A 56,251-nucleotide genomic window follows, 5' to 3' on the forward strand; every position below is an offset into this window, starting at 1 on the left:
CTCGGCGACCTCGTCGACGATGTCGCGCGGGATCACCATGACGCCGTCGCCGTCTCCGACCAGGATGTCGCCCGGCCAGACGGCCACGTCGCCGCAGCCGATCGGCACGTTGATGTCCAGCGCCTGGTGCAGGGTCAGGTTCGTCGGGGCCGAGGGCCGCTCGTGATAGGCGTGGATGTCGAGCGCGGCGATCTCGGGGCTGTCGCGGAAGCCGCCATCCGTCACCACCCCTTCCAGCCCGCGCACCACCAGGCGGGTCACCAGGATCGCACCCGCCGAGGCGGCGCGGGAGTCCTTGCGGCTGTCGAACACCATGACGGCGCCCGACGGCGCCTCTTCGACGGCCTTGCGCTGGGGGTGCTCGGGGTCGCGGAAGACCGCGATCTCGTTCAGGTCCTCGCGGGCCGGGATGTAGCGCAGCGTGTAGGCCGGGCCGACCATGTTCTCGTCGCGCTGCCGCAGCGGGTGGACGTTCTGGATGAACTGGTTCCGGAGCCCGCGCTTGAACAGCAGCGTCGCCAGGGTCGCCGTGCTGACGCCTTTCAGCTTCTGCCTGGTGGATTCACTGAAGTCCTGGGTCGTCATGCTTGCCTCCCTGTCGCTGCGACACGGGTTGAAGCACTAATGCATTAGCGTTATCGGTGTAAAGACCGAATGACCCCTTCAGCCGCTGGGGCGGCCCCCCGTAGGCGTCGAGGCGCCCCCGCAGGGTTGACGCGGCCGGCTGCAGGGGCTTTTCGGAAATCGCACCCGCGCTCTGCGGGCGCCCGTGGTGACCGGGCCCCTCTGGCGAGAGTTTTCGGCGCTCTCGTGATGTCGGCACCACCACGCAGTGAAGCCGATGGATCTCGACCTATGAGACTTCGATACATGCAAGGACCGGTTACGCCCGGACTCTCCGTTCCGTTCTGTGCCGGGAGGGCGGCGCCATGACGGACACGACACATTCCACCAAGACGGCGCTGAGCTACTTCACCGCCGCGTTCATCGTCACCGCGGTCGGGCTGGCCCTGGGTGGCTGGCTGGGCTGGCAGACATCCGATACGCTCGCCGGCGCGGCCTCGATCTTCTTCATCTGTTGCGTGCTGGCGATCCTCGAGATCTCGCTCTCGTTCGACAACGCGATCGTCAACGCGAACAAGCTCAAGGACATGGAGCCGCTCTGGCAGAGGCGCTTCCTGACCTGGGGCATCCTGATCGCCGTGTTCGGCATGCGCATCGTCTTTCCGGTGCTGATCGTCGTCGTCGCGGCGCAAGTCGGGCCGGTGCAGGCGGTCGTGCTCGCCGCCTCGAAGCCGGACGAATACGCCGCGATCATGCACGACGCGCATCTGCCCATCGCCGCCTTCGGCGGGACGTTCCTGATGATGGTCGCCTTCAACTTCTTCTTCGACCACGAGAAGGACATCCACTGGGTCCACGCGCTCGAGGTCTGGGCGGCGCGCTATGCGTCGGTGCAGGGCATCTCGATCGCCGTCGTCCTGGCGGTCGTGCTGTCCTTCGCCGCGTTCCTGCCCGAGGGCGAGGCCGCCGTGTTCGTCACCGCCGCCGTCTGGGGTTTGTTCACCTTCCTGCTGGTCGAGTTGCTGGGCGGCATCCTCGACAGCAAGGCTCAGGCGACGGCCGGGGCCGCGCGGGGCGGTCTCGGCGCGTTCTTGTATCTCGAGGTGCTCGACGCGTCGTTCTCGTTCGACGGGGTGATCGGGGCATTCGCGCTGACCAACAACCTGTTCATCATCGCAATCGGCCTGGGCATCGGCGCGATGTACGTGCGGTCGATGACGATCATGCTGGTCCACAAGGGCACGCTATCCGAGTATCGCTATCTCGAACACGGCGCGTTCTACGCCATCCTCGTGCTCGCGCTGATCATGTACGCGCAATCGCTGGTGCATATCTCGGAGATCATCACCGGCCTGATCGGCACGGCGATCATCGGCGTCGCCCTTCTCTCGTCGCTGCGCTGGAACAGGCGGGTCGAAGAGCGGCCCGCGACGTGACCTGAGCCCGGCAGCGGGGCTGGCGCACGGCCCCGCTTGCCCCTGACGCCCTTCTGTGTGTCAAGCCGTTGCCGCGCGAGATTGATCGATCTCCTTCTGCCGCGCTCGCATGATCCGTGTGCGGGGCAGGGTACGCGATCCCGTGTTTTCGCCGGCGCCCCGGCAGTTTCGGAAATTATGCAGTCATCCCACGGCGCACCGGCCGGTCGGTCGGCGATGCGCTGCGCCCGTTTGTGGATGATTTTCCTGCCAATTCCCAAAAGGCTTGTGTCCGGCACGTTTGCCTTCCTAGTATGCAGAATTATCTGCACAGTGCGGGCAGGGGAAATTATGCAGCATTTCGACAATAAGATGCTAGGCGATCAGGCGGCCGCCACGCCGGTGGCGGAGCGCGACGTCCCCGTGCGCCCGACATCCCCGACCACGGCGGGGCGGGATCTGCTGCCGCTCGAAGTGCGTGGCCTGACCCTGCGGCTTGGCGGCACGGTGCTGATCGACGGGCTCGACCTCGATCTCGGACCGCATGGCTGCACGATGATCATGGGGCCGAACGGTGCCGGGAAGAGCTTGCTGGTCAAGCTGCTGCACGGCCTGATTACACCGACCGCGGGGCGGATCAGTTGGAACGGCCGGGCGCCGATGGCGGCCGTCACCAGGCGGCAGGCGCTGGTTTTTCAAAAGCCGGTTCTGCTGCGCCGCTCGGTGGCCGCGAACCTGGATTTCGTGCTCAAGGTCCGGGGCGGCGACCGGGGACGACGCGAGGCGCTGCTGCGGCATGTGGGCCTCGGGGACAAGGCGCGCCAGCCGGCGCGACTGCTCTCTGGGGGCGAACAGCAGCGGCTTGCGCTCGCCCGTGCGCTGGCCACCGATCCCGAGATCCTGTTCCTCGACGAACCCACCGCGAGCCTCGATCCGGCCTCGGTGGTGAAGATCGAGGAGATCGTGCGCGACGCCCGCGCCGCTGGCACCCGCATCGTTTTTGTCACGCACGATGTCGGCCAGGCGCGCCGGCTCGCCGACGACGTGGTGTTCCTGCACCGCGGCCGCGTGGCCGAGCATGCGCCGGCCGGCCGTTTCTTCCGGACGCCGACCTGCCGGGCGGCGCGGGATTACATGGACGGCAGGATTGTCGTCTGACGATTTCACCGAAGGGAGAGCTTTTTCATGTTCACTAGACGGACGCTCGGGACGACGGCCATCGCTCTTGTCCTGCTGCCGGGCGCGGCACTTGCGCAGGACGACCAGTCGATCATCGTGCAGTCGACCACCTCGACGGCCAATTCCGGGCTCTACGATTACCTGCTGCCGATGTTCGAGGAGGAAAGCGGCATCAAGGTGAATGTCGTGGCCGTGGGCACGGGCCAGGCGATCCAGAACGCCCGCAATTGCGACGGTGACCTGCTGTTGGTGCATGCCAAGCCCGCCGAAGAGCAGTTCGTCTCGGACGGCATGGGCACCGAGCGCACCGACCTGATGTACAACGACTTCGTCATCGTCGGCCCCGCGGACGATCCGGCCGGGGTCTCGGGGATGTCCGACGCCCAGGAGGCGCTGTCGCAGATCGCCTCGGAAGAGGCGACCTTCGCCTCGCGCGGGGACGATTCCGGGACCCACAAGAAAGAGATGTCGCTGTGGGAGGGCACCGACGTGACCCCGACCGACGCCTCTGGCGAATGGTACCGCGAGGCCGGATCGGGGATGGGCGCGACCCTGAACACCGGCATCGGCATGGGCGCCTACGTGATGACCGACCGCGCCACGTGGATCAGCTTCGAGAACAAGCAGGATTACGAGATCCTCGTGGAGGGCGACGAGGATCTCTACAACCAGTACGGCGTCATACCGGTGAACCCCGAGGAATGCCCCTCGGTCAATATCGACGGGGCCCAGGCGTTTGCCGACTGGCTGCTGTCGGACGCGGGCCAGCAGGCGATCGCAGAGTATGAGGTCGACGGGCAGCAGTTGTTCTTCCCGAACGCCCCCGGCTTCGAGGGGTGAGAGACGGGGGCGGCGCGTGCCGCCCCACGTCTAGCCGGCGGCTTCCAGAGACAGCGGCACCGCGTAGCCATGCTGCTTCAGCAACGCATGGCGGCGGGCGGTGTGCAGGTCTTCGGCGACCATCTCGGCGCACATCTCCTGCGCCGTGATCTCGGGCTCCCAGCCGAGCCGGGCCTTGGCCTTGGCGGGGTCGCCCAGCAGGGTCTCGACCTCGGCGGGGCGGAAGTATTTCGGGTCGACCCGCATCACCACGTCGCCGGGGTTCAGGGCAGGGGCGCTGTCGCCCTCGACCTTCGACACGCGGGCGATCTCCGAGACGCCGTTCCCCTCGAAGGTCAGTGTCACGCCCAGCTCGGCCGCCGACCACGTGATGAACTCGCGGACGGAATACTGCTTGCCGGTGGCGATGACGAAATCCTCGGGCGCCTCCTGCTGCAGCATCATCCACTGCATCCGGACATAATCCTTGGCGTGGCCCCAGTCCCGCAGCGCATCGATGTTGCCCATGTAAAGGCAGTCCTCGAGTCCCTGGGCGATGTTCGCAAGCCCGCGGGTGATCTTGCGGGTCACGAAGGTCTCTCCGCGGCGCGGGCTCTCGTGATTGAAGAGGATGCCATTGCAGGCATACATCCCGTAGGCCTCGCGATAGTTCACCGCGATCCAGTAGGCGTACATCTTGGCCACGGCATATGGGCTGCGCGGGTGGAACGGCGTGGTCTCGGTCTGCGGCACCTCCTGGACGAGGCCGTAGAGCTCGGACGTCGAGGCCTGGTAGAAGCGCGTGGTCTTCTCCAGCCCGAGAAACCGGATCGCCTCCAGCATCCGCAGCGTGCCCATGGCATCGACATCGGCGGTATATTCCGGGCTCTCGAAGCTGACGGCGACATGGGACTGCGCGCCGAGATTGTAGACCTCGTCGGGCCGCACCTCCGACAGAATTCGCGTGAGGTTCGAGCTGTCCGTCAGGTCGCCGTAATGCAGGTGCAGCTGCGGGTTCCGCTCATGCGGATCCTCGTAGATGTGGTCGATCCGCTGGGTGTTGAACGACGACGCCCGGCGCTTGATGCCGTGCACCTCGTAGCCCTTCTCCAGCAGGAACTCGGCAAGATACGAGCCGTCCTGACCCGTGATGCCGGTGATGAGCGCGCGTTTGGTTCCAATATGTGCGGCCACGTCGAAATGCCTTCCCAGAATGATCCCGGCCCGGAACGGGGCGGTCCCGCCGGCAGGGGGCAGCCCTGCCGGTGGGGTCAAAGCGAAACGTCAAAATCTGACAGTGATTGCATCGTCGTGCCAAGCGCGCTGTCCAACGCGCTGAGCATCTGCACGTCGTCTTCCAGCGGTTCGACCATGACATCGACCCAGTAGTTCGTGGCGTTGTAGCTCCCCGTCGGGAAAAGACCGGGGCCACTGGCGTTGAACACCCCGTTCCCGGCCCCGCCGGTGCTGGCCGGTGCACTGAGCATGCCGTCGTCGCTTGTCCAGGCAGAGGTGAAGAACGAACTGCTGTACGTGTAGTTCTGCTCGGTCCCGTACGATGCGATGTAGCTCGACCCTGCGTCGATCTCGACCGCCGTGGCCAAGGTGCCTGTCTGCCAGCCGACCTGGCCGGGTGTCGAGACGACCTCGACATTGCCCAGGTTGGTCCCGGCTGCGTCCCACAGGTTCAGCGTCCGCGTGTCGGTGTCGCCGGCATCCGCGGTGCCACGGTAGTAGCGCAGACTGGTGAGCAGGCCGTCCTCGGCCGCGACGAACCTGACGCCCAGCTCGTAATCCGTCGGGTCGCTGGTCGCGGTCTGCTCCGGGGTGTCGGCACTCGAGAACAGGCTCCAGGCCGCGCCCGAGGGCTCGTTGACGATGTCGGTGACCGAGATCGTCAGGTTCGCCGTGACGGCCGGGTTGGTGCCGTCCGAGACCGAGATGCCGACCTCGTAGATGTTGTCGGCGTCGGCATCGGCGGGCGCCTCGAAATCCGGCGCGTCGATAAAGGTGAGCAGGCCGGTCTCGGGGTCGAGGATGAACTGTCCCGCGTCCGCTCCGCCGGTGACGGCGAAGATCAAGTCGTCGCCGTCGGGGTCGATCGCCGCAATGTTGGCCGCGACCGTCTGGTTCTCGGCCGCGTTGAAGCTGTTTGAACCTATGACCGGCGGGTCGTTCACCTCGGGCTGGGCGGCGAAGGTCACGTCGACCCAGTAGTTCGACGCCTGATACGAGGCCGTCGGATACCCGCCGGTCGAGTTCGCGGAGAAGACGCCGTTGCCCGCGCCGCCCGCGCTGGCCGGGGCCTCGATCCCGCCGCCGGCTGAGGTCTGGGCGGTGGTGAAGTAGTTCTGCGTCACGGCATAGTTCTGGGTCGTGCCGTAGGAGACGGTGAAGGTCTCTCCAGCCGAGACGTTGATCGGCGTCGACAGGGCTGCACTCTGCCAGCCGGTCTCTCCCTGGCCCGAGCTGACCACCGCCGAGGCGATGACGGCGCCCGAGACGTCCCACAGGTGCAGCGTCCGCGTGTCCACGTCACCGGCATCCGCCGCGCCGCGATAGTAGCGCAGGCTGGTGATCGCGCCCGAACTGGTCGTGGTGAAGCGGGTGCCGAGCTCGTAGTCGGTCGCATCGTTCGTGACGATCTGGCCGGGCGTGTCGGCGGGCGCGAACAGCGTCGAGAGCAGCTGGCCGCTCTCGTCGGCGGTGTCCGTGACCGTCACCGTGATCGCCTGCTGGACCGGCGGGTCGACGATGTCGGTCGCGCTGACGATCAACTCGTAGACGTTGTCGCCGTCGCTGTCGGCGGGCGCCTCGAAATCCGGCGGAAACTCGAAATTGAGCGCGCCCGTGCTGGCATCGATCGAGAACAGCGCGGCATCGGCCCCGCCGGCGATCGTGTAGTAGATCGTGTTCGACTCGGGGTCCGTCGCGGTGACCGTGCCCGCAAGGACCGCATTCTCTGACACCGTGAACGTGGACGGCGACGTGATCGTCGGGGCGGTGTTGTCGGTCGCGGCCGGCGCGAAGGTCACGTCGACCCAGTAGTTCGAGGCCTGGAAGCTGCCGGTGGGCATCACGTCGCCCGTGCCGGTGACAAAGACGCCGTTGTTCTGTCCGGGCGCGTTGAGGATACCGTAGGGGTCGGTATAGGGATCGGCGAAGAACGCTTGCGTGGCGACGTAATTGTCGAGCGTCTCGTAGGCGACGATGTATTGCTGTCCCGGCATCAGGGTGACGGGCGTTGCCAGCGCGGCGGTCTGCCAGCCGGTTTCGTTGGGGGCGGAGGTGAAGGTCACGGTCGCCAGCAGCGTGCCGTCGGCGTTCCACAACCGCCCCGTCCGGACGTCGGTGTCGGTGGCGTCGTCCGCGCCGCGGTAGTAGCGCAGTTCGGTCACGTCGCCCAGTTGCGTCGGGGTGAACGTCGTGCCCAGCTGGATCGCGTCGCTGCCGCTGTAGGCGGAGCCGTCGAACTCGGTCCAGGGCGAGAAGAGGCTGACGAACTCCGGCTCGTCCGGCTCGGTCACATCGACGGTACCGCCATCCAGGGCCCCGGTCGCCGGCATGTTCAGGCTGTCGTCGATCGCCCGTACACGGATGTCGAGGGGGCCCTCGTCGAAAGGCAGGAACGAATACGACCAGGTCGTGGTACCCGTCGCGAGCTTCCACGTCGCGCCGCCGTCGAGCGAGACCTCGACCGCCGCGACGAGGCCGTCGTCGGTGGCCGCGTTGCCGTCGTCGTCGGTGGCTGTGCCGGTCAGCGTCACCGCCTGCAGCGCCGGCAGCGTGCCGGGCAGGGCGTCGAACGTGGCCGTCGCGGCGAAGGTGTCGGTCGAGGCGGTCGCACGGACAAGGTTCTGCGAGGCGAGCACTGCATCCGCCACGCCGGGCTGGATGCCCATGTCGGCGAACATGTTGACGACGAACTGCTGCAGGTCGGTGTTCTCGATCTGGGCGTCGTAGGGTTCGCCGTCGTGCTCATCGCTAAGTGCCCATGTCCAGAAGACGGTGCCGGCGCCGAACACCAGCGCCCCGCTTTCGGCGCGATAGAGCGACAGGTTGTGCGTCGCGACGCCGGGTTCGGTGACATTGCCGACATCGGTCAGGATCCGGCTCCACGGGATCGTGGTCTCGGACAGGTGGATGAGGCCGGCCGGACGCAGATCGTCATCGGGCGAGGTGTTCCATTCGTAGCCCAGGATGCCGGGCGAGAGGTCCAGTGCGCCGCCGTTGGCGATGCTGGTGTCGCGCCAGACGCGCAGCGGCGCGAACTCGGCGGGGATGTCCAGCGCGCCGCCGAACTCGCCGGTCGCGTCGGGTCCGAAGAGTTGTCCGGTCAGGGCGTTCTCGGCGCAGTTGCAGGTATGTGGCTGACCGGAGAGCAAGTGATCGTCATATCCCACCCCGGCAAGCGGGTTGCCCTCGAAGCGGGTATCGCGCCAGGTGCCCGTCCAGATGTCGGCAGGGTCGAGGTTGGGATAGTCGTCTGGACCTGCGGCCGGGTCGAGCGTTGCCCAGGTTTCCTTGTAGCAGACGAGGGTGCGGTATTCGACGCCGTCGACGATGCTCGTCTCCCAGCGTGTTTTCCAGTAGATGTCGTTGCCGCCCCAGAATAGCAGGTTGGTTCCCGCGTCGCGCGCGGTTTCGACGTTCAGGCGTTGGTCGCCGGACCAGTATTCGTCGTGGCCCACCGAGATGAAGGCGTCGTACTTGCTGATGTAGTCCCCGCCCAGACGGTCGGTGTCGAGGCCGGACATGTAGGACACGTCGTAGCCGTTCTGCTCGAGCCAGTGGATCGCCGCGTAGTCGGCTCCGAAAAGATAATCCTGGGCGCCGGCGGCGGGGCCGCCCTGCTGTCCCTCGATGCCGCGGGTGATCAGCGGCCGGTTGTAGCTGACCGCATAGGCCCGGTCCTGCGCGAAAAAGCCGGCGCCGGGAATGTCGGGGTGGTCGATTGTTCCGCTGGCGTCGCCGTAGAAGTTCGCACCGATCTCGCCATTGTTGCCGAACCAGCCGTTATAGGCGTGCCACGTGGTGTCCGATGTCTGCAGGACGATGTCGGAGTCCCGATCGTCCTCGCGGATGATGAAGGGCAGCTGGTTGACCGCCCCGTCGATCGGGTTGCCGTCCGCGTCGAGCCGCTGTAGCCGGGCGAGGTAGACGCCCGAGACCGCGTCGGCCGGGGTCTGCCAGCTGTCGGTGATGCTCCAGTTGCCGGCGTCGACCAGACCGCGCGAGGCGTCGTAGGCTGCGTCGGGCTGCACCACGGCGTCGGTGTTGGTCCACTCGGCGACCTTCCGGGCACCGGCGCCGCCGTAATACCCCATCCGGAAGACCTCGACGAGATAGTCGCTTCCGGCGTCGCCGTTGACGTTGACCTTGAAGTCGATCTGCTCGCCCGCGTTCACACTGATGTCGGTCGCGAAGCCCTCGATCTGGGTGGTGTGCTCAACATCCCAATAGGAACTCGACATGACCCCGTCGGTGCGGGCATTTTCGATGACGATCGCGTTGTCGGGCATGGCTGAAATTCCGCTCTAGAAATACTGTTTCAATGTCATCCTGCCGCGGCGCCGGAGGGCGCCGGGATCGGGCTTCGATTGGGCGGCAGGCTCGGCATGCGCGGGCCGGTCGCTGTCGTGTCATCGACGAGGCAGGCGTCGAGCGCCGCGGTGATCGCCTCGGGGTTCATGTGCTCGTTGCCGATGAAGACGAGCTCCTGCCGCCGGTCGCCGTAGGGCGACTGCCAGTGTTTGGCGATGCGCTCGACGGCCGCGGTATCGTCCGGCCATTGCGATCGCGGCATGGCGGCCCACCATCGCCCGGCGGGCTTGATCTCGGTCAGGCGTCCGGCCAGCCCGAATTCGAGAACCGCGTCGGGCTTGCCGCGGACCCAGAAATGCCCCTTGGACCGCAGGACTCCGGCCATCAGGCATGGTGCGCCGCCGGTCAGGACGTGGCGGATGCGGCCCCAGTCGAAGGGACGGCGGGCGCGGTAGCAGAACGAGCGGATGCCGTATTCCTCGGTCTCGGGAACGTGGTCGGCGAAGTCGTGCAACTCCTTGAACCACATCGGGTGGCTGCGGGCGCGGGCGGGGCTGAACAGGCCGGTATCGAAGATCTCGGCCGGCGCCACCTCGCCGAAATCGCACTCGATGAGCCGTGCTTCGGGATTGAGCGCGCGCAGGATACGGCGTGCCTCCGCGGTGCGCGCAGCGCCGGCCGTCCCGACCTTGTTCAGCACGAGGATGTCGGCGAACTCGACCTGGTCGACCAGCAACTCGACGATCGTGCGCGTGTCGCCCTCGTCGCGCACCTCGCCGCGGTCCTTCAGCAGGGCGCGACTGTCGAAATCGGCCAGCAGGTTCGCCGCGTCCACGACGGTGACCATGGCGTCGAGCCGCGCCACCTCGGCCAGGCTCTCGCCCTCGGTGCCGCAGAACTCGAACGTCGCCGCGACGGGCAGGGGTTCGGAGATGCCTGTTGATTCGATGAGCAGGTAGTCGAAGCGCCCGGCCTCGGCCAGACGCCGCACCTCGACCAGCAGGTCGTCGCGGAGCGTGCAGCAGATGCAGCCGTTCGACAGCTCGACGAGGGTTTCCTCGGTCTTGCTCAGGTTCGCTCCGCCGGAGCGGACGAGATCGGCGTCCACGTTCACCTCGGACATGTCGTTGACGATGACCGCCACGCGCATGCCCTCGCGGTTGTTCAGAAGCCGGTTCAGCAGGGTCGTCTTGCCCGCGCCCAGAAAGCCCGAGAGCACGGTGGTCGGCAGGCGGTGATCGTTGGTGTCCTTCATGGCTCCCTCCGTCAGGCTGTCTGATGCGTGTTGTGGGACGAGGTTTCTGCGGTGAGTGTCAGGCGGTCGGAAAAGCCGTACTGGCGGTGACGCCGGGTGTTCACGTCGACGATCAGCGAGGCGACCGGGCCGACGCCGGCCTTGCCGACGAGGCCGGCGATCAGCTCGACCAGGTGCCGGGTCGTGTGGCCCCACCGCAGGGTGAGGATCGTCCGTTCGGCCACCTTGGCGATCTGCATCGTTGCGGCGCGATGCAGCGGCGGGCCCCGGTAGACCGTCACGCAGCCGATGCTGTCGGCGTGGGCCTGCAATTCGCGCAGGGCCCGTCCGAACGCCGCGCCGCGCGGCGTGTCCGACCGCAGGGTCAGTCGGGCCAGACCGGTTTCGGGATCGCGCTGGATGTCGTGGCAGAAGGGCCGCTGACGCGCGGGACCGACCAGGGCTTGCTGCCGCTGCTCCTCCAGCCGCGCATCGACCAGCAGCACGCGGTGCCCCTCGGCCAGAAGCTCCATCCCCAACCACTCGGCCACGTCGCCCTGGTGGCCGCCGGTTTCGGCCGGAGAGACGAGGATCGAGGATGGCAGCCGCTCCTGGTTGTCACATTCCAGCATGAACAGCGCCTCTCGCAGACGCTCGGTCAGCGGAGTCTCGATACGCTCGCGGATGGTTTGCGGCAGCAACTGGCGCTCGCGGCGCGAGGGCGCGGGCAGCAGGCCGATGGGACGCAGCAGGTCGAGATGGCCCAGTTGCTCGTGGCTGCGGATGCTCTTGTCTCGCAACTCGATCAGGGCCCCGACGGTCAGCGCCAGTGCAAGGCCGGCCAGGGCCGCCGCCATGAGATAGCTCCTGCGGCTGGTGCCCGACGGCCGCACCGGGACCGTCGCCGGGGCCAGAACATCGAGCGAGACCGGCGAGACGAGACGCTCTGCCATGAGGTTCTGATAGCGGTATTCCAGCAGCGAGAGCGCATCCTCCTGCGCGCGCACCGTGTCGCGCATCCGGTCGAGTTCGGGACCGGCGCGGCGCTGCTCGGACAGCTCGTCGCGCAGGGTCGCCATCTGGGAGAGGATCGCCGTCTCCTCGGCTTCCAGCGCCGTGTCGCGCAGTTCGAGCGACCGTCCGTAGACGGCAAGCTCGTCCGAGAGCTCGGCACGGATGGTCTCGATCCGGTTCTTGCGGAACACCACGCCGCTGTAGTTCTCTCCGTAGGTGCCCGAGATGGTCTCGAGCTCGCGCTCTTCCTGCTGAAGTTCTCGCCGCAGCCCCTGCAGCGCCGGCGGCTCGTTCAGGGCCGGCGTCGCGAGGTCGGCCTTGGCGGCATCGACAGAGGCGAGCGCGGCGGAGAGGTCGAAACGTTCCTGCGCCAGCTCCGAGCGGCGGACGGTCAGGACGCCCAGCCGATCGGCGTTCTCCGTGTCGGCTCCAGACGTGTCGACGCCGACCTCGCTGCGGAAGGCTTCGATCGCGGCGCGACCGTCCGCCACGCGCTGCCGCTCGGCCCTGATCCGCTGATCCAGCCAGGCCGCCGCGGTGTCGATCTCGCTCTGCCAAACCGCGTCGCTGCGCTCGAGATAGAGTTCGGCGACCGCGTTCGGGACGGCGGCGGCCAGTTTCGGGTCGAGCGACACGAAGCCGATGGTCAGGACGTTGAAGTTGCCGGGCCGGTCGACGACAAGCGCGTTGCGGTACTCGCGCAGGACGCGTTGCGCGGTGCTGTCGGTGGCGTCGTCCGCCTCGGTCGCCGGTGCGGCGGCCGGTGGCAGGATCGCTGCACGGGCCCGCGCGATCATCAGTGCGAGGGGGCGCTTCTCGCGCAGGTCGGGATTGAACTCGGGCCGCTCGTCGAGATCGAACCGCTCGATCACCGAGGTGGAAATCTCGCGCGACAGGAGACGCTCGATCTCGATCGCCACGTCCAGTTCCTCGACGCGCTCGTAGCCGTCGCCGGCCATCTCGGTCACGCGGGTCGGCGACATCAGCACGCGGGTCTCGGCGTAATAGGTCTTCTTCAAGGACAGGATGGGCGGCAGCGCTGCGACGCAGACGGCGAGCGTGATCAGCACGATGATCAAGAATTGACGCCGGATCGCGCGGAACGCCGTGGTCCATGCGAAGTCGGACTCGTTCATGTGCTGGGCCTCCGGGGCCGACAGCCCGAGATTGGCGACCTTCGGGGATGTTCTGATGTTCAACGGAGCAGTCACGCCGACCTCAACACGTTTACTGGCACGTCATCGGTGCCCGATTGCAGCGCCTCGAGCCGGCGCACATAGCCGTCGATCCCGAACTGCTCGACGAACAGCTTGCGCGCCTCGGCCCCCAGGGCGGCACGGCGGGCCGGGTCGGCGACGAGGTCGGCCAGCGCGCGGGCGAGGGCCGGGGGATCGCCGGGCGGAATCAGGAGACAGTGGCGGTCGTGCTCGAGGATTTCGGGATGGGCGCCGACGGGGGTCGTGACCACGGCAAGGCCGTGGGCGAGCCCTTCGAGGACGGCCATCGCGAAGCCTTCGGCATGGGACGGCAGGACGAGGATGTCGGCCGAGGTGCACAGGGCGCGGGTCTCCGGCTCGCCCAGCCAGCCGGGCAGGGCCACGCGGTCGGTCAGGCCGTGCGCGGCGATGCGGTCGCGGTAGCTTTCGACGTCGCCGCCGCCCGCGAGCGTCGCGCGCCAGCTCAGCGCAGCCATTTCGGGCGAGGCCAGAGCCTCGATCAGTTCGGGCACGCCCTTTCTGGGGCCAAGCTGCCCGAGGAACACGATATGTGGTGTCTCGTGCGCGGGCCGGAGGCGCGCGCCGGGGTCGGGCACGCAGTTCCGCAGGACCTCGATCCGGTCGGCGGGAACCCCGAAGGCGGCGATCGTGTCGCGGTCGCGGTGCCCGAGGACGAGCACCGTCTCGGCGCCGCGAAAGAGCGTGCGGATCGCCCGTTTCTGCCAGTCGGGACGGCGGGAATAGTCCGCAGCATAGTCGTAGTCGTGCAGGTGCAACATGTAGCGCGCGCCGCTCAGTCGGGCTGCACCGCCGAGAAGCAGCTTGCGCGCCGTGCTGCCGCGACCCGCGACATGCAGCTGATGCAGAGTATGCACAGAGCGTATTCTATCCGTGCACAGACCTGCCATACACTTGGCCAGACACAGGGGGGAGCCCAGCAGGCTCAGCCGGGGGCCGCGGGTGTCGCGAACCGTGTGGCGGAGGCTCTTGCCGGGGGCGTCCAGCACGTATCCCACGAGACGCCCGATCCCGCCGCCATGCTCGCGTCCGCCAGCCACGTAGTGCCGTACCGAAGTTACTCTGGAAATGGATGCGGACATCCGAAGCGCCCTCAAAAAACAAAAATATGCACGGTCCATAACGGCGGCTGCGGGGGCCACGAACAAGCTGCCCCCCCGCGCAAGCGCGGTATCAATTTGGGGGCGTGACATGGCTTGGCACCGCTAATTGGCGGTAAAGCGCGGTCGCGGATTGTCCGATGGTGGTAGGTGCGTTGGCGCCGTCCGACCACGCGCGGGCATTGGCGGCGAGCCGGGCGCGGGTGTCGGGATCCGCGGCGAGCTCGGCCATGGCTTCGGCCAACAGGTCCGGCCGACCCGGCGGCACGATGCGGCCCAGCCCGTTCGGCTCGATCGTGGCGCGCAGCTCGCCCACGTCGGTCGCCAGGATCGGCTTGCCGAAGGTCGTGGCGAGGTGCAGCACGCCGCTCTGCGATGCCTCGTCATAGGGAAGCACCACCAGATCGGCGTCGGTGAAGAGCTGGGCGGCGACCGCGTCCTCGATGAAGCCGTGGCGGATGTCGTAGCGCGCGCGGTCGCCCATCAGGTGCCTGTAATCGTCGGGGTTGTCGCCGCGCCCGGCGATGACGATGCGCAGGTTCGGGATCCGGTCGCCGAGACAGGCCTCGGCCCGCAGCAGGGTCGAGAGGCCCTTGTAGGCGAAGATCCGGCCGAACAGCAGGACGACGAACGCGTCCGGTGCCGAGATGCGGGACAGACCCAGCCGGGTCGCGAGCTGCGCGTAGCGGGCGATGCCGGGGTGCTGAAAGACGTGAACGTGTCCTTCGGACTTGCGGAACACCTGCTCGGCCGCCGATTTCAGGCCGGCGCCGTGCACGACAAGATGCGACGATTGCCGGGCCATCAGGCGCGAGCTCCAAGCCGGCAGGCGGGCCGTCTCGCGGTCGCCGGGATGAAGCGCCACGTCGTGCACGGTCGTCACTACCGGAATGTCGCCCCAGAACGGCACGGCGGCGTTGAGCCAGACGGTCGTGTTGCTGAGCAGGTGGATCACGTCGGGCTGGACGTCGCGGACGCGCCGGGTCAGCTGCCAGAGAAAGGCGATGTTCAGCAGGCTGCGGGTGCGCGGCCAGTCGATCAGCATGAGCGTGACCCGCGGGTCGATCCATTCGCGCAGGTGGTCGTAGCGCTGGCGCGGAAGGATCGCGATGACCTCGGCGTGGGGCGCGAGGCCGTTCGCCCAGGCGATCGTGTAATCGACCGGTTCGGAAGAGATCAGAAGGATTTTCATGTCGCGTCACGCGTCTGGGGGCTGTCCGGCACCGGATGCCGGAGACCGGATACAAGGCGCTGGGTCTCGCGCAGCCGGCGCAGCGGGTTCGGTTCGCCCGGCGTGGTCAGCGCCAGCCAGAGCAGTCGCGGCAGGCCGGGATGCCCCTCGTGCCCGAGCCTCAGGGCGGCCGCCTGGTAGTCGAGGTGATCGGTGACGCGAAGGCGGCCGCTTCGCCCGCGCTCGGCAAGGAAGGCGTTCGTGACATCGGCGGTGGCCGCCCAGTGCGCCATGCGGCGCGCGAGCATCTGGCGGTCGTCCTGCTGGCGGAACCAGGTGTTGTTGTGGATGCGGTAGAAGCCGAGCGCCTCGGGCAGGGCGACCACTTCGGTCACGAACGGCACCACACCCGTCAGCCAGGCATCGGCGGAGATTCGGAACCGGTCGGGGATCGCCCCGGCGTCGTCCCACGCGCTGCGGCGGACCGACAGCGACGAGGTCATCGGATAGGGCCAGCGCCCACCGCTGCGCACAAGGCGCCGCGACAGATCCCCGGAGCAGAGCGATCGAGGGATGGCGCGGAACGCCGGCGTGCCGTCCGACAGCGACGGCTGCAGGCGGTGATACACCAGCCCGGCGCGCGGGGCCTGCCGAAAGGCCGAGACGACGGCGGACAGCTTGTCGGGCGCCCACCAGTCGTCGGCGTCGAGAAAGGCGACGAGCGGCGCGGTGGAGGCCGCGACGCCCGCGTTGATAGCGCTGGCCTGGCCGCCGTTCGGCTTGAGCACCGGGCGGATCCGGTCGCCGTAGCCGGCGATCACCGCGTGGGAGTCGTCGGTCGAGCCGTCGTCGACCACGACGATCTCGGCCCGCACGTCGCGCTGGGCCAGCGCGGTGTCGATCGCGCGCGGCAGGAAGGAGCCGTAATTGTAGTTGTTGATCACGACGCTGATGTCGGGGGCTCGAGGCATGAATACGGTCCGGAAAAATGGCTTGTAAGAAAAAGTCCTTTGGGGGGCCGAGCGGACTCAGCCGCGCAGATCGGTGTCGAGTACCACCTCCAGCACGTCCCCGGGCTGAAGCGGCGCATCCATCACGAGCTCGGTGGTCCCGGTCCGCTCGGCCGCGCCGCGGTGGAGCGTGATCCGCGGCTCGGGCGGCGCAAGGCGCGTGTCCTCGGTCAGCGCCAGGCCGGTGTTCAGCATCTGCGCCCGGAGCCCCTGCATCGAGGCTTCGAGTTCGACCTTGGCACGCCGGGCCTCGAGAAGCTCTTCGCGCAGGTCGATGCGCGTGCGCGTCTTGGTGTCCTCGATCTCGTAGCGGGCGGTCTCCTTCGCCTGCCGGGCGCGGGCGGCGAAGGCGCGGTTCTCGAGCAGGTCGCGGTTGAGCTGCGAGCTCTCGCGCAGCATCTCCTGCAGGCGCGGCCGCGGCATCAGCCCGCGTTCGACGAGGGTGCGCGCGTTGTCGATCTCTTCGGACTGGTTCTGCGCCTCGGATTGCTGGAGGTCCGCCTGCTGTTCCAGGATGTCGAGCTCCAGGTCGAGCAGGTCGAGCACCGCGCTCAGGTGGCCCGATACCGCGTCGTCCCGTCCCAGGCGTTCCCGCAGGATCGCACCCTCGGTCTCGAGGATGGTGGCGACCGTCGCCTCGGAGACACCCGTCGCCGCCGGGGCGGTCTCGATCGTCTCGTCGCCCGAGAGTTCGGTCTCGAGCCGGGCAACGCGGGCCTCGACCTGGGCGAGGTGATAGGCGGTCGCGCGGCTTCGCGCGATGACCTGGACGATGTCCTCGGGCGCGGCGGCCCGTTCTTCGGCCTTCAGGCTGAGCCCGCCGGCCGAGATGATCGCCTGCCGCGGGGTCAGGCCGGGAACGAAGGCGATGGCGCCGGGCTGCGCCACCGCTCCGCCGACATAGACGGGGCGGTAGGCGGCGATCTCGACCAGCACCTTGGGGGCCTTCAGGAGGTCGCGCTCCACCAGGGCCGTCTCGATCTGGGCGCGGATGGCGTCGACCTCCTTGCCGGCGACCTGCAGGCTGCCGAGCCCGGGCATCATGATCCGACCGTCGAGATCCACGTTCGCCTCGCGCGAGAAGTCCTCGGCGTCGGTCACCTCGATGCGGAGCACGTCGCCGCGTTCGACCGGGGCGGCCCCTGCGAAGAGGGGCCACGCGACGGCCATGAGTACGGCGACAAGGCGGAGCGTCATCTTGGCGAGAGGCGTCATGGGGCAATCCGGCACAGGGCAGAAAACGGCACGGCCGGATGCCGCGCCTTCCGTTCGCCGGGCAGGTTAGGGCAGGGCCGGCGGGGCTGGGAACGGCTCCAAGCGGGCGGATCGGGGCGATGCGGATCGGCTATTCGGCGGGGGCGGCGGGGCAGGTTTATCCGAAAGGAGGAGCGCGCGCGCTCATCCGACAGGTTCCGGTTCCGCGCCCGCGCGGGTCCAATCCCTGCAGGCTTCCGATGGTGCCGGAGGCGGTACCAGAGCGAAGGCCCCCAGCGTGACCCAGTCCCCCCCCGAGTCCCGAGAAGCCGCGTTGCGCCTTGCGGAATGGATCGGCGTCGGCCTGGCGCTGTTCCTGCTGTCCGGCGCGATCTTTCCGCTGCGGGCGATGGGCGCCGACAACGTGCTGGACGAGGCCGAGCGCGCGGGCCTGCGCATCCTGCAACTGCCGGTCTATCTTCTGACGCTCGCGCTGGCGGCGCGCCATTCTTCGCAGGTCTTCGTGGCGGTGGTCCGCAACCTGCCGATGGCGGCCCTGCTGGCGCTGTGCGTCGCGTCGGTGTTCTGGTCGGTCAGTGGGTCGATCACGGGCCGGCGTGTGATCGCGCTGCTGATGACGATGCTCTTGGCCTACGTCATCGCCATCCGCTTCACGCCGAGGCAGCAATTGCTGCTGTTCGGCGGCGTACTGGGCCTCTGCACCGGGCTGAGCCTGGCCGCCGGTGCGGTGATGCCGGGCACGGCCTATGCGCCGGGCGACGGTGCGCTGCGCGGCGTGTTCTTGCACAAGAACGTCGTCGGCTGGACCGGCATCTTTACCTTCGTGCTGGGGATCGCCGGCATCCACGACCACGCGCGAAAGGTGCGTCGGGCCAGTTGGGTGCTGGCGGTGATGGGGTTGGTCGGCGTCCTGGCCTCGACCTCGGTGACGAGCCTGTTCGGCGCGACGGTCGGGGCGGGGCTGCTGGTCGTCGTCAAGAGCATCATGCGCCACCGGGGCTTTCGGCGCATGGTGCTGACGCTGATCCTTCTGGAATTGGCAGCGGTTCTGCTGATCGCGCTGTCGCTGTATCTCGTCCCGCTTCTGGACGCGCTCGGCAAGGATTCGACGCTCACGGGGCGTGTGCCCCTGTGGGAAACAGTCGATACAAAGATCGCCGCGCGGCCTGTGCTGGGCTATGGCTATGGCGCGTTCTGGACTGACGGAAATCTCGCGGCCTGGGAGATCTGGTCGCAGCTCCAGTGGAAGGCGCCCCACGCCCACAACGGCTATCGCGACCTGCTGCTGAACTTCGGCGTCATCGGGGTGGGGGTGTTCTATGTCGTCATCGCGAAGGCGGTGCGGCAGGGCATCGCGCTGTGCACCCGCGATCCGTCCGGGGGATGGCTGTGGCCGATGCTGGCCATCGGCGTGACGCTGGTGCTGAACCTGTCCGAGACGACCTTCCTGGTGCAGAACGATCTGCTGTGGCTGCTCTGTGCCACGGGCATCCTCAGCATCTCGTTCCGCCACGGCGCGGAGACGGTCGAGCGGCCGCGCCACGTGCGGGTCGCGGCCGCCGCCGCCTGATCCGGCCCTTGTCCGGCGGAGTGAATTGCCGCCCGAAAGGAGAGGCCGATCACCCTTAGGATGATCCACTCGGCGGCGCGGTACGGCGAAGGATACGGCCAATTGCCGCCGCAGCGCCCCTTTGGTCAGGTTCCGCGATACCGGCTGCCTACCTACGATGCCCTCGATGCGCGGTGAACTCGGAAACCGGGGGCGCGGTCGCTCGATGATTTCTTCGGTTCCGATTCAATTACTTAAAACACTGAACTCATTTTATGAATGACGGCAGGCCCACGGGCCGGGACAGGTTCTGATGACCATTACGTCGCTTCAGCTTTCGTCCGAGGAAAGCGATTTCTACGGAATACCGGTGCCTCTCGACGGGACGGTTCCGTCGGGTATCGGGGCGGCCGGCATGGCACGCCGGGCCGTGGCGACCGGGGCGCTGGTGCTAGCCGATGCCGGCGCGTTCGCCGTCGTCGGGCTGCTGCTGGCGCCGGGGCTGCTGGCCTCGTCCGCCGTGATCGTGCCCGTCCTTGCCTTTGCCGGGGCGGTCCAGATCGGAATGAAGGCGGCGAGCGGCCTTTATCCGGGCATCGGCCATCATCCCGAAGCCGTGCTGCGGCGGGCCGTGGCCGCCTGGGCCGGCGCGCTCGTCATCGCCGCGGGCGGTGCCGTGATGTTGACCGGGGCGACCCCGGCGCAGGTGGCGCTTCTGGCGGTGCTGTTCGCGGCGGTCGGCCTGCTGCAGATCGCGGCGGGGTGGCTGGTGCGGTTCGTCCTTCGCAGGACCGGGCTTGGCGGCATGCAGGTGCGCCTGTTCGGCACGCCCGAGCGGGTCGAGGCGCTGAGCGAGTTCCTGAACGCCCAGCCGGGCTACGGGCTGACGCCGACGCGCGATCCCGGTCGGGCCGAGGCTGCCCTTTGGGCCGGCAACGCGCTGCCCGAGCCCGCCACGCTGGAGCTTCTGCGCCGGCAATTCGCCGAGGTGCTGCTGGTGTCCGACCTGCCGAAGGCGCGGCTTTCGGGCGTGACGCCCGTGCAGCATGGCGGCACGCTGGGACTGCGCCTGTCGGGGCACACGCGGCGCGGGACCGTTTCGGCGGCGAAACGGGCGGTCGACCTTGCCGTCACGGTGCCGGCGATGATGGTCGCGGCGCCGGTCCTGCTGGTCTTCGCGGCGGCGATCAAGATCGTCGATCCGGGGCCGGCCTTCTACGTGCAGATGCGCGAGGGCCTGGGCGGCCGCCGGATCGGCGTGCTCAAGCTGCGGACGATGTACCGCGACGCGGACCGGATGCTCGAGGACCTGCTGGCCCGCGATCCCGACGCCCGCAAGGAGTGGGAGACCCATTACAAGCTGCGGAACGATCCGCGCATCCTGCCCGTGGTCGGCCGTGTGCTGAGGGCGTCGAGCCTGGACGAGCTGCCGCAGCTCTTCAACATCCTGCGGGGCGACATGACGCTGGTGGGGCCTCGGCCGTTTCCGGAGTATCACCTTGCCGCGATGCGTCCCGAGTTCCGGGCCCGCCGCGCCTCGGTCGTGCCCGGCCTGACGGGACTGTGGCAGATCTCGGACCGCAGCGCTGCCGACGTGGCGCAGCAGGAGCAGCTCGACGGCTACTATATCGACAACCGGTCGTTCTGGTTCGACCTCTCCATCATTCTCCGGACCTTCGCCGCCGTGATCGGCCGCAAGGGCGCCTATTGATTTTTCCATTCCCCGGCTCCGCGCGGCGGCGCCCTTGAAGAAATAGTTAGAAAGGACAGGGATATGCACGATTCCAAGCGAATCCTGGTCACCGGCGGCTCTGGCTTTCTCGGCTCGTTCCTGTGCGAGAGCCTTCTGGCGGATGGCCACGACGTTCTGTGCGTCGACAACTTTCAGACCGGCGCACGTCGCAACGTGCTGCACTTGGTGGACAACCCGCGCTTCGAGCTGATGCGTCACGACGTGACCATGCCGCTCTATGTCGAGGTCGACGAGATCTGGAACCTCGCATGCCCGGCCTCGCCCATCCATTACCAGACCGACCCGGTCCAGACTGTGAAGACAAGTGTGATGGGTGCGATCAACATGCTGGGCCTCGCCAAGCGGATGAAGGCGAAGATCTTCCAGGCGTCGACGAGCGAGGTCTACGGCGATCCGCTGGTGCATCCGCAGCCCGAAGGCTACTGGGGCAACGTCAACCCGAACGGGCCACGCTCGTGCTATGACGAGGGCAAGCGGTGTGCCGAGACGCTGTTCTTCGATTATCACCGCCAGTGCGGCGTGAATATCCGCGTCGCGCGCATCTTCAACACCTACGGTCCGCGGATGAATCCCAGCGACGGTCGAGTGGTGTCGAACTTCATCGTGCAGGCGCTGAAGGGCGAGCCGGTGACGCTGTACGGCGACGGGTTGCAGACCCGCTCGTTCTGCTTCGTCGAAGACCTGATCCGCGGCTTCCGCCTGCTGATGGACGCGCCCGACGGGGCCGAGATGCCGATCAACCTCGGCAATCCGGGCGAGTTCACGATGCGCGAGCTGGCCGAGATGGTGATCGAGCTGACAGGCTCGGGGTCGCCGCTCGTCTACAGGCCGCTGCCGAAGGATGACCCGCTGCAGCGCAAGCCCGACATCACCCGCGCCACAGAGGTGCTGGGATGGGCGCCGCGCGTGCAGCTGCGCGAGGGGCTGGGCCACACGATCGCGTATTTCGACAGCCTGCTGTCGACGCCCGCGACGGTGCCGCTGGTCGGCGCGCCGAGCCTGAACCGGACGCCGGTGTCCACGCCGCTCGCCGCGCAGGAGGTCTCGCGTCGGGGCAACGGAGCGCACGTGTGAAGCTTCTCGTCTTCGCCCACCGGCTCGAGCTCGGCGGGACCCAGATCAACGCGATCGACCTCGCCGCCTTCCTCCGGGACAGGCGCGGGGTCGACGTGACGGTGCACGCCACAGAGGGGCCGGCGCTGGAGTTGCTTCGGGCCCGGGGCCTGCCGTTCATCCCGGCGCCCGACGTGCGCCTGCATCCCTCGCCGGCGCGGATCAGGGCGTTGCGCGACACGGTGTGCCGGGTGCGTCCCGACATCATCCAGGCGTGGGATTGGTGGCAGGGGCTCGAAGCCTATTGCGGCGTGCATCTGCCCGAGGGCGTGCCGCTGGTCATCACCGACATGATGATGCACCTGACCCGAGCGATGCCCCGTGGCGTGCCCACGACCTTCGGGTTCGAGGGTCTGCGCCGGCAGGCCGAGGCCGCGGGCTGGAGCCGCACGGCGCTGCTGCCTCCGCCGGTGGACACCGAGGCCAACGCGCCGGGGGCCTCGGACGGCGCTGCACTGCGCCGCCGCCTAAATGTCGGGGGGGATGCGGTGCTGCTGGTGTCGGTGTCGCGGCTGTCGGAATACATGAAGTCCGAGAGCATCAAGCGCACCATCGAGGTCGTGCGCGAGCTCGGGGACACCCTGCCGCTGACGTATCTCATCGTCGGGGACGGGGCGGCGATGCCGCGCATCCGCGAGACAGCCGGTCGGGCGAATGCCGCTCTGGGGCGCGAGGCAATCAGCCTGGCCGGTGCGATGACGGATCCGCGCCCCGCCTACGCGGCGGCGGATATCGTGCTGGGCATGGGCGGTTCGTCCCTGCGCGGTCTCGCCTTCGGCAAGCCGGTCGTGGTGACAGGCGAGGCGGGCTTCGCGCGGCTGTTCTCGCCCGAGACGGCGGAGGGGTTCATCGAGACGGGCATGTTCGGACACGGGGCCGGCGGGGCAGACAATGCGGCACTGTCCGGGCCGATCCGCGCGCTTGCGCGGTCGCCGGACCTGCGGACGGCGCTGGGTGCGTTCGGGCGCGAGTTCGTCGTTGCCAATCACGGGATCGAGGTTGTCGGCGATACGCTGCTGCGCGTGTGCCGCGCGGCCGTCGGGTATCGCCCCGGCCGGGTCGCTCTGACCGCCGATGCCGCGCGGACGGCCTATTTCTATTTGCGCGAGCGTCGCTTCCGGGTGGCGTCGCGCGATGCCGTGGAGCGGGGGTGACGTGATGCGCCGCGCCGCGCTTGTCCTTATCGCGTTCAGGGGTGCCTGACATGGTGCGTCGTTCCTTGGTTGCCGCCTTTGCCGACAAGACCGTGGGGCTGATCCTGTCGCTGGTGATGATGGCGGCGGTGTCCCGTCTGCTGACCCCAGCCGAGGTCGGCCTTTTCATGGTGGCCAGCAGCCTGGTCCTGCTGATCGAGGCGTTTCGCGATTTCGGCGTCGCGGCGTTCCTGATCCGCGAGCCGGAGTTGACGCCGGACTTGGTGCGCGGCGCGGTCACGCTGATCGGGGTGCTTTCGCTGACGCTGGGGCTGTGCGTCTATTTCGGGGCGGACCTTCTTGCGCAGGTCTACGGCGAGCCCGATCTCGGCGCGCTGATGCGGATCGCGGCGTTCGCGTTCCTCTTCGCGCCGATCAGCAATCCGCTCCTCGCGCTGTTGCGACGCGACATGCAGTTCGGCATCGTCGCGCGGATCAGCATTGCGGCGGTGGCGGTGAACACCGCCGTGACGATCGCCCTGGCGGCCCTGGGCTTCGGTCCCTTCAGCCTCGTCTGGGGCGCGGTGGCCGCGGCGGTGGTGACGGCGATCGGGTCTGCGGTGGCGCGACCCGAGTGGTGGATCTTCCGGCCCACGGTGCGACACTGGCGCCAGATTGCGCCGTTCGGGGCGTGGTCCAGTGTCGTGACGCTTCTGGGGATGCTCTACGATGCGATGCCGCGCCTGATCATCGCGCGCATCCTCGGCTTTACCGCGGTCGGTCTGTTCTCTCGCGCGATCTCGCTGACGCAGCTGCCCGACCGGCTGCTTCTCAGCGCGGTGCAGCCTGTCGTCCTGCCGGCGTTCTCGGTCCGGGTTCGTGAGAGGCAGAGCCTGACCGAACCTTACCTTCTGGGCCTGTCCATGATCTCGGCGCTGCAATGGCCGGCGCTTCTGTGCCTTGCGCTGCTGGCCGATCCGATCGTGCGGGTGATGCTGGGGCAGCAATGGCTCGAGGTGGTGCCGCTGGTCCGGATCGTGGCGCTGGCGGCGTTCACGCTGTTCCCGATCTACCTGGCCTATCCGGTCCTGGTCGCCCTGGGGCGGATGCGGGAGATGGCTCTCGTCAGCTTGATCGCTCTGCCCCTGTCGGGCGGCGTGATCCTGGTGGCGGCGCAGTACGGGCTGACGGTGCTGGCGTGGAGCATGTTCCTGGCGAACGCGCTGCAGATCGGCGTGATGCTGGTTATCGTGCATCGCCGCGTGGAGTTCGCCTGGGGAGCTTTCGGCGCGCTCGTGCTGCGCAGCCTGGCGGTGGCGCTGGGGGCGGGGCTGGTGCCGGCGGTGATCGTCCTCGTCTTCGGCTCGGTGCTGAGCGTGCCCGAGACGGTCGGGGCCGTCCTGGGGGCCGCCCTGGGTTGGTACGGGGCGCTGGTTCTTGTCGCCCATCCGCTAGCCGTCGAGGTGACGCGCGCGGCCGAGGCACTGGGAGCCTGGCGGGCGCGGGCAAGGGCGGCCTGAAAACGGCCAAGGCGCGCGATGGTGCCCGCGCGCCCCGGTCGTCGCAGCCCGAAAAGCGGTCAGGAGCCCGACCGCACTTCGATGGAAGTGTTGCCCTGGGCCAACTCGTTGAGCTTGTAGGCCGCCTGGGTGCGGTTCGTCGCCTTCAGCTTGCGCATGATGTTGCGGATGTGAACCTTGACGGTGCTTTCACAGAGGTCGAGTTCGTAGGCGATGGTCTTGTTCGCAGCGCCGCGCTGCAGGGCGCGGGCGACGGCGAGTTGCCGTTCGGTGAAGTAGCGTTCCAGGCCGCATTTCTGCGAGGCCGCCGCCGGCTGAAGCGTCATCGCCTTGCGCAGCACCTCGACGCTCTTCCGCGAGATCACGACGCTCTTGGACGAGGAGAGGCGCATCGCCTCGATCAGGTCCTCGAGACCGACGCTTGGCGGGATGTAGCTGGCTGCGCCGCACTCGAGCGCGTCGAAGAACGCCGAGGGTTCCTCGCTCTTGGCCATGATGATGACCTTGCGGTTCCCCGCCCGGTGGATGAACCCGCGCACCGCCTCTTTCGTCTCGTAATCGGAAATCGACCGATCGCCGAGGTTGTAGAGCACGATCTCGTTGGGGTTCTGTTCCGTCGCATGGGCTTCCCATTCCGAACCCGAATCGAAGCTGCGAATTTCGGCGCGCGGAAAGAGATGGCGCAGGGAGGCGATGACACATTCCCGTTCCAGGGAGGGCGCGGAAATGAGATTCACGATAGATGGAAGGGGTGGCCTTTCCAGATCAATAAGATGATCTTCGTTAAGCCTTTGGGAGTAGATAGAAGGTCGTTCGTATTGTTCGAAAGACCTGGAATTCTCGGAGAATTTGGTCATCTTACCTAACCCAAGCATTATATTTTGTCGTTAAAGTAGTGTCCGCGGCGCGAAAGTTGGCCGGAGGCAATTCAGATGATGTAAGAAATGATCCTCCATGATCTTTGTTCTATCTTGTGTTTCCTGAGATGCATGGCATGCGGCGCGTCCCTCGAATTCGTTCTCTTGGGCCATGCACGGCATGTTTGAACACCCGTATAGCGAGAATAGCATAAGCCACAAAGGCGGTGTTAACTTTTGCGTATGATCGGGGGGGGCGTCATCCAAAAGCCTTTTTTTCCGGGCATGGTCATGCCCGCACTGTCCCGATAGGATGTCGACATTCCCCTTAAAGTCAGGGTAAGAACTTATGGCGAATAAAGAAATCGTCCCGATCGGACTGAGTGGTAACTGCGTGGAGCTTTTCGAAGTTCTTGCCGATAATTTCCACATCCCGGCAATACTGGACGACGGCAAGTGCGGTGAGGACGCTCACTTCGAAGGAGTGCCGGTTCTTCCCCTCTCGGCGTACTCCAAATTCGCCGAATCGCGATTCGTTTTTCTCATCGGGTCGGATCGGAGCTATCGCGCCCGTGCAGGGCTTATCGGTGGATTGGGCCTTGCACGGGACCGCTTCGCCACGATCGTGCATCCGCAGGCGCGTGTGTCGCGTTTCGCCGAGATGGGGCAGGGCGCCGTCCTTTATGCGGGGGTGACGGTGACCTCGAACGCCCATATCGGCGATCACGTGATGATCATGCCGCACGCCGTCGTGCACCACGACGTGACGATTGGGGCACACAGCCTGGTGGGGGCGGGGGTGATCCTCGCCGGCAGCGTCGAGGTCGGGGACAGCTGCTATATCGGCAGCGGCAGCGCGATTCGGAACGGCACCACCATCGGCGCTGGCGCGCTTGTCGGGATGGGGTCGGTGGTGGTCAGGGATGTCGCGCCCGGGGCGGTGGTCGCCGGGAACCCCGCCCGCCCCCTGAAGGGGCGGGGGGGCTGATCGGCGGGCCTCAGGCCTTGATCTTTTGCCGCAGCGGTGTCGTCTGAAGCGTCGACATCGCCTCCTGCAGGACGGTGAGGACCTTGTCCTGCTCTTCGTCCGTCATCTGGGCGTAGAGCGGCAGCAGAATGCAGCGGTCGCGCGCCATCTCCGAGCGCGATAGCGCGTGGGTCAGGTCGAGCCCGGAATACGCACCCTCTAGATGCACGTTCATGATCCCGCGCCGGGTCGCGACACCCCGGTCGAGCATGCGTTGCATCAGCTTCTTCTGGTCGACCCCCCGCGCGAGGGAGACGCAGTAGCTCTGCCAGTTCGAGCGCGCCCAACTCGGCTCGACCGGCGGCGTCAGGCCGGGCATCGACTCGATCGCCCCGTGGTAGCGGTCGGCCAGTTCGCGCCGGCGCGCCACGATCTCGGGCAGGCGCTGAAGCTGCGCGCGCCCGATGGCCGCCTGAATGTCGGTCATGCGGTAATTGTAGCCGCGGACCGGGTAGGTCTCGAACACGACCGAGGCGCTGGCGTGCCGCTTGGTGTCCGACACCGACATGCCGTGCTGGCGCCGCAGGCGGAAGCCGGCATCGAGATCGGCGCGGTTGGTGGTCAGCATGCCGCCCTCGCCGGTGGTGATGACCTTGCGCGGGTGGAACGAGAAGCAGACGACATCGCCGATGGGACGGCCGATCTTCTGCCACGCCCCGTCGATGCGGATCTCTGACCCCGCGCCGCAGGCCGCGTCCTCGATCACCGGCAGTCCGAAGCTGTTGGCGATGGTCATCAGCGCGCCCATGTCGCAGGGCATGCCGATCTGGTGGACGCACAGGATCGCCCGCGTGCGCGGCGTCAGGGCGGCCGCGACCGCCTGGGGATCGATGTTGAAGCCGCTCTGCTCGATGTCGACGAAAACCGGCATCGCGCCGCACTGGCGGATCGCGTTGGCGCCCGCGATGAATGAGTGGCTGACCGTGACGACCTCGTCGCCGGGCCCCACGCCAACGCCCAGAAGCGCGAGGTGCAGGGCGGTGGTGCAGTTGGACACCGCGCAGGCATGGTCGGCACCGACGAAGGCGGCGAACTCGGTCTCGAAACGGCCGACCTCGGGGCCCTGCGAGACCCAGCCGGACAGCACCGCGTTCCGGGCGGCGTCGGCCTCGGTCTCTCCGAGGAGGGGCATGGCGATCGGGATCATTGCGCGGCGTCCTCGACCGGAGCGTCGGACCGTTCGCTCTGCCACCAGTCGATCAGTTCCCGAAGCCCGTCGCGCAGGTCGATGCTGGCGCGAAAGCCGAGCTGCTCGACCGCGGCGTCGCACAGGGCCAGCCGGCGCGGCACCGGGTTGACCGAGCGTGCCGGCGCGTGCTCGGGGACCAGGTGCCCGCGATCCATCCCGTCAGCGAGATACTGCGCCAGTTGCAGAAGCGAGGTCTCGGTCTGGCTGCCGATATTGAACACGGCGTCGGTCGCTGGGCTGGTGGCCGCAAGGATATTCGCGCGGGCGATGTCGCGCACGTGGATCAGGTCCATCGTCTGCGCGCCGTCCCCGAACACGATCGGCGGCTTGCCGTCGGCCAGGTGCTCCATCCACCGGACCATGACCTCGGTATACTTGCCGTGCAGGTCCATGCGGGGCCCGTAGACGTTGAAGTAGCGCAGCGCGACGTAGTCGAGCCCGTACATGTCGTTGAATGACCGCAGCAGCCCCTCGCCAAAGCTCTTCGCCGCTCCGTAGAGGGTGCGGTTGTCGTAGGGCGGGTCGCTCTCGGGCGTCGGGAAATGCGGCGCGAGGCCATAGATCGAGGCGGACGAAGCCATCACGACCTTGCGCACCTTCTGGCGCACGCATTGCTGCAGGATGTCGTAGGTGGCCTGCACCATGACCGACATCGCCTCGTCCGGTTCGGCCGCGCAATGGGTGATGCGCAGCGCCGCCTGGTGAAAGACGGTGTCCGTGCCTTCGATCAGCTGGCGCATCAGCTCGGTATCGCGGATGTCGCCCTCGACCAGGGTGACGCGTCCGCTGTCCATCGCCGCGGCGATGTTCGAGGCCCGGCCGCGCACCATGTTGTCGACCACGAGGATTTCCCTGCAGCCCGCGTCGACGAGAAGGTCGACGATGTGCGAGCCGACGAAGCCGCTGCCGCCGGTGACGAGCACGCGTTTGTCGGAAAGGATGCTCTGCTGGGTCACTATGCGTACTCCTTCCGGCTCGGACGGTCATGCGTCGCGCGGTCGACGAGCCGGTTCGTCGCCGTGATGACGTGCGAGAGTTCACCGGGAGAGAGTTCGGGGAACAGTGGCAGCGAGAGCGTGTGCCGCGCATAGGATTCCGCGACCGGAAAGCGGCCGGGGCCATAGCCCAGGTCAGCATAGGCCGGTTGCAGATGCACGGGATAGGGATAGTGGATGTTGGTCGACACGCCGTCCTCGGTCAGACCGGCGCGCAGCGCCTCGCGGTCGGACGGGAACACGGCGTAGACATGGCAGGCATGATCCTCGCCAAAGGGGCCGAAGGCCTTGAGCAGCATCGGCGACAGGCCGGAATCGTAGGCGTTGGCGATGTTGCGCCGGGCCGCGTTCCACGCATCGATCCGCTTGAGCTTGACGCCCAGGACCGCGCCCTGGATCGCGTCCATGCGGTAGTTGTAGCCGAGCATGGCGTGGACGTAGCGTTCGGTCTGGCCCCAGTCGCGCAGTTGGCGGATCTTCTGCGCGAGGTCCGGGTCGCTGGTCGTGACGGCACCGCCTTCGCCCGCCGCGCCGAGGTTCTTGCCGGGATAGAAGCTGAAGCAGCCGAGATCACCGAACGCGCCCGCCTTGGTGCCGTTGCGCCGTGCGCCGTGGGCCTGGGCCGCATCCTCGATCACGCGCAGGCCGTGCGTCCTGGCGACGGACAGGATCCCGTCCATGTCGGCCAGCCGGCCGTGGAAGTGCACCGGCATGATCGCCTTGGTGCGCGGCGTGATCGCGGCTTCGATCGCGGCCGGATCCATCGTCAGCGTATCGGGGTCGACGTCGACCATGACGGGTCGGGCGCCGGCATAGAGGATCGCCGCGACCGTCGCCACGAAGGTCGTCGGGACGGTGATGACCTCGTCGCCCGGTCCGATGTCGAGCGCGAGCAGCGCGAGATGCAGCGCCGCGGTGCCGGAGCTGAGGGCGATGGCCTCGGCGGTGCCGCAATAGGCGGCGAAATCCCGTTCGAAGCGCTCCACCGGTTCACCCAGGATGTAGCCGCAGCTGCGCAGGGTGGTGAGCACGGCCTCTTCGAGCTCGTCGGCGATGCCGGCATACTGGCGTTGAAGATCGAGGAACGGGATCATGACGCCACCTTCAGGCTGACGAGGTCGACGGGATGGCCGCGCAGCTCGGTCGAGCGGGACGCGGCGGCGAGCATCTCGACGACGCGCAGTCCGCCGACACCGTCGGTGATCGGCGTATCGCCTGTGTCGATGCAGCGGACGAACTCTTCCGTCTCGGAAACGAGCGCTTCCTTGGTCGAAAGGGCCGGGGCATGCATGTCGCCCAGCCGGTAGGACACGAGATGGGCGTAGTCGTCCTGGCCCTTCACGGCGCCGCGGTCGTAGATCTTGACCTTCTCGCTGGCCTGCATGTCGTCGTAGATGACCATCTTCTTGCTGCCGCCGATCAGGGTCTGGCGGATCTTCACCGGCGCGAGCCAGTTCACGTTGAGATGGGCCATCGCGCCGCACTCGTAGTGGACGGTCAGGTGCGCCATGTTCTCGGGGCTGTTGCTGAGGAAGCCCGCCGCGCTGGCCGAGATCGCCGCGGGCTTGCTCTCGAACAGGTGGTCCATGATCGCGAAGTCGTGGACGGCGAGGTCCCAGATCACGTTCACGTCGCGCTGGAACAGCCCGAGATTCACGCGGGTGGAGTCATAGTAGTAGATGTCCCCCAGTTCGCGTGAGTGGATCAGCTTCGAGATCGCCTGTATCGCACCGGTATAGACGAAGGTGTGGTCGACCATCAGCGTCAGGCCGCGCCGCTGGGCCTCGTCCACGAGGCGCGAGGCATTGGCGACGGTTTCGGCCATCGGTTTCTCGACGACGACGTGCTTGCCGGCTTGCAGCGCCGCCAGTGCCAGTGGGTAATGCGTGTTGACCGGCGTGGCGATCATCACGGCGTCGATCTGCGGCGAGCGGATCATCTCCATGATGTCGGTGGTCAGCGCGGCCGCGGGATGGCGCAGCGACGCGCGCTTCAGCGCGGCGTCGGACATGTCCGCGATCATCTCGACCCGTGCCGCGCCGCTTTCCGCGACCGCACGCGCAAGGTTGGGGCCCCAGTAGCCGTATCCGGCGATGCCGATCCTGATCATGACAGCCCCACGATGTTGTCTGGTTGCGAAGTGGCGCCCGCATCCCGGGGCGCGCGATGGCGCACGTCGCCGACCACCCGCGCCGGGTTGCCGGCGACGATGGCGAAGTCGGGGACGTCGCGGGTGACGACGGCACCGGCGCCGACAAGCGCGTGGGATCCGATGGTGATCCCGCCAAGGATCGTGGCATTCGAGCCGAGCGCCGCGCCCTCGCGAACCAGAACCGGTGCGCACTCCCAGTCGTCGCCGCCCTTGAGGCTGCCGTCGGGGGTGGTGCTGGCGGGGAAGAGGTCATTGGTGAACATGACCCCGTGCCCGACGAAGACCTCGTCCTCGAGCGTCACCCCCTCGCACAGGAAACTGTGCGACGAGACCTTGCAGCGGGCCCCGACGACGCAGCCGGACTGGATTTCGACGAAGGGGCCGATCCTGGTCTCGGAGCCGATGCTGCACCCGTACAGGTTGACCAGCTCCGGCTGGAAAATGCGCGCGTCCGGCGCGATGTCACAATCCTTTTGGGGCAAGTGACCGATCTCCGAAATAAATGACATCAAATGGCTGAAGACGCAGAGGCCTCTTCACGAGCCGACTTTAATGTCTTCGGGATCCTGGAAAATCGGGCCAATCGGTCAGTCACGCTCATCCGAAGGCGCGGAGACGGTCCTGGGCATTGGCCTTTCGGTGAAAGGCGCCCGGTGCAAGGGTCCGTCTTCACCCAATAGACGAGGGCGGCGGGCCCCGCGGGGCCGCGGACGAAAAAAGGCGCCCCCGGAGAATCCGGAAGCGCCAGTATGGGAATCCGGCGCCCGATCGGGCGGGCGCCGGAGGCAGTTCGGCGTCAGGCCATCGCGTCGTCTGCGTCCGACTTGGCCGCGACGATCTGGCCCACGTCCATGCCGGCGTACCCGACGCTCTCTTCGACGTGGAAGGTTTCCGCGTCGTTCGAGGTCTCTTCGCGAACGCGCAACTCGGCCTGGTCGCTTTCGATCGAGGCGACTTCCAGCGTGGCGGGGTTGCCGCCGTTGGTGGTCTGCATGTCGGCCAGGAAGGCGAACTCGTCGTTGGCGAAGCTGTCCTCGAAACCGAGGTCGCTCCAGGTGTCGTTGACGCCACCCTTGACGCCGGCCATGCTGCCGTTCGAGGCGCGACCGCCGGTATCGACCGCGATCCAGTCGAAGGCCTCGCCCGAGACCGAGCCGTTCGCCGCCTCCTGGTCGGACATCGACACCTTGAAGCCGTCGGACGAGACGCCGTCGACCCGCTCGGTCACGGCGCGACCGTTCTCGTCACCGGAGACCTGCGCGAACACGGCCGGCGTGTCGCCGAACGCCCCGTCGAAGGAGACGTCGCTCCAGCCGCCATCGCCCGAGCCGTGGCCGGCCGTGACGGTGCGGCCATCCTCGAGCGTGTGGGTGCCGGCTTCCACCGCGACCCAGCTCAGGGTCTCGGAGACGTGGCTGCCGTCCTGGTAGTCCCACTCGTCCATCTGGAACTCGAACCCGGTGTCGGTCACGTTGCGCACGCGGACGATCTCGGGCTGCGCGCCGTTCGATGTCATGGTGCTCATGACCACCGCCGGATCGTCGAGCTCCTGGCCGAACGAGACCTGGTGCCACTGGTCGGGGCCCGACTGCTGCACCGTCACCGTGTCCGCTTCGCCGATCACGTCCGAGCTACTGCCGCTATCCGGCGAGACATCCGACGAGCCGCCCTGGTCGACGACGAGGTCGATCCAGTAGTTGCTGGCCTTGTATGTCTGGCTCGGGGCGTCGTCGGCCGAGTTGGTGTAGGCGTACACGCCGGCGTTTTCACCGATCGAGATCGGGCCTTCGTTGCTGGACCCGGTGAAGTACTCCTCGCTGACCGAGTACTTGCCGCTCTCGGTGAAGTACGAGGCCGTGTAGGTCTCGCCCGCTTCGAGGTCGACCGCGGTGTCGAACGCGACTTCCTGCCAGCCTTCCGACGTCAGGTTGTCGGCGTCGGTCCGCGCGACAAGCTCACCGTCGGAGTTCCAGAGGCTTACGTGCTGAACGCCGGTATTGTCCGCGCTCTTGTAGAAACGCACCGCATCCAGCGTCGCGTCCTCTTTGGCCGTGAACTCGAGCCCCAGCTCGACCGACTTGCCATCGGGATCGGTGATCGTCTCGGGCGTAGCGCCCTCGTCCCACAGGCTGAAGGTCTCGCCGTCGCCACCGGAATTGTCGGCGGAATCGTCGTCGCCGTCGCTTCCACCGGTGTCACCACCGTCGGATCCACCGGTGTCACCGTCATCGGTGCCGCCGGTATCGCCACCGTCGGATCCGCCGGTGCTTCCACCATCGGAGCCGCCACCGTCAGTCCCGCCGTCGTCCGCCGCGGTCGTGTCGACCGTCACCGAAGCGTTGTCGGTCCCGCCGTTGCCGTCGGAAACGGTGTAGTTGAAGCTGGTCTCGCCCGACGCCGAGGCGGAGGGCGTGAAGACGATCGCGCCATTGTCGTTCATCTCGACGCTGCCGCCGTTGCCGGACGACACGTCGGTGATGGTGAGCGAGTCATCGTCCGGGTCGCCGTCGTTCTGAAGCAGGGCACCCGCCTGGATCGTCAGGGACTCGCCGGCCGTCGTCGTGCCGGCCTCGTCATCCTGCGCATTCGGCGCGGCATTGGTCGGCTCCGGTTCCGGCTCGGGCTGGGAGCCGCCGCCGCCCGATCCGCCTGAGCCTTCCTCATAGGGGCCCAGGTCGACCGCGCCGTCGACCACACGCGCACCGCCGTCCAGATCGTTCTCGGGCAGGCCGAAGGAGTCGGTGCCCGCGTTGATCGCCGGCGAGTCGCCCGCCAGCGCGAAGTTGACGCCCGGGTTCACGAACTCGGGGTTCACGCCAAGCAGGTTGCCGTTGGCTTCGGTCGGACCCGCGTTGCCGCCGTCGGTCCGAACCGACGCCTGGCCGGGCGTGCCGTTGAACGTCAGGTTGTTCGACCAGGTGACGTTGTCGTTGGTGTAGCCACCGTAGGACGTGCTGTCGATCGCGGTGTTGTTGCTGTTCACCGAAGGATCGGCGACGGCGATGTTGTTGACGAACGTGTTGTCGCTGGACTGCGAGTTGCTGATCTCGCCGCGCCACGTGCCGCTGTTCTGGTCGTCCTGGTTGTTGTGCCAGGCGGTATTGTTCTTGACCGTTACGTTGTCGCTCCAGACCACCTGCACGCCCTTGCCGCCGTTCTGGTAGACGAGGTTGTTCTCGACCAGCGTGGGGAAGGTGTAGTTGGGGAAGCCGTCGGTCTGCGTGCTCTGGAAATCATCGATGATGATCCCGTTGCCGTCGGTGTGCTGACCGGTTTGTGTGATGTTGTCGTAAGAGACGTTGTCCTTGATGACGGTCCGGAAGCCTTCGGTCTCGGTGTCGCCGGTGATGTTCCGGTTCTGGTAGATCGAAATGCCGGAGAACCAACCGTCGCTGGCGTTGCCATAGGTCGTGTTGCCCTCGACTCGAATGAACTCCGACCAGTTGAACTGAATGCCGGATTCGCCGCTGTCGTGGGCGATGTTGTTCAGGACCTCGATGTGGTGGACATCGTTCGCCTCGATGCCGTCACCACCGTTGCCCGTGATGTCGAAACCGTCGATCGTCACATAGTTGTCGTTGATGCTGACGGCGTTATAGGCCGATGAAGGGGGGCGGATCAGCGCCTCCCCGGGCACCTCCGACCGCAGGGTCACATTGCCGGCGGCCGAGCCGCCCGCGTTGATATTGACCTGCTCGTTGTAGGTCCCGGGTCGAACAACGACCTCGTCTCCAGGCTCAAGGCCCGAGTTCAATGCATGGTTGATCGTGCGGAAGGGGTCATCCGAATTGCCGACCCCACTGTCGCTGCCGTCGGTTGCGACGTAGTAGATTGCCATCGATCTGGTGCCTTTTTCCTGTGGCTGCTTTTCACAAGCTCGCAGTGAAAGGGAATATCTTCGGGGCGGAAGGCAGGCCAAGGGTCCCGGGAGGCGTCTCGACAAGGGCCGGCGACCGTCTGCCGAGACTTATGTCTAGGACGTCCCGGGTTCGACGCGAGCCGCCCAAAATTTCGCGTTATGGTAGAATGTCTTGACCGGCCACGGGCTTAATCAGCGGGATCTCGCAACTTTCGCGGTGTTGCTAAACAGGGCTTTTGGACCGGATTCCGTGACGAAACGAGGGTGCCGCGATTTCTCATGTCGACTCCGTAGTTTACGTGCCTCGCGGTGGAAAAGCGAGTTCTGCGCAGAGTTTCGCCTACTCTTGTCCGAGAGGTTTCGAAAAACTTAATTTATCAGTTTGAGCGCGTCCCTTCCGCCTCCTGCCAGCCGGAATCCGCCATACGCCGAATTGGCGTAGTGACTTTGCCGATCGAAGTAGAGGGGCGATTCCCGCAGGGCGGGTTCGCATTGTTCGGTCCGTGAGTGCGTCTAGACCGGTGCCGCCATTCGGCTCTAGGGCGGCCTCGATGTGCGCATCGCTCGTCCCCCGCGCTCCCGATCAGGCCGGCGGCTGCGAGCCGGGGTCCGGAAACCTTCGTAGCCCGGTGCGCTGCAGCGCCAGCAGTGCGAGGTATCGGGGCACCACGCGCAGGTATCTGCGCCACAGGCGCCGCGGCTCGGCGGCCAGCCTGAATGCCCATTCCAGCCCGGCCCGCTGAAGCCGGGCCGGTGCCTGTCGCACGTTTCCCGCGTGGAAATCGAACGCCGCGCCTACGCCGAGCAGGACGGGGGCCTCGAGACGGTGACGCATTCGGGCCATCCATCGTTCCTGTTTCGGTGCGCTGAGACCCACCCAGACAAGGTCGGGAGCCGCGGCGTTGATGCGGCGGGCGACGTCTGCTTCCTCGGTCTCGGTCAGGGGGCGGAAAGGCGGGGAATAGCTGCCGACGATGCGCGCCCTGGGTGATTTCCGCGTGAGCGCGGCCTCGAGCTTGGCCAGCGTTCCGGGTGTCGCGCCATATAGATAGTGGCGCAGCCCGTTGAGCTGTCCGCGCTCGATCAGGGCGAGCATCAGGTCGGGACCATAGACCCGGCCGGCCTCGGCATGGCCCCGTCGGCGCAATTCCCAGACCAGCGGCATCCCGTCGGGCGTGACGAGGAGCGCGTTGTTGAAGGCCTCCCGGAGGGCGGGGTCGCCCTGACAGTCGACCAGCCCATGCGCGCCCGCTACGCAGACATAGCCGCGCTCGCGCCGGACCACCGCGTCCTCGATGCGGCGGACGGCCTCCGGCAGGTTCAGCGCCGAGACCTTCACTCCCAGCAGGTTGATCGTCGCGGCGCGGTCAGGGGCGCCGGCGTGCGGGGCCGTGTCGAGTTGGGTACCGTCCATCACCAGTCCTCTTCCGAAGTGACCGGCAGAGAATAGAAGACGCGGCTGTCCGATCACTTCGGCAGATCGGATAGGGCAGCTTGCCCGAACTGCGCCGAAGGGCGTATCGCGGCGCGTTCAGACAGGCATTGACGGCAGGTCAAACCTTTCGGTGCCAACATCGAAAGAAGCTTTCGGTACGGGAAACCTTACCCTTCGTAATATTGCGGGAAAGGCGAAAATTGGGTAATACTGCAACCATTACGAGAGCAGGCCCTCTGTATTTTTAGTGGTCCGGCGCCGGGTATGGCGCGTTCAATTGCAGCAATAAGGATACTCCAATGTTGTTTTGCCTGGGACACGGCCAGCACGTCGTGCAGGAGAAGGATGCGGCGTCCAAGACTGCGGGAGCGCCGCTCACGGCGGTGGCGCCGGATATGCACCTGAAAGGCTACGCGGCGCCGACGCGCGAGCCGGAGCTAGAGGGCGAACCGGCCGAGGCCGGAATGGCCGGCGACGCCGACATGGTGTCGGCGGACATGCCCACCGAGGATGTCGGCAAGTTCTGCTACTACTTCCCCAGCGGCTATGCCCTGCCGGAAAGCGCGGACATGCCGGAGCTGCTGGACGCTCTGGCCGACAGCATGGTCGAGGCGAACCCCGTCTCGGCGGAGCAGAATTCTCAGATCCCGCCGGTCTTCACCTATTGGGGCCAGTTCATCGACCACGACATGACCGCGAACACTGACCGCGAGAGCGACGTGTCGATGATCGAGGGCAACATCAGCCCCAAGACGCGTGACGAGGTCACGGCCAACCTCTTCAACCTGCGCGACGGCTCGCTCGGGCTCGACAGCCTGTATGGCGACACCGTGGGGCAGGGCCCCTTCGCCAACCGCCTGTCGCAGATCATGCGGTTTCCGGGAAACCGCGCCAAGATGCGCCTCGGGCTGCCGGCCGCGGTGGGGGGAAGGGTCCCGCTGCCGGAGACGGACAACGCGACCGACCTGCTGCGCCTGGGCTTCCTGCTGCGCAACAACATCCTGACCGTGGAGGAGCTGCGGGCGATCCCGGATCCGGACCTGCGCAGTGTGTTCCTTGACGGTGACGGCAACCCGATCCCGACCCGCGCGATCATCGGCGACAGCCGCAACGACGAGAACCTGATCGTCGCGCAGCTGCAGGTGCTGTTCCTGCGGTTCCACAACAAGCTGGCCGACGCGACCCAGTCGCGCAGTTTCGACACCGCGCGGCGCCTGACCCGGTGGCATTACCAATGGCTGGTGCTCCACGAGTACCTGCCCACCGTCTGCGACCCGGCCATCGTGGACGAGGTGGTCGATCTTGCCGCGCCGCTCTACACGGCGTTCTACGACATGCACAACGGCAGCGGCCCCAAGATGCCGATGCCGCTGGAGTTCTCGGTCGCGGGCTTCCGCTTTGGACATTCAATGGTGCGGGGCGGCTACGACCACAACCGCTTCTTCGGCCAGGCCGAAGGCGGCTCGACGCCGCTTCAGCCCTTCGCGGCGATGAACGACCTGTTCGCGTTCACCGGCGACGGCCGGATGAACGGTTTCCCGGTCGAGCAACTGCCGCAGAACTGGGTGGTCGAGTGGGATCGCTGGGTCAGCATCGACCCCGCCAATCCAGGCCGGTCGGCGCGCAAGATCGACACCGAGCTCGCGCCGCCGCTGCTGGACCTCGTGAATCAGCCCGCCGGCGTGTTCAAGCACCTCGCGCGGCGGAACCTTCGGCGTGGCTACCGGCTGAGCCTGCCCACGGCGCAGTCCTGCGTCGAGTCCGTGCTGAACTCGGGCTACAAGCAGTTCGACGTGCTCACGCCGGAACAGCTCGCCGAGGGCAGCGACGCGCGGCAGAAGGCGGTCAAGGACGGTGGTTTCGACACCAACACCCCGCTGTGGTTCTACATCCTCAAGGAGGCCGAGGTTCTGGGCAATGGCGAGCATCTGGGCCCGCTCGGAAGCCATATCGTCGCCAACACCCTGGTCGGTCTCGTGGTCAACGACATCGAGAGCTATTGGAACGCGCCAGGCGGCCGCTGGCAGCCAGAGCATTTCGACGCCCAGCACCCGATCAAGTCGATCCAGGACGTGATGCGCTTCTGCGGCATGCTCTGATCTCTCGCATACGACGATCCAACGGCGCCCTCATCGGGCGCCGTTCCTGCCATAGTCTCCCTTGATCTGGAACAACGAGCGGCGGCGCCATCCGTCCTATCCTGCCTCGCGCAAACCCGCAGCAGGAGCCACGCACGCTCGAGGAGGACGGATGTCAGTGCTGATCATATACCAGTCGCTCGAGGGCCAGACCCTCAAGATCGCCCGGTTCGCGCGCGACGTCGCCGACAAGGCCGGCGAAGAGGTCACGATGTTCGATACGGCGGACAAGACGGCACCGGTCTCGTTCGACGGCGTCGACCGCGTGATCCTGGCGGCGCCGGTGCACGAGCGGCGGCACCCCAAGGAGTTCGAGTTCCTCCTGACCACCTCGGCCGACGACCTGGCTGCCCGCAAGACACTGCTGATTTCGGTCAGTCTGAGCGCCGCCTTCGAAGAGGGCCTTGGCGAGGCGCGCGACTATCTCAACGAGCTGGAGATGCGTACGGGGTTCAGGCCCGAGGTCGAGGTGCTGGCCGCGGGCGCGGTGCGGACCGGACGCTACGACTACTTCGCGACCCAGGTGGTCCGCCACGTCGTCCTGCGCGACCGGGACTACGATCCCGGCGAGGGCGAGCACGAGTTCACCGACTGGGCCGCGCTCGAAGTCGCCCTGCGGGACTTCCTCAGCGCCGATCCGGAGGCAGGCGCGAGGTCCGGGCATCTGGAGGGGTTGGGCCCCGCGCGGAACGGCTGATCGCGCCGGCCCCCGCGAGCCCTCAGCCGTCGACCGCGCGCTCGCGGACGAAGCGGTTCAGCAGGGCCGCGGCGGTCAGGGCCGGCAAAGCCGCGGTGCCCAGGAACATCGCCTCGGCGCCGAACGCGTCCGACGCCAGCCCGGCCAAGGCCGGACCGATGACGCTGCCCGTCGCGGTCGCCAGAAGCGCCGCGGTGAAGCTGAGCGAGGGCAGGGTCGGAAACAGGCGATCCGACCAGAAGGCCAGGATTGCGCTCGTCATCATCACGTGCAGCCCCTGCAGCCCCGCCGACAGGATCAGCCCCACCCAGGATGCCGGCAGGATCACCACGAGGACGCAGGACGCTGTCCCGGCAAGCATGATCAGCCGCAGCAGCATCGGCAGCCCGACCATCGCCTTCACCCGCCCCGTGCCGAGCGCGGCCAGCCCGAACAGGCCATAGAAGATGAAGACGAGCGGCGGGGTCGCCGCCGCAGGCAGGCCCGGCACGCCGCCGGCCTCGGCCATCTGGTCGCCGGCGAAGGCGATGTAGATCGCCGAGTTGGTGCCGTAGGCGAAGGCGACGGCATAGAGCGGGATCGCGGCGACGGGCAGAAGATCGCTCCAGCCGCGGGACCAGGTGCCCTCGGTGTCCTTTCCGATGCTGCGCAGGGCCGCCCAGTTGCCGATCAGCACGAGCGCGGCCGCGATGGCGAAGATCGACCAGCAGACGCGCCACGACAGGCCGGTGAAGACCGTCGCCAATGCCGCGACCCCCGCGCCGGCGATGCCGATCCCGGTGCCGCTGCTGACGGCCGAGAGAGAGGCCGGCCGGTTCTCGTCCTCGACCGAGCGATGAACCGCGTCGTTGAACGGCGTCCAGGCGAAGCCCGCGCTGGACGTCGCCAGGAATACCCCGAGCGCCAGGAAGGTCAGGTTCGGCGCCGCCGCGACGGTCGCCATCCCCAGCACAGCCGCGATCAGCCCCGACAGGACCGGCAGCTCGGGCCCGAGCCGGCGGAGCAGCGTCTGCGCCACGAGGAGCCCCAGGAAGAAACCGAAGAACCCCAGCGACGAGATGAAGCCCACGGTCGAGGTCGAGATCTCGAACGCGGACCGGAACTCGGGCACGAACAGGCCGAACCCCATCCGCGCGGGCCCGTAACTGATGGCGGTCGCCGCAAAGCCGGCCGACGAGAGGCTCCAGAAATAGGTTATGATCGTCCTCCGTTCGCTCGCGATCGCTGCCGTTTTTCTGCGCGCCGGACATGGCGCGGCGCTCGATGCCAGGAGAGTAGGGACGAACGGAGCGGGCGAGTGGTTCCTTGCGGACAACCTCGCAGGAGTGCTCGCCGGCGCCTGAGCGCCCGGGTGCGCGGATGTCGGTGCGGATTTCCGCTGTCGGTGCAGGCGATTTTCGTGCCTGCGCGGAGGGGCGTGCGGCCGACAGTAGGAATTGCGCTACCCGAGCACCTGCGACCGGTCGCAGTAGCGCGCTCTGAGGGCGGCGTTGTGGCTGATGATCAGCAGGCCGATGCGCCGGTTCCGGGTCAGGGCCGTCAGGCGGTCCAGCAGGGTCGCCTGTTCCAGCGCGTCGAGCTGGGCGGTGACCTCGTCGCAGATCAGTACCCGCAGGGCGGGATGGAACAGCCGCGCGAGCGAGACGCGGGCCAGCTCGCCGCCCGACAGTTCCACCGGGCGCCGGTCGTGCCATGCCGGGGCGACGCCGAGGGCCGCGAGGGCGAGCGGATCGGGCGTGCCGCCGTTGTCCAGGATGCGGCCGACGGTCCAGAACGGGTCGACGGCCAACTCCGGGACCTGCGGCGCATATTGGACCGGGGCAGGGCGCCGCGGTGCCGTGCCGGGAAGGGGGGCGCCGTCGAGGCATATCCGCCCGGCCGATGGCGACAGACGGCCCGCGAGAAGGCGGCCGAGGGTGCTCTTGCCGCTTCCCGAGGGGCCGCCGAGGCCGACAACTTCGCCGGCAGCGAGAGACAGGTCGACATCTTCGAGCACGGCCACGCGGCCGTAGGCGTGGTGGATGCCCTCGGCGCTCAGCATGCGGTCTCCGGCAGCTGCGCCCGCCACAGGTCGCGGGCGAACGGGCTGGTCAGGGCGCTGCCGTCACCGGCGAAGGCGGCGGCGGGGGCCACTTCCTCCGGGCGGCCGTGCCGCAGGATCAGGATGCGGTCGGCAAGACCGGCGAGGCGCGGCAGGTCGTGGCTGATCACCACCAGCCCGCGCCTCTCGCGCGCAAGATCGCCCAGCAGGGCCATCACGTGATCCGCGGCACTGGCGTCGAGACCGACCGTCGGCTCATCGGCCACGAGCCAGTCGGCCCCGCGCGCCAGCGCCGTCGCCAGCAGCGCCCGACGCGCCATGCCCCCCGACAGCATGTGCGGATAGGCTCGTGTCAACGCGGCGGACAGGCCCACCCGCTCCAATTCGGTGCGCGGGTCGCTGCGGCGTCCGCCGAGGCGCCGGATCTGCCGGCCCAGCGGGGCGAGAGGGTCGAGCGCGTCCAGACGTTGCGGGGCCAGCGCGATGTCCCGCGCCCCCGGCCGGGCGCCATCGACGGTGATCTTGCCGAAAGGCTGGGCGCCGCGCGGCAGGGCGCCGGCCAATGCGGCGGCGACAAGGCTTTTTCCGGCGCCGGAGCTGCCGGAGACCCCCAGTATCTCGCCCCGTTCAAGCGCGAAGCTGACGCTGTCGAGCGCCGTGACCGGGGGCAGGCCGGGGCGTGATAGGGTGAGGCCGAGGGTGTCGACACGCAGGGTCATGGCGTGCCCTCGGGCGGGGCGGTGGCGGCGCGCAGCACCTCGCCGAACCGCTCGAAGCTGAGCGCGACGATTACCAGCCCCGCGCCCGGCGCGGCGGCGACCCACCAGTGACCGGCGACGATCTCGCGCAGGGAGTCCGACAGCATCACGCCGATCGAGGGCAGGTGCGGCTCGATCCCGAGACCGATGAAGCTCAGCCCCGCCTCGTGCAGGATCGCGTGGGGAAAGATCAGCACGAACCCCGCCACCACCTGCGGCAACAGGTGCGGCGCCAGGTGATGCCGGGCGATCCAGGGACGCGAGCGTCCCAGCGCCCGCGAGGTCGCGACGTAATCCGACGCGGCGACGGTCTGCGCCTCGTGCCGCAGCACCCGCGCGAGCCGCGGCCAATGGGTCAGGGCGACGGCGAAGATCACGCCCGTCGCACCCGCGCCCGTCGCGAAAGCCACCATGATCAGCAGCACGAAATGCGGCAGGCCCAGCACCAGCTCCGTCAGCACGCCGACCACGTGGTCGGCCACCCGTCCGAGCGCCGCGGCCAGCCCGAGGATCAGCGCGATCGCGGTCGAGGCGGTGGCGGCGAGCAGGCCGATCTTGACGCTCATCGCCAGCGCGGCCAGGGTGCGCGCCGCGACGTCCCTCCCGAGGCTGTCGGTGCCCAGGGCATGTGCGGGACCGGGCGCCCGCCCCACTGCCTGCGCGTTCACGTCCAGCCATGGCTCGGGCATGAGCGCCGCGGCCGCGAGGATCAGCAGCACCAGCCCGGCCGCACCGGCGCCGCGCCAGAGCGGATGGCGCCCGCCCCGCGTTCCGCCGGGGCCGCGCGACAGGATCTCCAGCGCGGTCATGCCGGCCCCTGGCGCAGGCGCGGATCGGCCAGCCGCGCCGCGATGTCGGCCAGCAGGTTGCCGCAGAACACGAAGAGCAGCGTCGTCAGCCCGATCCCCATGAGCAGCGGCGCGTCGGCGCCGGTCGCGGCCCGCACCGTGGCCTGCCCGAGGCCGGGCCAGGCAAAGACTGTCTCGGCCAGGACCGAGCCGCCGAACAGCTCGCCCGCGCCGGCCAGGTGCAGTGTCAGCGCAGGCCCCAGCGCATGGCGCAGCCCGGCGCCGAAGGCGATGCGCTGCCATGACAGGCCATGCGCCCGCAAGTGCAGCGCGGCGGGACTGTCGAGGAACGCCACCAGCCGCTGCCGCGTGTGCAGGATCAGCGGCGCGGTGCCCACGACCGAAAGTGTGGCGACGGGCAGCACGAGATGCCGCGCCCTGTCGCTCCAGCCGGCTTCCCCGGCCGTCAGGCCCGGCGGCGCCGCGCAGCACGACGGCAACCAGCCGAGCCCCACGGCGAACAGAGCGATGAGCAGGATCGCGATCCAGAAGCCCGGACTGGCCGACAGCGCCACCGCCAGCGTGCGGATGATCCGGTCGGCAGGGCCGCCCCGCGCCGCCGCCGCGGCGATGCCGAGTGTCGTGCCCACGACGAACGAGACGGCGAAGGCGCCCGCGATCAGCACCAGCGAAGCCGGGAAGCGCCGCGCGATCACCTCGGCGACCGGCATGTCATAGGTCAGCGACCGACCCAGGTCACCGCGCAGGACATCGCCCAGCCAGTGCCCGAACCGCTCGGTCGCGGGGCGGTCGAGGCCCCAGGCGGCGGCGATGGCCTCGCGCTGTTCGGGACCGACCAGCGAGGTGCGGTCGCCCACATAGGCCTGCACCGGGTCGATCGGCGCCAGCGAGATCAGCGTGAACAGCCCGATTGCCGCCAGCGGCAGCAACCAAGCGAGCCGCACCAGCCGCCCGAGGAGAAGCGGGCGCAGCCAGCTCATTCCGCGCAGGTCCAGCGCCAGTCCGGCAGGTCGTGGGTGATCGGGAAACCATGTCCGTGCGGGTGGATCTGCCGTGCCCCGGTGTCGAGACACTCCGACACCCAATAGGCGTGCTCGAGGTTGACCATCCACGCCCAGGCGGCATCGCCCCGCGCACCGAACCCGGTTTCGCCATCCCATTCCGCGGCCTGCCATTCGGCCAGCGAGGCCTCGAAATCCGGGGCGCGTTCGGCGGCCTCGAGATGCGCGTTCACCGTCGGATTGTCGTAGAAGCCGGGGTTGAAGTAGCCGATCCCGGCGTAGTCGCCGTGGTGGATGTTGTAGACCTCGGACGGGTCATGCGCGCCCCAGCCCAGCACCACCACCTCCGAGTGCATCATCGCGCGAATTTCGTCCCAGCTGCGCCCGGTGGGCGTCGCCGCGATGCCGATCTCGCGCAATTGCTGCGCGGCGCCAAGCGCCAGCGCCTGCCGGGTGCCGTCGCCGGCCGGGTAGACGATCGCGAAGGCGGCGTCGCGCCCGTCCTTCTCGCGCGTGCCGTCGCCGTTCGTGTCGCTCCAGCCCGCCGCGTCGAGCGTCTCTCGCGCCGCCTCGGGATCGTTGCCGGGAAGCGCGCCCTCTGGATTGTCCCACGGCAGGCCGTCAGCCGGCCCCGTGGCGGGCCGGCCGTGGCCGTTCAACGCCAGCGTCACCAGCGCCTCGCGATCGAGCGCGCGGTTCACCGCCACGCGGATCGCCCGGTCGGCGGTCACGTCGTTGCCGATCGGCGCGCCGCCCTCGGTCGTCGCGCCGGTGTCGGGGACCATCGGGAACATGAGGCCGCGGTTGTCGACCGTCTCGACATGCAGCGTCTCCATCCCGTCGGGCGGGGTATCGGCCTGCGATGCGGGCACCGCGACGAGATCCGCCGCGCCGGTCCGGGCCAGCGACAGCCCGGCCTGCTCGGAGCCGAAGACGAAGCTCACCCGCTCGAAGGGCACATCTCCGCCGTGCCAGTAGGGGTTCGGCTCGACCACCAGCTGCGCGCCCTCGCGCCATTCGACCATCCGGAACGGGCCGGAGCCGATCGGCTCGCGGGCATAGCCCGGCCCGTAGCCGTCCGCCGGCACGATGCCCAGCGTGGCGAGGCGGCTGGTGAACGAGATGCGCGGCTCGGCCAGCTTCAGCTCGACCTCGTGCGGGCCGCTGACACGTGCCGCGTCGAAGCCGGTGAGATCCACCAGGCCGCCTGCGTCGCGCGCGGTGTTGTAGGTAAAGACCACGTCCTCGGGTGTCAGCGGTGTCCCGTCCGAGAAACGGGCGTCGTCGCGCAGGGTGATCGTCCAGAGCGTCCCGTCCTCAGACAGCGTCCAGTCGGTCGCAAGGTCGCCCTCGAGTGCGAGGTCGGCATCCCGGCGCAGGAGCGTCGACTGGAACAGCGGGTTGCCGTAGCTTCCCCAGCCGGTGACCGGATCGAAGCCGGACTCGGGCTCGCCCCCCACGGCCAGGACGAGGGGGCGCGCGCCGGCGGGCGCGGCGAAGAGGGCGACGGCGACGAGGAGGGCGGGCGTGAGCTTGGACATCATGTCCCTGCGTATGATTTCGGATCGCAGAATTCATACCGCATCGGAGTGCGAGGTAAAGGCTTGCGTCCGGGCCGCCGGGCGGAAACCATCGGGTCACGCGCAAGAGGGAGGCCACATGCCCCGGATCACGGTGTCCATCGAAGACGAGCTGCTCGCCGAGCTCGACGCCTACATGGAGCGTTCGGACGCCACGAACCGTTCGGAAGCGATGCGCGACCTGCTGCGCCGGGCGCTCAGCCGGCAGGCGCCGGAAGAAGCCGAGTGCATCGGCGTGGTCAGCTACACGCTCGAACTCTCGACGCGCGACCTCGGCCGGCGCGTCCCCCAAAGCCGCCACGCGCGCCACGATCAGACGGTGGCGGCGCTGTCCGTGCCGGTCGACCACGACTCAGCGGTGGAGGTGACGGTGATGCGCGGGGCCGTGGGCGCGGTCGAGGATTTCGCCAACGGCCTCTTCTCGGAACGCGGCGTGCGCCACGGCCGGCTGGCCCTGATCCCTGTCGAGGCCCGCGAGGCCGTGCACTCCCACGGCCGCGGCGAACCGCACGCCCACAGCCATTACAAGATCCGTGAAGGGTTCTGAGTTTGGCATCGCGGGGCAGGGCGCCGTCGGGTCCGCTTGTCCAGAGCGAGCGCCGCCTTGGACCGGCGAGCCGGGCCCGGCCGTCATCACCCTGAACCTGACACGGCACGAAAGGGCCCGGACACCATGCTGACCCCGATCGCCATCCTCCTCGTGTGCCAACTGGCGGGAGAGACGGCCAGCCGCGCCCTCGGTCTTCCGGTACCCGGCCCGGTTCTCGGACTGCTGCTGCTGTTCGTTGTCCTTCTCCTCCGGCCGGCGGTGGCGCGGAGCGTCGGGCCGGTGGCCCAGAGGATACTGGCGCATCTGTCCCTGCTCTTCGTCCCGGCCGGGGTTGGGGTGATGGCGCAACTGGACGTGCTCGTCCGTGACTGGTTCGCGCTCGGCGTGACGCTTGTCGCCAGCACCGTGATCTCGCTGCTGGTCGGTGTGGGCACGTTCCTGTTCGTCCTCAGGCTTTCGGGAGGCTCGCGATGACCGACGTGACCGAGATCTGGAGCTACCTGGCCGCCCGGCCGCTGCTGTGGCTGACCTGCACGGTGGTGGCCTACCTCGTCGCGGATCGCATCTCGCTGCGGCTCAACCGTCATCCGGTGGCCAATCCCGTGCTCCTGTCGGTGCTGTTCATCGCGCCGCTGCTGTGGCTGTCGGGCACGCCCTACGCCACCTATTTCGACGGGGCGCAGTTCATCCACTTCCTGTTGGGGCCGGCCACGGTCGCGCTGGCCGTGCCGCTGCATGCGAACCTCGCCAAGATCCGTGACTCGGTCCTGCCCCTGATCGCGGCGCTCTTCGCTGGCTCGCTCGCCGCGGCGGGATCGGCCATCGTGATCGCCATGGCCTTCGGCCTGCCCGACCAAGTGATCGTCTCGATCAGCCCCAAGTCGACCACGGCCCCCGTCGCCCTGGGTGTTTCCGAGGCGCTCGGCGGCAGTCCGACGCTGACGGCCGTGCTTGTCATCCTCACGGGCATCACCGGCGCGGTCGTCGTGACGCCGCTGATGAACATGCTGCGCATTGAGGATTGGCGCGCGCGGGGCTTTGCAGTTGGGGTGGCCGCGCACGGGATCGGGACCGCGCGCGCGTTCCAGGTGAACGAGACGGCCGGCGCCTTCGCCGGGATCGGGCTGGCGCTGAACGCGGTGCTGACGAGCATCCTCGCGCCGATCCTGGTCGCGCTGCTGCTCTGAGCCTCTCCGGCTCCGCTTTCGTCCCTCAGCCGATCCGGACCAGCAGCGCCAGGACGTCAGATCGGTGCAGAAGACCGGCGACCAGCCGTCCGTCCATGACCGGGAAGACGCGGTGGGGATGGGTCAGGAACATCTCCGCCACGCGGATGACCTCGTCCTCGGCCTCGACCGACACGATCTCGCGCGACATCCAGTCGGCGACCCGGCCGCTCCATTCCCGGTGGTAGCTGGCGTGAAGGGCCGGACGGAAGCAGTCCTTCTGGCTGAGAAGGCCGATCATCTGCCCGTCCTCCGCCAGAACCGGCGCCACGGCGGCCCGCGCGTCGATGAGAAGCGCCATGGCGCGGCGGATCGGTGTCTCGGCCGTCAGGGTGGGCCCGTCGGTGCGCATGATGCCGCGAACGCGATACTCGGTCATCGGTCGTGCCCCCGGTCATCGCGCCGCCGCAACGGGCAGTCGGCGCAGCGCCCCGTGGCAAGGCCGTCGGCCGCCGCGCATCCCGTCCGGGCCGGGCTGCGCCCGAACACGAGACCCAGGCCGATCCCCGCGGCGGCCAGGGAAACGATGGCGATGGCGAACAGGATCTCCATGGGATGTGCCTTTCGGTTACAGAAGCATCTCGGCAATCGCGCCGCTGCGACGCAGACGCAGCCTTCCGGCGTCCTCGGAGACGAAGAGGGCCGCGATGCCGTGCGCCTCGGCCAAGGCCGGACCGTCCTCGTCGCCGGCTGCGCAGAGCGCCGTCGCCCAGGCGTCGGCCGTCATCGCGTCCGCGGCCACCACGGTGACCGATAGCAGCGTGCCGGAGGTGGGCGTCCGTGTACCGGGGTCGACGATGTGGCTATAGCGGCGTCCGTTCAGGACATAGCTCTGCGCCCGTGTGCCCGAGGTGGCCACCGCGGTGCCGGAGGGCAGGCTCAGCGTAGCCGCGCTGGGACGACCCTGCAGCGGCGACTCCACCGCCACCCGCCACTCGCGCCCGTCGGGATGCCGCCCGAGCGCCACGAACTCGCCCCCGAGGTCGAACAGCAGGTCCTCGATCCCGGTAGAGCGAAGCCGGGCCGCCGCCTGATCGAGGGCCCAGCCCTTTGCGATTCCGCACAGGTCGAGGGTGAGATCGGCTCGCGCCTTCGTCACGCCGCTGGGGCGGGCCGCGAGCGCGCGCCAATCCGGTTCCCCGCCGCGGACGATCGGGCCGAAGCCCCAGCGGGCCACCAGGGGGCCGACGGTCGGGTCGAAGGCCCCGTCGCTCTGGCCCGCGATCCTCAGGGCGGCGGACGCGACCTCGGTCAGCGCGCGGTCCGCGGCAACGGCCCCCGCCGGCGCGGCGTTGAACCGGCTGATCGCGCTGTCGGGGCGCCAGGGCGACAGCTGCCGGTCGATCCCCGCGAACAGCGCCTCGACCTCAGGGGCCAGCCGGTGCAGCCCCCCGTCCGGCCGCGCGGCAACGCGCCACTGGGTGCCGAAAGCGGTGCCGGACAGTGTCTCGACGCGCGCCGCCATGGCCGCCCGTGGCAGCAGCAGCGACCCGCCCAGTAGGCCGAGGGCGGTGCGGCGGGACAATCGGGGCCTGTGTGTTTTCATGTCACGCTCCGAAATCGTCGTAGAAGATGAACAGCGGCTCGACGCCGAGCCTTTCCAGCGTCGCCAGGACCGCCGAGATCATCACAGGCGGCCCGCAGAGATAGTATTCGCATTCCTCCGGGGCGGGGTGCCGGGACATCTCGGCCCACAGAACCTCGTGCACGAACCCCGTCGCGCCGTGCCAGCGGTCGCCCGGCGCTGGCTCGGACAGCGCTGGGGTCCAGCCGAAATTGTCGTGGCGGGTAGAGAGCGCCGTGAACTCGTCGGAATAGAACAGGTCGGCCGCCGAGCGCGCGCCGTAGAAATATCGGATGTGCCGCTGGGTGCCGTGTCCGAGTTCCTGGTGGATCATAGCCCGCAGGGGCGCCATGCCGACGCCGCCGCCGACGAAGACCATGTCGCGCCCGGTGGGCTGGACGTGGAAGTCGCCGAACGGGCCCGACAGCGTGATCGCGTCGCCCGCCTTGAGCGAAAACAGCCAGGACGAGACGATGCCCGGCGGAACCGTGTCCTCGCGCCCGGCGGGCGGCACCGCGAGCCGGATGTTGAACACCGCGCGCCCGGCATCTTCCGGGCGGCTGGCTAGCGAATAGGCCCGCGTGACCTCGGCGTCGGAGGCGACGCGCATCTCCCGCCAGCCCGAAATCTCCCACGCGTCCGCAAAGGCGGTGGGCACGTCGAGCGAGCGGAAGTCGAGTCGGTAGGGCGGTGCCGTGACCTGCATGAAGTCGCCGGCGCGGAACTCTGTCGGGTGCTCCTGCGGAAGATCGACGACGATCTCGCGGATGAGCGGCGCGAGCATCCGCGTGGACGCGACGGTGCAGACGACCCCGCCTCCGGCGGACAGAATGTCGTCGGGCACGCGGACCGCGCAGTCGCCCCGCAGCCGGGTCTGGCAGGCCAGACGGACATGGGCGCGCCGGTCGGAGGCGGACAGCACGCCGCGCTCGGTCGCCTGCGGTGTGCCGGCGCCCGCGCCGGTGACGGTCACGCGGCACAATCCGCAGGTGCCCGACCCGCCGCAGGCGGCCGGGATGCCGATCCCGGCGTCGTGCAGCACGCCCAGAAGCGTGGCGCCGCGCCGGGCGGCCAGATGCACGGCGTCGTTGACCGACACGTCCAGCCCCGTATCGGGCAGGAGGCGCCGCCGCAGGAGGAGAAGCCCCGCGCTCATCCCCACGACGAGGACGACGATCACCGCGCTTCCCAGCAGGACCTCCATCATTCCGCCGCCGCCATCTGTGCGAACGCCGCGAATCCCAGCGACATCAGGCCGGTCAGAACGAAGGCGATGCCCAGGCCGCGCAGGCCGGCCGGCAGGTCAGCGTAGGCCAGCCGCGTCCGGATCGACCCGAGCATCGCGACGGCCAACGCGAACCCCGCGCCGCTGCCCAGGCCGAAGACCGCGGACTGCGCGAGCGTGTAGCTGCGCTCGACCATGAACAGGCTGCCGGCGAGGATCGCGCATTGCACGGTCAGCAGTGGCAGGAACACCCCGAACGCCGCGTGGATCGCGGGCAGGAAGCGGTCGAGCAGCATCTCCAGCAGCTGCACCGACGCCGCGATGACGCCGATGAACGCGATCAGCGACAGGTAGGACAGGTCGATCTCGGGCAGGCCGGCCCAGGCCCAAGCGTCGGGGGCGAGCAGGTAGGTATAGACGAGGTGGTTGAGCGGCACCGTGACGCCGAGCACGCCGGTCATCGCCACTCCGAGCCCGAGAGCGGCCTCGGGACTGCGGGAGAGCGCCAGGAAGGTGCAGAGGCCGAGGAACAGTGTCAACGGCATGTTGTCGACGAAGGCTGCCGACAGGAACAGCGCACCCAGCCCGGTCATTCCGCCGGCTCCGTGCGCAGCGGCGGCGTGTGCTCTGGCGCTTCGCTCTGCTCGGGCAGGACGCTGCGCAGCGCCCAGACGAGCAGCCCGAGAAGGAAGAAGGCCGACGGCGCCAGCAGCATCAGGCTGAGCGGTGTGAACCATCCGCCCTCGTCCACCAGCGGCAGGACGGTCGCGCCGAAGAGCTCGCCCTTTCCGAAGAACTCGCGCACCGCCCCGACGAAGACCAGCACCAGCGAATATCCAAGTCCGTTACCGAACGCGTCGATCATCGCCGGCAGGGGGGCGTGGTGGCGGGCATAGGCCTCGGTTCGGCCGAGCACGAGGCAATTGGTTGTAATCAGGCCGACATAGACGGACAGCGCGCGGCTGATCTCGGCGAAATAGGCCTGCAGGACCTGGTCGATCACGATCACCAGCGAGGCGACGATCACGATCTGGACGATCAGGCGGATGGTGTCGGGGATGTGCCGGCGGATCGCGCTGACCAAGCCGGCGGCAAGGGTGAGCACCACGGTGAGGGCCACCGACATGGTCACCGCCGTCGCGAGCGTCGTCGTCACCGCGAGCGCCGAGCAGATCCCGAGGATTTGCAGCGTCACCGGATTCTGCCGGATCAGCGGATCGGTGAGGGTGCGCCAGGGGTCGGTCGTTCGGGCCATCGCTCAGAACTCTCCCCGGTCGATCGCGCCGAGCAGCGGCCCGTAGCCATCCGGCCCCAGCCAGAAGCGCACCATCTGTGTAACGCCGCGCCCGGTACGGGTGGCGCCGGTGATGCCGTCGACCTCGTGCACGTCCGAGGCGGGGCCCCGCGCCACGCGGAACCGCATGTCGCCGCCCTCGTCGCGCAGTTCGGTGCCCGGAAAGCTCGACCGCCACGACGCCTCTTGGATGCGACCGCCGAGGCCGGGGGTTTCCGAATGGCCTGTGATTGCGATGCCCGCGACGGTGTTCATGTCGCCCTTGAGCGCCAGGATCGCGTCGATCCGGCCTCCGTAGCCCTGTCCGCTGAGGGGAAGCAGCACGAGCGACACGTCGTCGCCGTCGCGCAGGAGGTAGATCTGCGCGAAGTTCGGGCGGTGGCCGAGCCCAGCGAGGTCCTGCGCCGGGTCCAGCGCGGTCCAGTTGCCGGGATCGCCCAGGGCGGCATCGAGCGTGGCGGGTGTCACCTCGGTCGCGGCGCGGCTGCGGTCGAGGTCGATGACGACGGTGGACAGCGTGCCGCCGGATTGTTCGAGGAGCGCGGCCATGCCCGGTATGCCCTCCACCAGAGCCGCGATCCGGGCCTGTTCCTCGGCGGCGCGGTTGGCCGCCTGTATCGGGCGCAGCAGGACCGTTGCGCCGCTGACCAGCGCGGCGCAGACCGCCGAGACGAGAAAGGCCACGAGGATGGTCTTGGCGCGGCTCTCGTTGGGCAGGGCCAAGAGGCGGCGCAGGGGGTTCCACTCACGTCCGGCCATGACGCCTCTTGCGGGCGGCGATCCATAGCGCCAGCGCGGCATCGTCCAGCAATGGCGCGGCCAGTGAGGCGAGAAGTGCCGCCGCGACGGCAACCTGAACCGGCGCGGCCCCGGTCCACCCGGCAGAGAACAGCACGACGAGCGCCCCGTAGAGCGCGCCATTCAGCCAGCGCCCCAGTGCGGTCGTCGCGCTGGTGACCGGGTCGGCCAGCAGCAGGACCAGAGCCACGCCCGCTGCGAGTAGCACCGGCTCGGGCAGCAGGCCCGCAAGGCTGGCGGCGGCGCCCACGACCGCGGCTCCGGCAAGCAGCGCCGCGGGCATGATGCCGGTCGCCATGCCGATCAGGGCCGCCGGGATCGCGGCCCAGGCGACGGGGTCGTCGAAGCCGGGCCAAGCGAACGCCGGAAAGCCGAAACCGAGGAACGACAGGCTCACGGTCGCGGGGTTCACGACGTTCCGGCCCCAGCCGCCGAACACGAGCTCTCCCATCACCACGCCGAAACTGATGCCGAGCGTCATGCGGAACACGCCCAGTCCCTCGGGCGCCAGCATCGCGATCGCCAGCGCCGTGATCAGGGCGGACAGTGACGGCGCCTGCGCGCGCGCCAGCATGAAGACGAGGTGCCAGATGGCGACGACCAGCACGGCGAGACCGAGCCGCGCGAGCGCTTCCGTGCCTCCGTGACGGAGCCAGAACAGGGCCAGCGGCAGATATGCGGCCAGCAGCAGCAGGGCGACCGTCTCGCGGTTCCACAAGCCCCGGATCATGGAGCGAACTCCGCCTGGATGCGGTCGAGCATGGCGCGCAACTGTGCCTTGAGATGGCCGCCCTCGCTCAGCACGTAATCGGCCAGCGCGAGGTCTTCTTCCAGGAGTGACAGGATGCCGAGCCGCATCGCGGTCTCCTCGTCTCCGGCGCCCAGGGCGCGGATGAACGGCGCCGCCGGCAGTGCGGCCCCAAGCGCCTGCGTCAGCGCCGCCGTCGGGATGGCCGGCGCGCCGCGCGTCGAGGTGTCCAACGCCGCGACCAGCCAGTGCCGACCGGGCCGGGCGGGCGCCCTGGGCATGACGGTGATCTGGCGATGCCTCGGCGCGAGCCAGCGCGCCACGTGGCCGTCGAGTGGCGAGCCAGACATCAGCACATGCTGCCCCGGCGCGACGATCCGCCGGGTGAGCTGGCGCAGGTCGGCGCCCGGATGCGTTCGGACGCTGTGCCCTTCGATCAGCGCCGCGCCGGCGATGCGGACAAGCCGCGTCATCGGCAGCATGCCGGTCCGGAGGAGGGCGCCGAGCGCGGCCGTGTCCTCGGCATGGAGGTCCCAGACCGGCGCCTCGATCCCGGCAGGACACAGGTGATGGATGCAGATGCCGGCCGAGCCCTGCGGGTGACGCCTGCCACGGACGGCGAGCCTTGCGCGCCCGTTTGGCAGGGCGGGCCAGGACGGGGACCTGTCGCCTTGCGCACAGACCATGACCGGTCCGTCCGTCAGTCGCGCGAGCGCCGCGAGTCCGAGGGACAGATCCTCTTCTCGCCCGTCAAGTGCATGGCGCGGATCGGGAGCGCCGGGCCGCGTGTCGGTCGCCATGACGACGATCGCGGCGGGCGTCTCGTCGGCGGACGGCATGCCGCCGAACGGCCGCCGCCGCACCCATTGCCACACCCCCGCGGACTGCATCAGGCGCCGCAGACCGGCAACGCTGTGGGCCAGTTCCGTGTCGTGCCGTTCGACGGCGTCCCCGTCTTCGCGGTAGATCACGATTTCGGACAAGTGCCGACCGGGAAGCAGGACGATGCTGGCGACGTGTCCCGCGATCGGCGCCACGAACTTGATCTCGGGAGAGTGCCTGAGGCACGCGACGGCGCCGCCCTGCGAGACCCGGTCGCCTTCTTGCACGAGAGGCGCCACGTGAAGGGCGCGGCCCACAGGGGGGCAGACCGCGGCCTCTTCGGTGATTACGTCGAACACGTCGGGGGAGTCAGGGGGCGAGGGAAAATGCGGCGCAAGCCCCGCTCCGGTTCCGAGAAAGCCCATCCTGTCCCCGTTCGCCTGTGCCGTTCCTGGCGCCCTGCGCACCCAACAGGCGTGACGCTAGCACCGGCTCCGGGAGGCCAGACATGATCTACATCAATGCCACCCGGGGTACCTCGGACCATCCTTTGCACAGATCGTCGAACCCCCGGACAGGAGCCGACACGTCATGCCGTTGCCCCTCTTTCCGAAGCCGAGCTGCCTTATCCTCAGCGCGGGCCTGGCCGCACTGGCGTCGGCCGCTTTCGCCCAGACGAGTTCCGGCGCCGAAGAGGCCGGGGTAGGGGACGCGGTCGTGCCCTTCGCTCTGCCGCAATCGGGGCCGTTCGAGCCGGCGGACATCGAGATCGAGAACGATCAGGCCATCGCCGACTGGTTCCGGTCGGCCCATGCGAACGCGGCGGCCGAAGCGTTCCGGCATTGGGACGACGAGGGGCAGGTCAACGCCGCCTGCGCCACCTGCCATTCCGGCGAGGGCTTTCGCGATTTCCACGGCCTCGACGGGTCCGAGGCCGGGGTTGTCGATGGCGAGATCGACGTGGGCGGCGTCGTCGATTGTGGCACCTGCCACAATGCGGGTCTGTCGGAAGTGGAAGAGGTCACGTTTCCAAGCGGCGTGGTGCATCCGGTGCAGGGCGTCGAAGCGTCGTGCCTCACCTGTCACCAGGGCCGGTCGGCCGGCAAGGATGTGGCGGACACGATCGCCGATCGCGCCCTGGACCAGCCCGATCCGGAGCTGCGCTTCATCAATCCCCACTACGCGACAGCGGCGGCCACGTGGCTCGGCGGCTATGGCGAGGCGGGATACCAGTACGACGGCCGGGACTACTCCGGCCGCTTCTTTCACGCACGGCCCGTCGAGAGCTGCAATTCCTGCCACGACCCGCACACGCTGGAGGTCGGGTTCGAGCCGTGCCTGACCTGCCATCAGGCCGACAGCCCGCAGGACATCCGCATCGCCCGCCAGAGCTATGACGGCAGCGGGGATACATCGGTCGGTATCCGCTCGGACATCGAGGCCAATGCCGATACGCTGATGCGGATGATCCGCGACTACATGGACGAGGTCGCGGGCGCCCCCGGCATCTACGACGGCACCCGCTATCCGTATTTCTTCTCGGACGCGAACGGCGACGGGGCCATCGACATGGATGGCGGCGAGCCGGTGGTCTACGGCGCGTGGACGCCGCGGAGCCTGCGCGCGACCTTCAACTGGAAGCTCGTGACCGCCGATCCGGGCAACTACGCCCACAATCCGCAGTATTCCCTCGAACTGCTCTACGATTCCATCGCGGATCTCAGCGATCCGCTGGGCATCGACATGGAGGAGCTCGATCTCCTGCGGTAGCCGGACGGTTTGACATCGGGCGGCGGGTCGGTCGCCGCCCCTGTCGAGACGGGTCTGCAGATGGCGCGCTTTCGGAGGCGACCGGATCTGGTGACGAGCGCCTCAACCCATCTCCTCGACGGTCGCCTCGGGGGCTGTGGACATGACCGCAGCGATGCCGTTGTCGCGGGTCGAGACGCTTTCGTAGCTTTCGCTGGTCCCGACGACCTGTCCGTTAGTGGCCCTGAGATTGAACCGGTACTTGCCGTCCGACGTCTCGGTCCGTTCGAACTGCATGTCCTTGGTGGCGTTCCTGCGGACCGAGGCGATCCCCTTAGTCGCGCTGGGCTTTCGCTTGTAGCCTTCGCTGACGAGAATGATCCGGCCGTTGCCGGCCTTCAGACGGAACCGGAACTCTCCGGCCCGGTCTCTGTAGAGTTCGAACTTTCCAGCCATTGTCCCCGTCCGTGCGAATCCGGCCCCGTGACGGGAGAGGAGTATCCGTCCAAACCCGCGCGGCGCCAATACATAACTGGTTCAGGTGCAGTGATCCGGGGGGTAGCCGACTGGACGCGCCGGGCGACAGCCCGGCGCGACAGGGTCGGGTCTCTGCATGGCCCGCGCTACGCCCTTTCCACCGTGAGATGCGGCTTGCCGTCCGACGTCCTGCGATGGCTTCGGTTCTCTTGGTTGAGCGTGCCGCGAAGGCGGTGGCGCCAGTTCGAGAAGCTGTCGAACCGAACGACATCGACCGGCTGATCGAGCGCGATCTCGACATGGCGGTGGCCCGCTTGCCCCGAGAGGCCGACGATCTCGCCGCTATAGGCCTGGCCCAGATAGCGGCCGGTCACGCGGTCCCCCAGCGCGAGCTCCGGTGGTGCGTTGCGCTGGACGAGCCGGGCATGCAGCGTGTTCCAGTCCCGCGCGCCGTGCTGGCGGGCGATGAGCTCGAGCGCCTGGGCATGGCTGACGACCGTGCCCCTGGCTTGCAGAGCCTGCCGGAGCGCCTTTGCCTGCGCCTTGATGGTATCGAGGGTGGGCTGTGTCATGTTGCCTCCTTGGCGGAAGCCCTCGCGGGAACGGGATCCACCGCACGGTCCCGAAGGACGATCGTGGATGCCAACAGCAGGAGCGCGGCGGCCGCGGTCGGAAAGGCGAGCCATGGGCCA

The 56,251-nt window shown here is 68.3% G+C and carries 50 protein-coding genes (1 of these 50 cut by a window edge); 15 read left to right on the top strand and 35 right to left on the bottom strand.

The genetic code is table 11. The features are described from left to right. The coding region (locus tag BMZ25_RS18845) for a ribonuclease activity regulator RraA (RefSeq protein ID WP_092694912.1) at positions 1-585 on the bottom strand (585 nt) is incomplete at its 3' end. 344 nt (positions 586-929) lie between these two features. Between BMZ25_RS18845 and BMZ25_RS18850 the strand changes: the two genes are divergently transcribed. The 3 genes from BMZ25_RS18850 (at position 930) to BMZ25_RS18860 (ending at position 3,998) form a co-directional block, all read left to right on the top strand. Further along, positions 930-2,000: a DUF475 domain-containing protein gene (locus BMZ25_RS18850; RefSeq protein ID WP_092696198.1), complete on the top strand. Its 1,071-nt coding sequence runs from the start codon at positions 930-932 to the stop codon at positions 1,998-2,000. A 330-nt stretch (positions 2,001-2,330) separates the two neighbouring features. Further along, positions 2,331-3,137 carry an ATP-binding cassette domain-containing protein gene (locus tag BMZ25_RS18855; RefSeq protein ID WP_235859944.1) on the top strand — a complete coding sequence of 269 codons (807 nt, stop codon included), beginning with the start codon at positions 2,331-2,333 and terminating at the stop codon, positions 3,135-3,137. Between the two features lie 27 nt (positions 3,138-3,164). Further along, entirely contained in the window at positions 3,165-3,998 is an 834-nt protein-coding gene (locus BMZ25_RS18860; RefSeq protein ID WP_092696199.1) for an ABC transporter substrate-binding protein, read from the top strand. 30 nt (positions 3,999-4,028) lie between these two features. Here BMZ25_RS18860 and gmd read toward each other — a convergent pair whose 3' ends face one another. The 8 genes from gmd to BMZ25_RS18900 all read right to left on the bottom strand — a co-directional run bounded on the left by gmd (position 4,029) and on the right by BMZ25_RS18900 (position 17,500). Next, the gene (gene gmd / locus BMZ25_RS18865; RefSeq protein ID WP_235859945.1) at positions 4,029-5,171 is read right to left on the bottom strand and encodes a GDP-mannose 4,6-dehydratase; all 1,143 of its coding nucleotides are present in this window, start codon (positions 5,169-5,171) and stop codon (positions 4,029-4,031) included. A gap of 77 nt (positions 5,172-5,248) precedes the next feature. Further along, positions 5,249-9,499: a DUF4082 domain-containing protein gene (locus tag BMZ25_RS18870; protein WP_092696200.1), complete on the bottom strand. Its 4,251-nt coding sequence runs from the start codon at positions 9,497-9,499 to the stop codon at positions 5,249-5,251. 35 nt (positions 9,500-9,534) lie between these two features. Next, positions 9,535-10,776, bottom strand: a complete 1,242-nt coding sequence (locus BMZ25_RS18875) for a GTP-binding protein (protein ID WP_092696201.1) — start codon at positions 10,774-10,776, stop codon at positions 9,535-9,537. Positions 10,777-10,787: 11 nt separating this feature from the next. Beyond that, positions 10,788-12,905 carry a hypothetical protein gene (locus BMZ25_RS18880; RefSeq protein ID WP_092696202.1) on the bottom strand — a complete coding sequence of 706 codons (2,118 nt, stop codon included), beginning with the start codon at positions 12,903-12,905 and terminating at the stop codon, positions 10,788-10,790. A 71-nt stretch (positions 12,906-12,976) separates the two neighbouring features. Then, positions 12,977-13,861 carry a glycosyltransferase family 4 protein gene (locus tag BMZ25_RS18885; RefSeq protein WP_235859946.1) on the bottom strand — a complete coding sequence of 295 codons (885 nt, stop codon included), beginning with the start codon at positions 13,859-13,861 and terminating at the stop codon, positions 12,977-12,979. A 316-nt stretch (positions 13,862-14,177) separates the two neighbouring features. Further along, positions 14,178-15,296, bottom strand: coding sequence for a glycosyltransferase family 4 protein (locus BMZ25_RS18890; RefSeq protein ID WP_092696204.1), 1,119 nt, complete (start codon positions 15,294-15,296; stop codon positions 14,178-14,180). Next, positions 15,293-16,246, bottom strand: coding sequence for a glycosyltransferase family 2 protein (locus tag BMZ25_RS18895; RefSeq protein WP_092696205.1), 954 nt, complete (start codon positions 16,244-16,246; stop codon positions 15,293-15,295). Before BMZ25_RS18895 ends, BMZ25_RS18890 begins: the two co-directional genes overlap by 4 nt. A gap of 57 nt (positions 16,247-16,303) precedes the next feature. Then, positions 16,304-17,500, bottom strand: a complete 1,197-nt coding sequence (locus tag BMZ25_RS18900) for a polysaccharide biosynthesis/export family protein (RefSeq protein ID WP_092696206.1) — start codon at positions 17,498-17,500, stop codon at positions 16,304-16,306. A 277-nt stretch (positions 17,501-17,777) separates the two neighbouring features. Here BMZ25_RS18900 and BMZ25_RS18905 point away from each other — a divergent pair, with 277 nt between their 5' ends. The 5 genes from BMZ25_RS18905 (at position 17,778) to BMZ25_RS18930 (ending at position 24,568) form a co-directional block, all read left to right on the top strand. Next, on the top strand, positions 17,778-19,070 hold the full coding sequence (locus tag BMZ25_RS18905; protein WP_235859947.1) for an O-antigen ligase family protein: 1,293 nt from the start codon (positions 17,778-17,780) through the stop codon (positions 19,068-19,070). 292 nt (positions 19,071-19,362) lie between these two features. Further along, positions 19,363-20,760: a sugar transferase gene (locus BMZ25_RS18910; RefSeq protein ID WP_092696208.1), complete on the top strand. Its 1,398-nt coding sequence runs from the start codon at positions 19,363-19,365 to the stop codon at positions 20,758-20,760. Positions 20,761-20,823: 63 nt separating this feature from the next. Beyond that, on the top strand, positions 20,824-21,876 hold the full coding sequence (locus BMZ25_RS18915) for a UDP-glucuronic acid decarboxylase family protein (RefSeq protein WP_092696209.1): 1,053 nt from the start codon (positions 20,824-20,826) through the stop codon (positions 21,874-21,876). After that, positions 21,873-23,069 (top strand): glycosyltransferase family 4 protein, encoded by a 1,197-nt coding sequence (locus BMZ25_RS20585; RefSeq protein ID WP_177190542.1) that lies wholly within the window; start codon positions 21,873-21,875, stop codon positions 23,067-23,069. Before BMZ25_RS18915 ends, BMZ25_RS20585 begins: the two co-directional genes overlap by 4 nt. A 50-nt stretch (positions 23,070-23,119) precedes the next feature. Beyond that, the gene (locus tag BMZ25_RS18930; protein ID WP_092696210.1) at positions 23,120-24,568 is read left to right on the top strand and encodes an oligosaccharide flippase family protein; all 1,449 of its coding nucleotides are present in this window, start codon (positions 23,120-23,122) and stop codon (positions 24,566-24,568) included. Positions 24,569-24,627: 59 nt separating this feature from the next. Here the strand turns inward: BMZ25_RS18930 and BMZ25_RS18935 are convergent, their stop codons facing one another. After that, entirely contained in the window at positions 24,628-25,425 is a 798-nt protein-coding gene (locus BMZ25_RS18935) for a response regulator transcription factor (RefSeq protein ID WP_092696211.1), read from the bottom strand. A gap of 349 nt (positions 25,426-25,774) precedes the next feature. Here BMZ25_RS18935 and BMZ25_RS18940 point away from each other — a divergent pair, with 349 nt between their 5' ends. Next, entirely contained in the window at positions 25,775-26,413 is a 639-nt protein-coding gene (locus tag BMZ25_RS18940; protein ID WP_092696212.1) for an acetyltransferase, read from the top strand. A gap of 10 nt (positions 26,414-26,423) precedes the next feature. Here the strand turns inward: BMZ25_RS18940 and BMZ25_RS18945 are convergent, their stop codons facing one another. The 7 genes from BMZ25_RS18945 to BMZ25_RS18975 all read right to left on the bottom strand — a co-directional run bounded on the left by BMZ25_RS18945 (position 26,424) and on the right by BMZ25_RS18975 (position 36,061). After that, a complete protein-coding gene (locus BMZ25_RS18945) occupies positions 26,424-27,599 on the bottom strand; it encodes a DegT/DnrJ/EryC1/StrS family aminotransferase (RefSeq protein WP_092696213.1) in 1,176 nt (391 codons plus the stop codon). Beyond that, complete coding sequence (locus BMZ25_RS18950; protein ID WP_092696214.1) at positions 27,596-28,597, bottom strand: NAD-dependent epimerase/dehydratase family protein; 1,002 nt, start codon at positions 28,595-28,597, stop codon at positions 27,596-27,598. Before BMZ25_RS18950 ends, BMZ25_RS18945 begins: the two co-directional genes overlap by 4 nt. Beyond that, positions 28,597-29,730 carry a DegT/DnrJ/EryC1/StrS family aminotransferase gene (locus BMZ25_RS18955; protein WP_092696215.1) on the bottom strand — a complete coding sequence of 378 codons (1,134 nt, stop codon included), beginning with the start codon at positions 29,728-29,730 and terminating at the stop codon, positions 28,597-28,599. Before BMZ25_RS18955 ends, BMZ25_RS18950 begins: the two co-directional genes overlap by 1 nt. Then, positions 29,727-30,746, bottom strand: a complete 1,020-nt coding sequence (locus BMZ25_RS18960) for a Gfo/Idh/MocA family protein (protein ID WP_092696216.1) — start codon at positions 30,744-30,746, stop codon at positions 29,727-29,729. Before BMZ25_RS18960 ends, BMZ25_RS18955 begins: the two co-directional genes overlap by 4 nt. After that, positions 30,743-31,270 (bottom strand): acyltransferase, encoded by a 528-nt coding sequence (locus BMZ25_RS18965; protein WP_218142574.1) that lies wholly within the window; start codon positions 31,268-31,270, stop codon positions 30,743-30,745. The genes BMZ25_RS18960 and BMZ25_RS18965 overlap by 4 nt, the downstream gene beginning before the upstream one ends. 314 nt (positions 31,271-31,584) lie before the next feature. Continuing rightward, positions 31,585-34,626, bottom strand: a complete 3,042-nt coding sequence (locus BMZ25_RS18970) for a DUF4082 domain-containing protein (protein ID WP_092696218.1) — start codon at positions 34,624-34,626, stop codon at positions 31,585-31,587. A 604-nt stretch (positions 34,627-35,230) separates the two neighbouring features. Then, positions 35,231-36,061 (bottom strand): WecB/TagA/CpsF family glycosyltransferase, encoded by an 831-nt coding sequence (locus tag BMZ25_RS18975; protein ID WP_092696219.1) that lies wholly within the window; start codon positions 36,059-36,061, stop codon positions 35,231-35,233. A 320-nt stretch (positions 36,062-36,381) separates the two neighbouring features. On the opposite strand from BMZ25_RS18975, the gene BMZ25_RS18980 reads away from it, so the two are divergent. Both BMZ25_RS18980 and BMZ25_RS18985 read left to right on the top strand, forming a co-directional pair. Then, entirely contained in the window at positions 36,382-38,181 is a 1,800-nt protein-coding gene (locus tag BMZ25_RS18980) for a peroxidase family protein (protein ID WP_092696220.1), read from the top strand. Positions 38,182-38,332: 151 nt separating this feature from the next. Beyond that, entirely contained in the window at positions 38,333-38,917 is a 585-nt protein-coding gene (locus BMZ25_RS18985; protein ID WP_092696221.1) for a flavodoxin domain-containing protein, read from the top strand. A 22-nt stretch (positions 38,918-38,939) separates the two neighbouring features. Here the strand turns inward: BMZ25_RS18985 and BMZ25_RS18990 are convergent, their stop codons facing one another. The 6 genes from BMZ25_RS18990 to BMZ25_RS19015 form a co-directional block, all read right to left on the bottom strand. Continuing rightward, complete coding sequence (locus BMZ25_RS18990) at positions 38,940-40,232, bottom strand: YbfB/YjiJ family MFS transporter (RefSeq protein ID WP_268874234.1); 1,293 nt, start codon at positions 40,230-40,232, stop codon at positions 38,940-38,942. A gap of 126 nt (positions 40,233-40,358) precedes the next feature. After that, complete coding sequence (locus BMZ25_RS18995) at positions 40,359-40,958, bottom strand: ABC transporter ATP-binding protein (protein WP_092696222.1); 600 nt, start codon at positions 40,956-40,958, stop codon at positions 40,359-40,361. After that, positions 40,952-41,677 carry an ATP-binding cassette domain-containing protein gene (locus tag BMZ25_RS19000; RefSeq protein WP_092696223.1) on the bottom strand — a complete coding sequence of 242 codons (726 nt, stop codon included), beginning with the start codon at positions 41,675-41,677 and terminating at the stop codon, positions 40,952-40,954. The genes BMZ25_RS18995 and BMZ25_RS19000 overlap by 7 nt, the downstream gene beginning before the upstream one ends. Beyond that, positions 41,674-42,525: an ABC transporter permease gene (locus BMZ25_RS19005; RefSeq protein WP_092696224.1), complete on the bottom strand. Its 852-nt coding sequence runs from the start codon at positions 42,523-42,525 to the stop codon at positions 41,674-41,676. Before BMZ25_RS19005 ends, BMZ25_RS19000 begins: the two co-directional genes overlap by 4 nt. Then, positions 42,522-43,505, bottom strand: a complete 984-nt coding sequence (locus tag BMZ25_RS19010; RefSeq protein WP_092696225.1) for an ABC transporter permease — start codon at positions 43,503-43,505, stop codon at positions 42,522-42,524. The genes BMZ25_RS19005 and BMZ25_RS19010 overlap by 4 nt, the downstream gene beginning before the upstream one ends. Then, positions 43,502-45,067 (bottom strand): ABC transporter substrate-binding protein, encoded by a 1,566-nt coding sequence (locus BMZ25_RS19015; RefSeq protein ID WP_092696246.1) that lies wholly within the window; start codon positions 45,065-45,067, stop codon positions 43,502-43,504. The genes BMZ25_RS19010 and BMZ25_RS19015 overlap by 4 nt, the downstream gene beginning before the upstream one ends. 118 nt (positions 45,068-45,185) lie before the next feature. Between BMZ25_RS19015 and nikR the strand changes: the two genes are divergently transcribed. The 3 genes from nikR to BMZ25_RS19030 all read left to right on the top strand — a co-directional run bounded on the left by nikR (position 45,186) and on the right by BMZ25_RS19030 (position 46,843). Beyond that, entirely contained in the window at positions 45,186-45,653 is a 468-nt protein-coding gene (gene nikR / locus BMZ25_RS19020; protein WP_092696226.1) for a nickel-responsive transcriptional regulator NikR, read from the top strand. A 126-nt stretch (positions 45,654-45,779) separates the two neighbouring features. Continuing rightward, positions 45,780-46,130 carry a CidA/LrgA family protein gene (locus BMZ25_RS19025; RefSeq protein WP_092696227.1) on the top strand — a complete coding sequence of 117 codons (351 nt, stop codon included), beginning with the start codon at positions 45,780-45,782 and terminating at the stop codon, positions 46,128-46,130. Further along, positions 46,127-46,843 carry an LrgB family protein gene (locus BMZ25_RS19030; protein ID WP_092696228.1) on the top strand — a complete coding sequence of 239 codons (717 nt, stop codon included), beginning with the start codon at positions 46,127-46,129 and terminating at the stop codon, positions 46,841-46,843. The genes BMZ25_RS19025 and BMZ25_RS19030 overlap by 4 nt, the downstream gene beginning before the upstream one ends. Positions 46,844-46,868: 25 nt before the next feature. Here the strand turns inward: BMZ25_RS19030 and BMZ25_RS19035 are convergent, their stop codons facing one another. From BMZ25_RS19035 to BMZ25_RS19070, 9 genes are read right to left on the bottom strand one after another with little or no spacing between them, the layout of a single operon-like run. Next, positions 46,869-47,261, bottom strand: coding sequence for a CBS domain-containing protein (locus tag BMZ25_RS19035; protein ID WP_092696229.1), 393 nt, complete (start codon positions 47,259-47,261; stop codon positions 46,869-46,871). After that, on the bottom strand, positions 47,258-47,434 hold the full coding sequence (locus BMZ25_RS21005) for a hypothetical protein (RefSeq protein WP_177190543.1): 177 nt from the start codon (positions 47,432-47,434) through the stop codon (positions 47,258-47,260). The genes BMZ25_RS19035 and BMZ25_RS21005 overlap by 4 nt, the downstream gene beginning before the upstream one ends. A gap of 16 nt (positions 47,435-47,450) precedes the next feature. Then, on the bottom strand, positions 47,451-48,428 hold the full coding sequence (locus BMZ25_RS19040) for an FAD:protein FMN transferase (protein ID WP_092696230.1): 978 nt from the start codon (positions 48,426-48,428) through the stop codon (positions 47,451-47,453). A gap of 1 nt (position 48,429) precedes the next feature. After that, the gene (nqrF, locus tag BMZ25_RS19045; protein WP_092696231.1) at positions 48,430-49,653 is read right to left on the bottom strand and encodes an NADH:ubiquinone reductase (Na(+)-transporting) subunit F; all 1,224 of its coding nucleotides are present in this window, start codon (positions 49,651-49,653) and stop codon (positions 48,430-48,432) included. Continuing rightward, a complete protein-coding gene (nqrE, locus tag BMZ25_RS19050) occupies positions 49,650-50,264 on the bottom strand; it encodes an NADH:ubiquinone reductase (Na(+)-transporting) subunit E (protein ID WP_092696232.1) in 615 nt (204 codons plus the stop codon). Before nqrE ends, nqrF begins: the two co-directional genes overlap by 4 nt. Next, a complete protein-coding gene (locus tag BMZ25_RS19055; RefSeq protein ID WP_092696233.1) occupies positions 50,261-50,926 on the bottom strand; it encodes an NADH:ubiquinone reductase (Na(+)-transporting) subunit D in 666 nt (221 codons plus the stop codon). Before BMZ25_RS19055 ends, nqrE begins: the two co-directional genes overlap by 4 nt. 3 nt (positions 50,927-50,929) lie before the next feature. Continuing rightward, positions 50,930-51,724, bottom strand: a complete 795-nt coding sequence (locus BMZ25_RS19060) for a Na+-translocating NADH-quinone reductase subunit C (RefSeq protein ID WP_092696234.1) — start codon at positions 51,722-51,724, stop codon at positions 50,930-50,932. Further along, on the bottom strand, positions 51,711-52,493 hold the full coding sequence (locus BMZ25_RS19065) for an RnfABCDGE type electron transport complex subunit D (RefSeq protein WP_092696235.1): 783 nt from the start codon (positions 52,491-52,493) through the stop codon (positions 51,711-51,713). Before BMZ25_RS19065 ends, BMZ25_RS19060 begins: the two co-directional genes overlap by 14 nt. Beyond that, positions 52,490-53,758 carry a Na(+)-translocating NADH-quinone reductase subunit A gene (locus tag BMZ25_RS19070; protein WP_092696236.1) on the bottom strand — a complete coding sequence of 423 codons (1,269 nt, stop codon included), beginning with the start codon at positions 53,756-53,758 and terminating at the stop codon, positions 52,490-52,492. The genes BMZ25_RS19065 and BMZ25_RS19070 overlap by 4 nt, the downstream gene beginning before the upstream one ends. 166 nt (positions 53,759-53,924) lie before the next feature. Between BMZ25_RS19070 and BMZ25_RS19075 the strand changes: the two genes are divergently transcribed. Further along, a complete protein-coding gene (locus BMZ25_RS19075) occupies positions 53,925-55,103 on the top strand; it encodes a cytochrome c3 family protein (RefSeq protein WP_143071575.1) in 1,179 nt (392 codons plus the stop codon). A gap of 102 nt (positions 55,104-55,205) precedes the next feature. Here BMZ25_RS19075 and BMZ25_RS19080 read toward each other — a convergent pair whose 3' ends face one another. From BMZ25_RS19080 to BMZ25_RS19090, 3 genes are all read right to left on the bottom strand, one after another. Continuing rightward, positions 55,206-55,538: a YegP family protein gene (locus BMZ25_RS19080; protein WP_092696237.1), complete on the bottom strand. Its 333-nt coding sequence runs from the start codon at positions 55,536-55,538 to the stop codon at positions 55,206-55,208. Positions 55,539-55,705: 167 nt separating this feature from the next. Next, a complete protein-coding gene (locus BMZ25_RS19085; protein WP_092696238.1) occupies positions 55,706-56,131 on the bottom strand; it encodes a glyoxalase superfamily protein in 426 nt (141 codons plus the stop codon). Further along, positions 56,128-56,251 carry the final stretch of a hypothetical protein gene (locus BMZ25_RS19090; protein WP_092696239.1) on the bottom strand. It continues 209 nt past the right edge of the window, so 124 of the gene's 333 nt are visible here — the last part of the coding sequence; its start codon lies off the right edge, out of view; its stop codon occupies positions 56,128-56,130. Before BMZ25_RS19090 ends, BMZ25_RS19085 begins: the two co-directional genes overlap by 4 nt.

It is taken from the genome of Tranquillimonas rosea (assembly GCF_900111315.1).
Lineage (GTDB): Bacteria > Pseudomonadota > Alphaproteobacteria > Rhodobacterales > Rhodobacteraceae > Tranquillimonas > Tranquillimonas rosea.

Coding starts and splice junctions, on each gene's coding strand:
- BMZ25_RS19030 (WP_092696228.1), top strand. CDS start 46,127: ATGACCGACGTGACCGAGATCTGGAGCTACCTGGCCGCCCGGCCGCTG.
- BMZ25_RS18945 (WP_092696213.1), bottom strand. CDS start 27,599: ATGATCCCGATCGCCATGCCCCTCCTCGGAGAGACCGAGGCCGACGCC.
- BMZ25_RS18910 (WP_092696208.1), top strand. CDS start 19,363: ATGACCATTACGTCGCTTCAGCTTTCGTCCGAGGAAAGCGATTTCTAC.
- BMZ25_RS18870 (WP_092696200.1), bottom strand. CDS start 9,499: ATGCCCGACAACGCGATCGTCATCGAAAATGCCCGCACCGACGGGGTC.
- BMZ25_RS19055 (WP_092696233.1), bottom strand. CDS start 50,926: ATGGCCCGAACGACCGACCCCTGGCGCACCCTCACCGATCCGCTGATC.
- BMZ25_RS19015 (WP_092696246.1), bottom strand. CDS start 45,067: ATGTCCAAGCTCACGCCCGCCCTCCTCGTCGCCGTCGCCCTCTTCGCC.
- BMZ25_RS19080 (WP_092696237.1), bottom strand. CDS start 55,538: ATGGCTGGAAAGTTCGAACTCTACAGAGACCGGGCCGGAGAGTTCCGG.
- BMZ25_RS19085 (WP_092696238.1), bottom strand. CDS start 56,131: ATGACACAGCCCACCCTCGATACCATCAAGGCGCAGGCAAAGGCGCTC.
- BMZ25_RS21005 (WP_177190543.1), bottom strand. CDS start 47,434: ATGGAGATCCTGTTCGCCATCGCCATCGTTTCCCTGGCCGCCGCGGGG.
- BMZ25_RS18900 (WP_092696206.1), bottom strand. CDS start 17,500: ATGACGCCTCTCGCCAAGATGACGCTCCGCCTTGTCGCCGTACTCATG.
- BMZ25_RS19060 (WP_092696234.1), bottom strand. CDS start 51,724: ATGGCCGGACGTGAGTGGAACCCCCTGCGCCGCCTCTTGGCCCTGCCC.
- nqrE (WP_092696232.1), bottom strand. CDS start 50,264: ATGACCGGGCTGGGTGCGCTGTTCCTGTCGGCAGCCTTCGTCGACAAC.
- nqrF (WP_092696231.1), bottom strand. CDS start 49,653: ATGATGGAGGTCCTGCTGGGAAGCGCGGTGATCGTCGTCCTCGTCGTG.
- BMZ25_RS18995 (WP_092696222.1), bottom strand. CDS start 40,958: ATGCTGAGCGCCGAGGGCATCCACCACGCCTACGGCCGCGTGGCCGTG.
- BMZ25_RS18915 (WP_092696209.1), top strand. CDS start 20,824: ATGCACGATTCCAAGCGAATCCTGGTCACCGGCGGCTCTGGCTTTCTC.
- BMZ25_RS19005 (WP_092696224.1), bottom strand. CDS start 42,525: ATGACCGCGCTGGAGATCCTGTCGCGCGGCCCCGGCGGAACGCGGGGC.
- BMZ25_RS19035 (WP_092696229.1), bottom strand. CDS start 47,261: ATGACCGAGTATCGCGTTCGCGGCATCATGCGCACCGACGGGCCCACC.
- BMZ25_RS18985 (WP_092696221.1), top strand. CDS start 38,333: ATGTCAGTGCTGATCATATACCAGTCGCTCGAGGGCCAGACCCTCAAG.
- BMZ25_RS18980 (WP_092696220.1), top strand. CDS start 36,382: ATGTTGTTTTGCCTGGGACACGGCCAGCACGTCGTGCAGGAGAAGGAT.
- BMZ25_RS18860 (WP_092696199.1), top strand. CDS start 3,165: ATGTTCACTAGACGGACGCTCGGGACGACGGCCATCGCTCTTGTCCTG.
- BMZ25_RS19040 (WP_092696230.1), bottom strand. CDS start 48,428: ATGAAAACACACAGGCCCCGATTGTCCCGCCGCACCGCCCTCGGCCTA.
- BMZ25_RS18855 (WP_235859944.1), top strand. CDS start 2,331: ATGCAGCATTTCGACAATAAGATGCTAGGCGATCAGGCGGCCGCCACG.
- BMZ25_RS18935 (WP_092696211.1), bottom strand. CDS start 25,425: ATGACCAAATTCTCCGAGAATTCCAGGTCTTTCGAACAATACGAACGA.
- BMZ25_RS19070 (WP_092696236.1), bottom strand. CDS start 53,758: ATGGGCTTTCTCGGAACCGGAGCGGGGCTTGCGCCGCATTTTCCCTCG.
- BMZ25_RS18970 (WP_092696218.1), bottom strand. CDS start 34,626: ATGGCAATCTACTACGTCGCAACCGACGGCAGCGACAGTGGGGTCGGC.
- BMZ25_RS19065 (WP_092696235.1), bottom strand. CDS start 52,493: ATGATCCGGGGCTTGTGGAACCGCGAGACGGTCGCCCTGCTGCTGCTG.
- BMZ25_RS18975 (WP_092696219.1), bottom strand. CDS start 36,061: ATGGACGGTACCCAACTCGACACGGCCCCGCACGCCGGCGCCCCTGAC.
- nikR (WP_092696226.1), top strand. CDS start 45,186: ATGCCCCGGATCACGGTGTCCATCGAAGACGAGCTGCTCGCCGAGCTC.
- BMZ25_RS18955 (WP_092696215.1), bottom strand. CDS start 29,730: ATGATCCCGTTCCTCGATCTTCAACGCCAGTATGCCGGCATCGCCGAC.
- BMZ25_RS19025 (WP_092696227.1), top strand. CDS start 45,780: ATGCTGACCCCGATCGCCATCCTCCTCGTGTGCCAACTGGCGGGAGAG.
- BMZ25_RS18880 (WP_092696202.1), bottom strand. CDS start 12,905: ATGAACGAGTCCGACTTCGCATGGACCACGGCGTTCCGCGCGATCCGG.
- BMZ25_RS19010 (WP_092696225.1), bottom strand. CDS start 43,505: ATGAGCTGGCTGCGCCCGCTTCTCCTCGGGCGGCTGGTGCGGCTCGCT.
- BMZ25_RS18875 (WP_092696201.1), bottom strand. CDS start 10,776: ATGAAGGACACCAACGATCACCGCCTGCCGACCACCGTGCTCTCGGGC.
- BMZ25_RS18895 (WP_092696205.1), bottom strand. CDS start 16,246: ATGCCTCGAGCCCCCGACATCAGCGTCGTGATCAACAACTACAATTAC.
- BMZ25_RS18850 (WP_092696198.1), top strand. CDS start 930: ATGACGGACACGACACATTCCACCAAGACGGCGCTGAGCTACTTCACC.
- BMZ25_RS19000 (WP_092696223.1), bottom strand. CDS start 41,677: ATGACCCTGCGTGTCGACACCCTCGGCCTCACCCTATCACGCCCCGGC.
- BMZ25_RS18930 (WP_092696210.1), top strand. CDS start 23,120: ATGGTGCGTCGTTCCTTGGTTGCCGCCTTTGCCGACAAGACCGTGGGG.
- BMZ25_RS19075 (WP_143071575.1), top strand. CDS start 53,925: ATGCCGTTGCCCCTCTTTCCGAAGCCGAGCTGCCTTATCCTCAGCGCG.
- BMZ25_RS18940 (WP_092696212.1), top strand. CDS start 25,775: ATGGCGAATAAAGAAATCGTCCCGATCGGACTGAGTGGTAACTGCGTG.
- BMZ25_RS18890 (WP_092696204.1), bottom strand. CDS start 15,296: ATGAAAATCCTTCTGATCTCTTCCGAACCGGTCGATTACACGATCGCC.
- BMZ25_RS18960 (WP_092696216.1), bottom strand. CDS start 30,746: ATGATCAGGATCGGCATCGCCGGATACGGCTACTGGGGCCCCAACCTT.